Genomic DNA, 57,671 nt, shown 5'->3' on the forward strand with positions numbered 1-57,671 from the left:
CAGCAAAATCGCTCCGATCTTCTACAACACCATGGAAGATGCCGGCGCACTGCCTATCGAGTTCGACGTTTCGAACATGAACATGGGCGACGTGATCGACCTGTACCCGCATGCCGGCAAAGTCTGCAAGCACGGTACCGATGAAGTCCTGACCACCTTCGAAATGAAGACCCCGGTCCTGTTGGACGAAGTCCGTGCCGGCGGCCGTATTCCGCTGATCATTGGCCGTGGCCTGACCGAGAAGGCTCGCGCCGAGCTGGGCCTGCCAGCGTTCGACCTGTTCAAGAAGCCTGAAGCACCCGCTGAAAGCACCAAGGGTTTCACCCTGGCGCAGAAGATGGTCGGCAAGGCTTGCGGTCTGGCAGAAGGCCAAGGCGTGCGTCCTGGTACCTACTGCGAACCGAAAATGACCACCGTGGGCTCCCAGGACACCACCGGTCCAATGACCCGTGACGAACTGAAAGACCTGGCGTGCCTGGGCTTCTCGGCTGACCTGGTGATGCAGTCCTTCTGCCACACCGCGGCCTATCCAAAGCCGATCGACGTGACCACCCACCACACCCTGCCTGACTTCATCATGACCCGCGGCGGCGTTTCCCTGCGTCCGGGCGACGGCATCATCCACTCGTGGCTGAACCGCATGCTGCTGCCAGACACCGTGGGTACCGGTGGTGACTCGCACACCCGTTTCCCGATGGGCATCTCGTTCCCGGCCGGTTCGGGCCTGGTCGCGTTCGCCGCTGCCACCGGCGTCATGCCGCTGGACATGCCGGAATCGATCCTGGTGCGCTTCAAGGGCAAAATGAAACCTGGCATCACCCTGCGTGACCTGGTTCATGCCATTCCGTACTTCGCCATCCAGAATGGTCTGCTGACCGTCGAGAAGAAAGGCAAGAAAAACGCCTTCTCCGGCCGCATCCTGGAAATCGAAGGCCTGGAAGGCTTGACCCTCGAACAGGCTTTCGAACTGTCCGACGCCTCGGCCGAACGCTCGGCTGCCGGTTGCACCATCAAGCTGTCGAAAGAGTCGATCACCGAGTACCTGCAATCCAACGTCACCCTGCTGCGCTGGATGATCGGCGAAGGCTACGGTGATGCACGTACCCTGGAACGTCGCGCCCAAGCGATGGAAGCCTGGATCGCCAACCCGCAACTGATGGAAGCCGATGCCGACGCCGAATACGCCGAAGTCATCGAAATCGACCTGGCCGACATCAGCGAGCCTGTGCTCTGCGCGCCAAACGATCCGGACGACGCCCGTCTGCTGTCCAGCGTTGCTGGCGAGAAGATCGACGAAGTGTTCATCGGTTCGTGCATGACCAACATTGGTCACTTCCGCGCTGCCGGTAAGCTGCTGGAGCAGGTCAAGGGCCAGCTGCCAACCCGTCTGTGGCTGTCGCCGCCGACCAAGATGGACGCTCACCAGCTCACCGAAGAAGGCTACTACGGCATCTACGGCAAGGCCGGTGCACGGATGGAAATGCCAGGCTGCTCGCTGTGCATGGGTAACCAGGCACGCGTCGAGCCGAACTCCACCGTGGTGTCGACTTCGACCCGTAACTTCCCGAACCGTCTGGGTGACGGCGCGAACGTCTACCTGGCTTCGGCCGAACTGGCGTCCGTTGCTTCGATCCTGGGTCGCCTGCCGACCGTCGAGGAGTACATGGAATACGCTGGCAAGATCGACAGCATGGCAGCGGACGTGTACCGCTACCTGAGCTTCGACCAGATCGCCGAGTTCCGTGAGGCGGCTGCAAACGCCAACATCCCGGTCGTTCAAGCCTAAAGCTTAAAACGCCCGACTGAAAACGCCGCCCTTCTTGCGAGGGGCGGCGTTTTTTTATGCCTGTCTATTTGAGGGGAAGTGCCTTTTTTGGGGACATATCCGTTGCTGCGGTAACGGCTGCTTAGGGTTCCGCCCTGACGGCGGCTCACTTTTGAAAAGCCCGGGAGCCGGCCCAGTCAAAAGTAAGCAAAACGCTCTTGCCCCACCACTCGGTGCCTCGCCTAGGCTCGGCATGCCCTCACTCCGGCATTGCTCCGTGGGCCCGCCGCGAAGGGCCATCCATGGCCCAGCGCGGCTATCCCGGCATCCATGCCGGGATGCCCACTGCGCAATGCCTGCGTTCGGCCAGCGTGGTTTAACGGGGCGTCCAGATCAAGATCCAAAGCAAGAGCAAGAGCAAGAGCAAGAGCAAGAGCAAGAGCAAGAGCAAGAGCGGGATACATGCCAGCATCTATGTGGCTGAGCCTCCGCTATCGCGAGCAAGCTCGCTCCCACAATGGGATCTGAGTACGACCGGGAGAACCAGGTCGGCCGTTAGGCCGCCTCGCGGTGGACGTTGATCTCGGCGCCCCGTTAACCACGCTGGCTGAACGAAGGTATTGCGCAGTGGGCAACCCGGCATGGATGCCGGGTTAGCCGCGCTGGGCCATGGATGGCCCTTCGCGGCGGCCCACGGAGCAATACCTTCGTTCAGGCATGCCTCGCCTAGGCGAGGCACCGAGTGGTGGGGCAAAGCGCTTTTGGTTACTTTTGGCTGGTCCGGCTCCCGGCTCTTCCAAAAGTGACCCGCTGTAAGAGCGGAACCGCCAGTGGCCGTTACCGCAGAAACGGATATACACACCAACCTCAAAAATCACGCCCCCCCCCCCACAAAAGGCCTAAGCCAAGAGGGAGTAAACCAACGCCGTAATCGCCACCAAACCCACCAACGTAACGAAGACATTCGAAGCCTGGCCACGATATCGGGCCATGGCCGGAACTTTGCGAATGGCATACATCGGCATCAGGAACAGGATGGCCGCGATGACCGGCCCGCCCAGGGTTTCGATCATGCCCAGGATGCTCGGGTTGAGGGTAGCGACGATCCAGCACACCACCAGCATGAACGCCGCAGTGAGCCGGTCCAGGGTCTTGGGCGCCGGGCGGCGACCGCTCTTGACGATCAAGCCCTTGAGGCCTTCGCTGGCGCCGATGTAGTGCCCCAGGAACGACTTGGATATGGCGACAAAGGCAATCAACGGCGCGGCAAAGGCGATAGTCGGGTTGCTGAAATGGTTAGCCAGGTACGACAGGATCGACAGGTTCTGCGCCTTGGCTTCGGCCAGTTGCGCCGGGGTCAGGGTCAGCACGCAGCTGAACACGAAGAACAGCACCATCACCACCATCAGCACATGGGCGCGCGACAGGATCTGCGAACTGCGTTCCTCGGCGTTGCCGCCGTAGCGCCGTTTCTGGTCCACCGCAAAGGCCGAGATGATCGGCGAGTGGTTGAACGAGAACACCATCACCGGGATCGCCAGCCACAAGGTATGCAGCAGCGCCGAAGGTTCAGGCGGCGTCGACGCCGTGGTCAGGATGCCGCCGTTCCAGTGGGGAATCAGGAACACCGCCAGGAACAGCAACGCAACGATGAACGGGTAGACCATCAGACTCATGGCCTTGACGATCGCCTGCTCGCCGCAGCGGACCACCGCCAGCAGGCCGAGGATCAGCACCAGGGACAGCACCGCCCTAGGAGGCGGCTGGATATGCAACTGATGCTCCAGGAAACTGCCCACCGTGTTGGTCAACGCCACACTGTAGATCAGCAGGATCGGGAAAATGGCAAAGAAGTACAACAGCGTGATCAGCGCACCAGCCTTGAGGCCGAAATGTTCTTCCACCACTTCGGTGATGTCCGCGCCGTCGCGACCGGACAACACAAAACGGGTCAGGCCCCGGTGGGCATAGAACGTCATGGGGAACGCCAGCACCGCCAGGATCAGCAACGGCCAGAAGCCGCCCAGGCCCGCATTGATGGGTAAAAACAGAGTACCTGCACCGATGGCGGTGCCAAACAGGCCCAGCATCCACGTGGTGTCCTGGCGACTCCACTGGCTGAGGGCGGCTGGGACTGTCGTTTCAAAGCGTTCTTCGACGCTATTGGCCTGATCATTCATCCGGGCGGATCTCCGTATTCCGGTCACATGCACCCGGCCGGGACGAGTCGGAAAAACCCGACAGGCAGCGCCCTGGCCGAAACAGGGGCGCGATTGTCCGGGATTAGTGAGCAGAAGCAAAGACTTAGCTGAGGAGCGGTTATGCATATCAGATCGCTGCCATAGAATTATCCCTGCATTCCTTGTGGGAACGAGCTTGCTCGCGATAGCGGTGGGTAAGCTTGCATCAGCGCTGAACGTACCGCCGCCTTCGCGAGCAAGCTCGCTCCCACAGGTCCTGCTCAAACAGATCTGATGGGTGTACGACCGGAAGAGCCAGGTCGGCTACTAGGCCGCCTCGCGGTGGACGTTGATCTCGGCGCCCCGTTAACCATGTGTCCGGTCCGTACAGCGCTCTTCCAAAAGTGACCCGCCGTCAGGGCGGAACCCTAAGCGGCCGTTACCGCAGAAATGGATATGTACTCACTACTACGACCGAAATGCACATAAAAAGCCAAGCCCCCCTGCCCCCGGCTCCTACAATCAGGTTGAATACGTGAAATCGCCCCAGCGCCCACAGGAGCCCAGCATGACCGCAACCGTTCTGGTACTGGTTGAAACCGTCAATGAATGCCTGCCGATTCTCGAGAAGCAGGGTTACCACCTGGAATTGGCGCCCACGCCTGCCGAACGCAAGACGGCGATTTTCGAACACGGTGAACGCTTCAGCGCAGTGCTGACCCGCGGCCCCCTGGGTCTGACGGAGGAAGAGATCGCCGCCCTGCCCAACCTGAAAATTATCTGCGTGATCGGTGCCGGTTACGAACAAGTAGACCTGCAGGCCGCGCGCCATCGGGGCATCGTGGTCACCAACGGCGCCGGGGTCAACGCGTCGTCGGTAGCCGACCATGCCATGGCGCTGTTGCTGGCGCTGGTGCGCGACATACCCCACTCCGATGCCGCCCTGCGGCGGGGCGAATGGCCAAGGGTTGCGCGCCCTTCCCTGGCGGGCAAGCGGCTGGGCGTGTTGGGCCTTGGCGCGGTGGGCATGGCAATCGCCAAGCGGGCCGCCCTGGGCTTTGACATGAGTATCAGCTATCACAATCGGCGGGTGCGCAATGACGTGCCCTACACCTTCTGCGCCACTCCCACGGAACTGGCGCGGGTTTCGGACTTCCTGATCGTCGCCACGCCAGGCGGCCTGGATACCCGGCAATTGATCAACAAGCAGACCCTCGATGCGCTCGGCCCCAAAGGATTTCTGGTGAACGTCGCCAGGGCCAGCGTGGTTGCTACCGCCGATCTGATCAGCGCCCTGGAGCACCGGCGAATTGCCGGAGCGGCCCTGGATGTGTTCGATCACGAGCCCGAGGTGCCGCAGGCGCTGAAAAACCTGCCCAACGTCGTCCTCACACCCCACGTGGCCGGCCTGTCACCGGAAGCGACCCGCGCAATGGTAGAGCTGGTGGGCCAGAACCTGACCGCGTTCTTTTCCGGCAAACCGGTGTTGACGCCAGTACCGTGGCCCGACGAGGAGCGTTAGAGGACGCCCAATAACGTCCACAAGCGCCGGGATTCGGCATCGGCACTGATCAGTTCCCCCAGCAACTCGCTCAACGGCTTGTTACCCCACTCCACGCCGCGTCGGATCAGGTAGGGCACCGGGCTGTGGGGTTCGGTGCGGGCCAGGTAACCGGCGATGACCAGTAACTGTCGGTAGGCCTCTTCACGATTGGCCGGTTCCTGGAAAACCTGGGCAGGTGCCGCCTGCGGCTGGGACGTCGACGTCGTGGTCGCCGGGGACGTTTGCACCGGCGCGACGGTGGGTTGCTGTGGGTGCATCGCGATGAACTCCTCTACCAGTGCCAACAAGGCCTGCATCACGTCCTGCAGGGATTTGTAGCCCGGGGCCAGGTTGCCCAGGTAAGCGTCGCTCCAGGCTTCGAGCCGTTGCAGATGTTGCAGGCTCAACATCAGGCTGCCCTGGCGATGCAACCAGAACGACAAGGGTGTGTTGCGAATCAGTTCGCTGAGCTTCTTTTGATCGTTGCGCGCCGCTTCGGCCGAGGCCTTGGCGTTCTTGCTGTCGTTGACCAACACTTGCTGGCGCTGCAAGCGTTGCCAGTCGTCCAGGCAGAAAGCGGCGAAGGCCTGTTCCCGGCCGTCGAACAACGGCACCCGCGTCAGCAGCACTTCGCTGTAGCGACGGGCCAACCACTCCAGGGGGATCACCCGCCATGACTGGTCGCCTTCCTCGGCCTGGGGGTGCAACTGCTCCGGATAGCGCTCACACAGCCCTGCCACCAGCGCCAGGCTGCCCGGCAACCCTTCCAGCCCAGCCATATGCAGCCAGGCCTCCCCCAGCCAGGCGCTGATCATCAGGTCCTTGCTGCGTTCAAGCAGCAACGTGGTCGCGAGCCGTTCCAGGTCTGGCCACAGGGCGCGCTTGATCGAAGACTGCCACACACCGGTGGGCAGGCTGGTGTCGTCCTCCCGGCGCAATTCGCGCAACTGGTCATATTCCGGTTCGTAGCGCAGGTCCGGGCCACAGGGCGATTCGGCGCTGATCGGCTCGAGCAACTGGCTGACCAGCTCAGGCAAAGGCGATATCGGCAAGCTCACAGGCCCTCCTCACGAGTGGCAATGGCGGGGCTCGATGCGGTCGCCATGAAAGGTGAACGGGGCGCCCGCGTCGGCAGCGGCGGGATCGACAGGGGCAGCTTGGAGCCCTGGCTCATCAACGACAGGCGCATGAACATCAACGTTTGCTGCGCCGTGCGGGCCTGGGTCTGGGCGGTCACCGGCAGTTGCAGGGCCAGGGGAAAATCGGTGTAGTCGACATTCGGCTGGCGCTGACTCGCCACCTGCGAGCGCATCAGGCGCAGCAATGACCAAGGTCCCTGGTACTCCCAGCCGGCCTCCAGGTCGCGCACCACCAGGTTCGGTTGCAGCGGGTCGTTGGCCGGACGCTGGTAGCCGTTGCGGGCCCAACGCAAGGTCAGGCGCACGGGCTGGCCGACCATCCAGCGCAGGTTCGGCTGGCCGCCGCCGGGGTAGCTGATCTGTTGGTTGCCGGCGTCCAGGCTCCAGGCGATCACCTGGTCGGCGCCGCGTTCTTCATCGCGATCGGTGCGCCAGCGCACGTCCATTTCCACCCCAAGGATGCCACTCTTGTCGCGCACGAACAGCGGCCCGAGCCAGGTACCAGCCTGTTTCAAACGGTTGAGGAAATCCTCGGCCGCCAGCCGGTCAGGTGTCTGGCTCAACGTCAGCCCGGCCTGGGCCAGGGGCAGGTGCGTGTCGATCAGCTCCAGCAAATGCTGGACCCGCGCCGGGTCGGCATCGCTGGCCCGCACGTCCTGGGAAAACGGAAAGCGCCCGGCCAGGTATTGATTGAAATAGTTGGCCAGGTCATTCCAGGCGGCCGCGGCCTGGTTCTGTTGCAGGTACAAGCAACGTTGCAAGGCGCCCTGCTGCAACGCGACGGTGCGCAGGGCCAGGTCACCGCGTCCGCCGGGCAGGCTGGAGGTCTGCAAGATCTGCGCGCAGGAAGTGGTGTCCATGGCGATAAAGTCCCGGCTCACCAATTGTTCCAGTTGGGCCGCCGAGCTGGCCGGGTTCTGGTTCTTGTACTTGAGCAATTCATCGTTGAGGGCCATGAAGCGTGCCACCTGGTCGTGTTCCAGGGCCGACAGGTTGTCCTGCTGGACGATCAACCATTCCAGCGCCGGCATTCGCTGCTCGGCGATCTGCAGCATCGCGCCGAATTGCTGGGCCAGGTTCAGCTTCAGGTCCTGTGGATCGCTGGCACCGTAGAGTTGCAAGCCGAAGTTCTTCGAACCGTCCCAGCGCTGGACATCGGCCCGCTGGCTGAACAGCGGCTGGGCATCGATTTCGTCCAGGCCACTCTTGAGTTGCGCCAGTGCCCGGCGATTGAGCAGACGTTGGAAACGAATCGCCAGGTCGCTACGGTGCACGTCCATGAAGGCTTTTTGCAGCGCAACGGCCTGGGTCGTTTGCACATTGAAGCCCATGCCAGGCAACGCCTCGTCGCTTTCATCCAGGCTCAACCACATGGCCCGGGCCGCAGCGCCTTCAGCGGCCTGCATCAGCGCATCACGGTAATCCGGCGGAATGCGCGGCATTTCTTCATTGGCATAGCTCTTGTAGCTGGCGAAGTAGTTCAGCGCGACGCTGAAATCATCGCTGCCATCGCCCTGGCCCATCGAATCGGGGTTGTTGCCCGACGGATCCTTCTGCATGGCCAACGCCACGAAATCACGCTTGAACAACGCCTGCACCGCACCGTCCAGCGCCGTGACATGGTCTTGCAAAACCAGCAGGCCACTGCCCTGCTGCACCAGCAGATTATCCCGTGAACCGGTCTGGACGATCCACTGGTCACGAAAGCTCTGCTGGAGTTTCGCCGCCTGACTCTCCAGGTCCTGCTCGATATCCGGCCCCAACAACGTGCTGTGGCTGACCTTGTCCAGCATCTGGCTGTAGCCGGGTACCAGGTCCTGGCCCTTGCCCCGGCCCCAAGCCGAATTGGTCAGGCTGACCAGCGTCTGCAAATCGTCGATCAGCGCCATCAGGTCCTCGAGTTCGCTCAACGAATTGCCACTGCCGGCCTCCAGCCGTTGCAGGTGCAGCTTGAGGTAACCGGCCTGACGCACGAAGTTGTCCGCCAGGAAGTAATGGTCCAGCCAGCGCTGCATCAGGCCGGTGAAATTATCGGAGATCACCGGGCGCGCGGCGTTCAGGTCCAGCCCTTTCAAATCGCTGTTCTGGGCATCGAACAGCACCCGGTTATAGAACCGTGGCCGGCTCAAGGTGCCGGTGTTGAGACCCAGGGACAAGGCGGTGTTGCTCAGTTGCACCAGTTCGTCCAGCGGTGCCTTGGGATCGTTCACCACCTGGCTGAACATCTGGTTGTGCTGCTCAAGGCGTACCGCGAGCTCCACCAGTTCCTTGGCCTTCACATAACTCTGCCATTGCGCCGGGTCTTCGTTCTCCACATTGCCCCGCCGCTCAGTGTTGCGGATGGACTTGAGCTGTTCCAGGTCGGAATTGAGCAGGTCCCGCAAGGGCAATATCCAATGGTGCCGAGCCGTCAGGCGCAACCCATTCTCCAGTTGCGTGTCCACGGAAGAGAACCACGAAGTAGGAAAGACCACCGAGACGAAGCGCCAGCTCGGGGCCTTTTCCAACATGTTCCAGTAGTTCTGCACGTTGTGTCGGGTCGGTTCCAGCTGCGGTTCGTCAGGGTCGACCACGAGATGGTTCTTATGGGTGCTGAGGATCAACCGCGACAGCCCTTCGGCTTGTTCCACCGAATCGTGCCAGACCCAGACCATGCCACCCAACCAGACCAGGCCCACCACCAACGCCACCGCGCCGACCAACCGATGCCCGCGCTGGCGCAGGCGCAACAGCCGCGGCACAGGCTGGGCCAGGCCACTCTCAGCCACCAGCCGTCGTGACCACAATTGCCGGGCGAACACGGTTTGCCGCTGGGCACTGTCGGCGGCGGTCAAACCATCACCGCTGACAACCGGCGCCTGGCTGGCAGTGAAATACACCCCGCGACAACGCGGTGCTTCGCCTTGGGCATTGCCCTGGAACACCGGCTCCAGCAGGATTTGCAAGGCCCGTCGCAAGCCTTCGAAGCGCTCCGGCAACCCATAAAGATCGCTGCCCAATTGCCCCGACAGCGCACCGATCTCGATGATCGACTGCGACAGCGCCGCGTTGACCTGATCCAGGGCCTGGTCACTCCACTGCGACTGCCAGGCCGCATCCGGCAAATAGGGCGAGGACCAGCCCAGCATCGATTCACGCGCCTCGGCGGGCAGCGCGCTGACCAGTTCCTGGACCCCGGGCAGTTCTTCCATCCCGGTGATCACCACGTACACCGGCAGGCTGAGGCCGAACCGTTGCAACAGGTCGATAAAGCACCGCCGGACCTTGAGGCTCAGCTCGGTGGTGTGCTCGATGTCGTCAAGGGTGCTGAAAGGTACGGTCCAGATCACCGCATCCAATGGCCGCTTGCTGCGCAAGCGCAACATCAGCCCCAGCAGGCGCCACCAGTTGCCCCGTTGCCGGTTCATGCCGTCATCGGGCAGGAACAACGCCTGGGGCACCACCAGCACCGAGCCCTCGGCATCGGAAAACCAGCGCCCGAACCAGGCCACCTTGTCGGTCGGTTGCAAGCGCCATTGGGCGCACAACTGGGCGCCATCGCTTTCGTTGCCGAGCATCATCAGCCAGGGCATCTGATAGCGGTCCCGGGTGCCCTGCTCCTGCTCCATGCGGTGCACCGCCCCATAGAAACTGCGGATCGCCGCCCCGCCCTGGGTACGCAGCCACCAGATCAGGGCCGCGATCAACAGCACCACGACGATGGCGAGCACCACCAGGGCAACGATGCTCAGGGGGCTCATGAATCCAGCTCCTGAACCACCGCCGACTCGTTCAGTTGCAACACCGGTTCGAGCTCCGAACGGATGTCACGCCAGAACACCTGCCCCAAGCCGGTCAGCAGCAACACCATCGCCAGGATCGCCAGCCCCAGGCGAAAGCCGTCCGGCAGCGATTGCTGCACTGGCATGCGCACTGGCGGCGTCGCCGAAGACAGCGCCAGGCGCTGGCTGACGTCGACGTAATCAGGGTCGTGTTGCCAGGCGAAGGTGAACAGCGCCACGCGCCACTTGGCATGTTGGACCTGGCCCGGCTCGCCACGCAATCGCCCCTGGAACCCGAGGATCAGGCATTGCAGGTAGACATTCGCCAGGTCGCGGGTGCCAGGCATCTGCTCGTCCAGCAGTTTCTTGATCGCCGCCGGCAAGCGCTCGCCGGCCTGGCGGCTGGCATACATGCGTGACTCGAGGGGGTGCTGCTGCCACGCCAGTTGTCCGGGCCAGGGGCTGAACAGCAAGGTTTCGTCCACCAGCGCCACGAAGGCGTAGACCAGCGCCTTGACCTGCTCGGTCGCTGCATCGCCGACGGTGGCGAAGGCCACCCGCCACAGACGCTGGGCGCTGCGCCCGGAGAACTCCACCACCCGATTGACCAATACCGCAGGGTCGCTGTCCTTGGGCAAGTCTTGCCACTCCTGGGACCACTTCAGCCAAGCCTGGCGAAAAGCGCTGCTCAGCGGCGCCTCATGCAGACTCCGAACCGCCCCGCCACTTCCATCAGGCATACGACTCCCCTTTTGCGATCAGGCACTTTCACTGGCTTGCGCCACGAACAACACCACTTGCCACGGGCTGCTGGCCTGGGCCGATGCCGGTGCCACGATGTGCAGCGGCAATTGCGCGTCGAACCATTGCCCGCTGGCGGCCACCACAAACAAACGGGTGTCCTCGCCCACGCTGTAGGCCACCTGTTCGTTGCGGCTCATGGCCTGGTGGGGCAGACCGCTCATGCGTTGTCGGCTGAGCAGCGGGATGTGCCGCGCCGACGCGATGATCGCCCCGCGCAACCAATCGGCCGCGGCCTGCTCACTGGCGCCGTTGGGCATGCGCAGGCCGATCACCAGGCGTTGCTCCGGCTCATCGTCAGGCAACTGGATCGAGAAGACCTGCTCATCGCGCTCGAAGGCCAGGCTGCGATAGCCGGCGCGAACCAGTTCCAGGGTGGTTTCCAGCCAGTCGAGCAACGGTTCATAGCCGCGCTGCAATTCGAGGAAGTCCAGCGGCGCGAAGGCCGGGACGCCCGCCAGCGGATCGAGGGCCGACCAGCTTCCAGCCAGCCCCAGCAGCAAACCGTAGAGCGCCTGGGGCGTGGCCACCCGGGTGTTCAGCGCCCCTTCGACTTCCGGCAAGCGCGCCCACAAGGCGGTCAACTGCCGGCGGATCTCCATGGCATCGTCCTGGTTGCCAGCCGCCTGGGCCTGACGCAAGCGACCGGCGAGAAACATGCACTTTTCCCGGGCCCGGGCGCACACCCCGGCGACCCGTCGACCGAGGGCCGATTCCGGCAACAGGATCGGCGTCGGTGGGGTGTAGGGCACGCGCCAGAAACCACCGCCCTCCTTGCGGATGCGCAACAGCGGCAGGCAGATCGAATCGGCCTTGCTCAGTTGCGTGCACAGCCTCGGGTTGGGTCGCCAGACGGTGATCGACTCGGGAAATGCACCGCTGGTGAGGTCTGGCAACGCCTCGCCGACCACCGATTGCAGGCGCCCCTTGAGCGGCACCAATTGCCCGGCGCGCCACAGTGGGCTGACGGCCAGGTACACAGTCACGGTGGCGTCGTCGGTCTTGTCGATCGCCTCGGTGATGTCCAGCTCCAAGATCGGCCCGAGGCCGGCCTGCAGGTTGACCGGCAAGCCGTCCGGCAAGGTGCCTTGCAGTTGCAGCAGCCGCACCTGGCCGGCGCTGAGGGCCGAAGGATCGACTTCCAGCTGGCTGACCCCCCAGAACCAAGGGTTGCAGGCCCCGGCAAAATACGCGGCCAGCGCCTCGGCACGCAGCCCTTGCAATTGAAAATGCTGGGGCAGCAATTGCATGCCCTCATGCCAGCACACCGCGTCAGGTAACAGACTCATACGACTCCCTTCGACATCCCAATGTCGCCGCGCATGGCGGCCCGCGGTCACTCAAGGCTGGCTGTCAGCGAGCCGCATCATTCACGAGGGTCATCTCGCGACTGTCGAACTTCAGCCAGGCCTTGCGCTGATCGTCCAGCCGAAGCCGGTGGGCTCCGGGAGTGTTATAGCTGGCGAAGACCAAAAGTCCAGCGGCGCGCCGGCCCTCCAACGGGAAGGGTTGGCGGTCGATGAATTGCCCAGGGACCAGCTCCAGCCCCCACACCGACATGAGTTGACGATAGTCGCGCTGGAACTGTTCGCGCTCGGCGAACCACTGGCTGGCGGTGATGCCCGACAGCTGCTTGAGCAGGTCCGGGTCGTTCACCGCGATGAAGTCCACGGCGATCGGCGTGTCGTCATTGGCACGGGGTGCGACGTCCAGGGTCAGGCTGTCCAGGTCGACACTGGGCGCAAAAAGCGAGCAACCGGTGAGTGCCAGGCTCAAAAAAAATCCGAAAAAAAATCCGCGCAAAATGAATCTTCCTTTTCTCAGCGGTCAAAAATTGTTTTTGCTTGCTTTTTTATAGACCTGTTCTAGCGTCTTGGGTAGTTCGACCCACACGGTCGAATGCGCCAGGTTCGTCAAGGGAATGACAGGTTTTCTGCCGTCCATTTGCAACCTGTGGATCAGCAAGGGAATGCGATGAGCGGGACTCCCGATGCATTGCGCCCACATATGCATCGGAGTCGGCCGCCATGGCAGAAAGTACCCAGCACAAGCTCGACAGAGTCCGTCCTCCCCGCGTCCAGATCACCTATGACGTGGAAATCGGCAATGCCATCGAGAAAAAAGAATTGCCACTGGTGGTCGGCATTCTGGCCGACCTCTCAGGCAAGCCACTGGACCCGCTGCCCAAGCTCAACGAGCGGCGCTTCACGGAAATCGATCGGGATAATTTCAACGAGGTACTCGCCTCCATCTCGCCCCGCGCCACACTCCAGGTGAACAACACCCTCAGCGGCGACGACAGCAAGCTCAACATCGAACTCAACTTCCGTCATATCGACGACTTCGACCCGGTCAAGGTCGTGGAGCAGGTCACGCCGCTGCGCCGGTTGTTCGAAGCGCGCCAACGCCTGCGGGACCTGTTGACCAAACTCGATGGCAACGACGACCTGGACAAGCTGCTGCGCGACGTGATCGCCAACACCGAAGGCCTTCAGGAAATCAAGTCGGCGCGCCCCCAGGACGTACCGCCAGAGCTGCCCGCCGTGGCCGCCAACGATGACCCTGCCCCGGCCGAACCACAGGCCTGATCGCGCGCATCATTCAAGGGAGATAACGCCATGCCTGCTTCATCCAGCGCTCAAACCAGCGAGAGCACGACCCAGACCCTGTCCCTGCTGGACAAGATCATCGCCGAGGGCCGCATGGCCCACGACGACAGCCAGCAAGACTACGCCCGCGACATGCTGGCCGAATTCGCCACCCAGGTCCTCGACGAAGGCATGGCCATCGACAAGGACACCGTGGCGATGATCAACGACCGCATCAGCCAGATCGACCAGTTGATCAGCGCCCAGCTCAACGAAGTGCTGCACCACCCTGACCTGCAGAAACTCGAAGCCTCCTGGCGCGGCCTGCACCTGCTGGTGCAGAACACCGAGACCAGCACCCGGCTCAAATTGCGCCTGCTCAACGTCACCCAGAAAGAACTGCAGAACGATCTGGAAAAAGCCGTCGAATTCGATCAGAGCGCGCTGTTCAAGAAAATCTACGAGGAAGAATACGGCACCTTCGGCGGGCACCCGTTCAGCCTGCTGGTGGGCGACTACACCTTTGGCCGGCATCCCCAGGACATCGGCCTGCTGGAAAAACTCTCGAACGTCGCCGCCGCCGCACACGCCCCGTTCATTGCCGCGGCCAGCCCGCGGTTGTTCGACATGACCAGCTTCACCGAACTGGCGATCCCCAGGGACCTGTCAAAAATTTTCGAGAGCCAGGAGCTGATCAAGTGGCGCGCCTTCCGTGAAAGCGAAGACTCGCGCTACGTGTCCCTGGTGCTGCCGCACTTCCTGCTGCGCCTGCCCTACGGCCCGGACACGCTGCCGGTGGAAGGCATCAACTACGTCGAAGACGTCAACGGCACCGACCACAGCAAATACCTGTGGGGCAACGCCGCCTGGACCCTGGCGCAACGCATCACCGAAGCCTTCGCCAAATATGGCTGGTGCGCAGCCATTCGCGGGGCCGAGGGCGGTGGCGCGGTCGAAGGCCTGCCGGCCCATACGTTCCGCACCAGTTCCGGAGACCTGTCGCTCAAATGCCCGACCGAAGTGGCAATCACCGACCGCCGCGAAAAAGAACTCAACGACCTGGGCTTCATCTCCCTGTGCCACAAGAAAAACAGCGACGTGGCGGTGTTCTTCGGCGGCCAGACCACCAATAAGGCCAAGCTCTACAACACCAACGAGGCCAACGCCAACGCGCGGATCTCGGCGATGTTGCCGTATGTGCTCGCGGCCTCGCGCTTCGCCCATTACCTGAAGGTGATCATGCGTGACAAGGTCGGCAGTTTCATGACCCGCGACAACGTGCAGACCTACCTCAACAACTGGATCGCCGACTATGTGCTGATCAACGACAACGCGCCGCAAGAGATCAAGGCGCAGTACCCGTTGCGCGAAGCACGGGTGGACGTGACGGAAGTGGCCGGCAAGCCAGGCGCCTACAAGGCCACGGTGTTCCTGCGGCCACACTTCCAGCTGGAGGAGCTGACCGCCTCGATCCGCCTGGTGGCGACCCTGCCGCCGCCGGTAGCTGCCTGACCACGGTGTGGCTCTGTGGCTGTGTGGCTGGAGAGCTTTTGTGGCGAGGGAGCTTGCTCCCGCTGGGCCGGGCTGGCGCTCCAGCGCGAAGCGGCCCTGTTTTTTGGGACTGCTGCGCAGTCCAGCGGGAGCAAGCTCCCTCGCCACAAAAAGCTTTAAAGCTTTCTAGCCACAGCAAGCGCCTTGGCCACAGGTTAATTCATCGGTACCGGACACTACCTCATTCGTCTTCTTCAGGAGTTCCACACAATGGATGCAATCATTCTCGACCTCGGCGGCGACATCAAGGGCGACAGCCTGCTGGAGGGTTTCACGGACAAGATCGAGGTCATGTCCTACAGCCACAACGTGGCGATGCAGGTCACCAACGACGTCAGCAACTCGGAGCGCACCTCCGGCCGGCCCCATATCGGCGAGTTCACCCTGACTAAATTCGTCGACAGCTCCACCCCCACCCTCAATGAGTATTGCTGCGCCGGCAAGCCGATCCCGCAAGCCGTCATCACCATCGGCCGCAACGCCGCCGAGGGCAGCGGCAAACTCATGCCGTTCATCATCTACACCCTGACCAACGTCGTGCTGTCCAACGTCAGTGTCAGCGGCGGCACCGGCGGCAAACCGGTGGAAACCCTGTCGCTGAACTTCACCAAGATCAAATGGGAGCTCACCGCGCAGAAAGACGACGGCACCAAGGAAGGCACGGCGGGCACGACCTGGGACCTGGCCGCCAACAAAATGACCAAGTAAGGAAGCCGCGCCCATGGCTGGCTTCGGGCTGCGCCCGCCCCTGTTCGAACGCCTGGCCAGCCCGGCGGACGATACCGGGCGGGTGTTCGACCGACAGGCGTTGCAAGACTCGGTGCATGCCGAACTGTCGCGCCTGTTCAATACCCGACGCGGCCCACGGGCGCTGACCGAACCGCCGAGCATCCTCGACTACGGCATCGCCGACTGGACCGCGCTGCAACAGCAGCGCAGCGATGACCGGCGCCAACTGACCCGGGAAATCCGCCAGGCCATCACCCACTTCGAACCTCGCCTGCGCCTGGGCGAGGTCGAGGTCTGCCCGGTGCCGGGCCATCCGCAGCAACTGTGCATACGGCTGCTGGGCGAGCTGCGTGGCGACCTGCACGCCTGGCCCGTGGCCTTTGTCATCGAGCACGCCGGCGACGGCCTTGAGGTACGACATGAGCGACTCGATTGACCCGCAACTGTTGGACTATTACCAACGCGAACTGACCTGGTTGCGGCACGCCGGGAGCCTGTTCGCCGAGCGCTACCCCAAGGTCGCCCGGCGCCTGGAGTTGTCCCCCGGCGAATGCCCCGACCCGCACGTCGAGCGCCTGTTGGAAGGGTTCGCCCTGCTGGCCGCGCGCTTGCAACGCCGGCTGGACGACGACTACGCCGAGTTCAGCGATGCCCTGCTCGAACAGCTTTACCCGTTGGCCATGCGGCCCTTGCCGTCGTGCGCCATCGTGCAGTTCGAACCCGACCCCAGCAAAGGCAACTTGAACGAGGGCTACCCACTGCCCCGCGACACACCGTTGTTCGTCACCACGGACAAAGGCCAGAGCATTCATTTTCGGACCACCGCCGCCGTGCATTTGTGGCCGGTGGCAATCAGCGAGGCATTGCTGCTGGGCAGCGACGAAGCCCAGGCGCTGACCGGAGTGGTCCGGGCCCGCTCGGCCTTGCGCCTGGAGCTGCGGTGCCTGGGCGAAAGCCAGTGGTCGACGCTGGGAATCGACTCGTTGCGGGTACACCTGGCGGCGTCACCGATCATCAACGCCGGGCTATACGATTTGCTGGGCGCGCACGCCATCGAGGTCCTGGCCGGTGCGCCGGGCAGCGTGCCGGAGCCACTGAAGGGCTTGCCACAGATCGTCGGCTTCGCCAGTGACCAGGTCTTGTTGCCGGATGAAGACGGTGTGCATCCGGGCATGCGCCTGCTGGCCGAGTACTTTGCCTTCCCGGATAAATTCGACTTCTTCGATCTGCCACTGGCCGGTGCCACCAGCGACGGTCCGTCGTTGTACCTGTACATCGTTTTCGACCGCCCTCCCACCAGCCGCCTGCCGCTCCAGGCCAGCGACATCGCCCTGGGCTGCACGCCGGTGATCAACCTGTTTCCCAGGACTTCCGAGCCGCTGCGCCCGGATGGCACCCGCAGCGAGTACCGGTTGGTGGCCGACAGTCATCGGGAAAACAGCGTCGAGATCCACAGCATCCGTGGCATGCGCGCCATGTCCAGCCAGGGCGTGCGCAAAGTGCAGGCCTATTACGGCAGCCAGCATGGCAGCGACCAAACCTGTTATTGGCATGCGCGACGGGTCAGTGGCATGAGCCCGAACCGACTGGGCACCGACTTGATGGTCAGCCTGGTGGACACCCAGTTCGACCCACTGGCCGATACTCGCGACTACAGCCTCACCGCCGAACTGCTGTGCACCAACCGTCATCTGGCCCAGAGCCTGCCGGCTGGCACGCCGTTGGGTTTCGAGCGGCCGGGGCCAGTGGCCTGGGCGCGCCTGCGCAACCCACCCAGCCCGCAAAGCCTGCCGCGCCTGGACGGCGAATCGCGCTGGCGGCTGGTGTCGCAATTGACCCTCAATCATTTGTCGCTGGTCGAAGGCCCCCAGGCGTTGGACGCCCTGCGCGAGATTCTCCAATTGCACAACCTGCGGGACGAGGCCAGCGCCCATCGCCAGATCGAAGGGGTATCGGGACTGGGCTGCGACCGGGTCATCGCCCATGTCGGTGAAGACGCCTGGCGCGGCTGGCGAAATGGGTTGGAGGTGCGCCTGCAACTGGACCCGCAACACTTTGTCGGCAGCAGCGCCGTGCTGTTCTCCGGGGTACTGGCGCAATTCTTTTCCCTTTATGCCACCGCCAATCGCTTCGTGCGCACCGTGCTGGTCCAGTCCGACAAGGAGGTGAAGACATGGCAACCCCAAGCCGGCAAACCCCTGGTGCTCTGAACCTGAGCGAGCGACTGCGGCGCGACCCGCAACGCTTCGAATGGCTCCAGGCCTTGCTGTTGCTCGAACGTGAACATCCCCAGGCCGAGCCCCTGGGCAGCGGCACCGCGCCGCACGCCGAAGCCTTGCGTCTGCGCGGGCCCTTGACGCCGCTGTTCGCCGCCAGCGAAGTGGAAAGCCTGGGCCAGGAACCCGGCCTGCCGCCAACCCTGACCACGCCGATCTTCGGCCTCGGCGGCCCCGACGGCCCGTTGCCCTACGCCTACCAGGAATGGCTGCAACAACGGGCACGGGCGAAGGATCATGCCCCGGCGGAATTCCTCGACCTGTTCCAGCATCGCCTGCTCAGCCTGCTTTACAAGGTGATGCGCAAACATCGCATCGCCTTGGGTTTCACTGCCCCGGGATCGTCCGCCGTACACGCGCAACTGCGGGCGTTGACCGGCCTGCTGCCCAAGGCCTTGCAGGAGCGCCAGGCCGCACCCGACTCGGCGGTACTGGCCTGCACCGCGCTGTACGCCGATGGCCGGCGCTCCCTGGACGGGTTCGCGGCGATTGTCCGCGAACAGTTCGGGCTGCCTGTGGAGCTGAACGCCTACGAAGGTGGCTGGCGTGAAATCCCGCCGGCCAGCCGCAGCCGCTTGCAACCGGGCGGGCGCAACCTGTGCCTGGGCCGCAACGCGGTGGCCGGTACACACGTCTGGGACGAACATGCCGGCGTGCGCCTGACCCTCGGCCCGCTGACCACGGGCCAGGCCAGCGAACTGCTGCCCACCGGCGAAACCCATCCGCTGCTCGCCAGCCTCTACGCCCTGTACTTCGGCCCCGACCTGGATTGCACCCTGGTACTGCTGATCCGTGGCGCCGGCCCACTGCAACTGGACCGCCAGGCAGCGCCACGGCTGAACTGGAACGGTGGCCTGCAACGCCAGCCAACCCTCGCCGTGCAACGGATCGAAACCCGTCTTCGTCAGCCGGAGATTGCCTGAAATGGAACTGGCCAGCCTGATCGGACGCCTCAACCCGGACAACCGCCGCGCCCTGGAACGGGCCGCGCAACGCTGCATGCAGCGCAGCCATCACTATGTGGAAATCGAACACCTGCTGTTGGAATTGCTCGACATCGAGGGCGGCGACTTTGCCTGCCTGCTGCCGCGCTTCGGGCTGGAGCGTGACGCGGTGGCGACGGAAACCAACAAGGCCCTGGACCTGTTCAAATCCGGCAGCACCCGCACGCCCGCCTTGTCGGCACAAACCATCGGCCTGTTGGAAGACGCCGTGGTCCAGGCCAGTGTGCTGGGCCTGGACAGCATCCGCTCCGGGCTGTTGCTGCTGGCGCTGCTGGACCGTGATGAGCGCCGCAGCCTGCTGCTCAACAGCGCCTCGTCGTTGCTGCGGATCCCCCGCGACGCCCTGCGCGCCCACCTATTGGAATGGACCGAAAGCTCCCGTGAACATGTCGGTGGCGTGCGCCCGGCCAAACCCGGCGAGCCTCCCCTGAAACAGGACCCGGTGCTGGACCAGTACACCCAGGACCTGACCGCCGACGCCCGGGCCGGGCGCATCGACCCCATCGTTGGCCGCGACGGCGAAATCCGCCAGTGCATCGACATCCTGCTCCGCCGCCGGCAGAACAACCCGATCCTGGTCGGCGCGCCGGGCGTCGGCAAGACTGCGGTGGTGGAAGGCCTGGCCCTGCGTATCGCCGCCGGGGATGTGCCGCCGTCGTTGCAGGAAGTCACCCTGCGCGTCCTCGACCTGGGCCTGTTGCAGGCCGGTGCCGGCGTCAAAGGTGAGTTCGAACAACGCCTCAAAGGCGTGATCGACGCGGTACGCAGCGCCGAAAAACCGATCATCCTGTTCATCGACGAAGCCCATACGCTGATCGGTGCCGGCGGTGCGGAAGGCGGCAGCGACGCGGCCAACCTGCTCAAGCCGGCCCTGGCCCGGGGCGAACTGCGCACCCTGGCCGCCACCACCTGGCTGGAATACAAAAAATATTTCGAGAAAGACCCGGCCCTGGCCCGCCGCTTCCAACTGGTGCAGGTCGAAGAACCGGACGAACTCACCGCCGTGGAAATGCTCCGCGGCGTGGCGAGCAAACTGGAACAGCACCACGGCGTGCAGGTGCTGGACGCGGCCATCCACGAGGCAGTGAAGCTGTCCCACCGCTACATCTCCGGGCGACAGTTGCCGGACAAGGCCATCAGCGTGCTCGACACCGCCTGCGCCCGGGTCGCCCTCGGCCAGCACGACGTGCCGCCGCCGCTGGAAAGCCTGCGCCATCGGCAGAACAGCCTCAAGGACGAGGTCGAACGCCTGCGCCGGGAACAGGCGACCGGGCTCGATCACCGCGAGCGCATCACCCTGCTCGAAGGCGAATCGACCAGCAACGTGCAAGCCATCCGCGAACTGGAAACCCGCTGGGGCGAAGAGCGCGAAGCCGTGCGCGAACTGCTCGACACCCGGCGCGAACTGCTTGCCCTGAGCGAACGCGCCGACGGTGAAAAAGCCGACACCGAGATCGATAACCGCATCGACCACCTGGCCGCCGAACTGCTGCGCCTGGAGGCGGGCCTGGATGCCATTCGCCAGGACGATCCGCTGGTGCCCGAACAGGTGGACAGCAAGACCGTCGCCGCCGTAATTGCCGGCTGGACCGGCATCCCGGTCGGCAAGATGCTCGCCGACGAAGCCCACGCCGTGCGTACCCTCGGCCAGCGCATGGGCCAGAGGGTCATGGGCCAGAGCACCGCGCTGAACACCATCGCCCAACGCCTGCAAGCCTACCGCGCCGGCCTCACCGACCCGCAGAAGCCGGTTGGTGTGTTCCTGCTGGTGGGCCCCACCGGCGTGGGCAAGACCGAAACCGCCTACGCCCTGGCCGACGCCTTGTACGGCGGTGAGCGCAACCTGATCAGCATCAACCTCTCGGAGTACCAGGAAGCCCACACCGTCAGCCAACTCAAAGGCGCGCCACCCGGCTACGTCGGCTACGGCAGCGGCGGCGTGCTCACCGAAGCGGTGCGGCGCAAACCCTATTCGGTGGTGCTGCTGGATGAAATCGAAAAGGCCCACCCGGATGTGCTTGAAGCCTTCTACAACGTCTTCGACAAAGGCCTGATGGAAGACGGCACCGGCCTGGTAGTGGACTTCAAGAACACCGTGATGCTCGCCACCAGCAACGTCGGTGCCGAACTGCTGCTGGACACGCCGACCGCGCAACTGGGCAGCGATGCCTTCAACGAAGCCTTGCACAAGGTGCTGCTGCAAGCGTTCCGTCCGGCATTTTTGGCACGCATGACCGTGGTGGCGTACCGGCCGCTGGATGAAGCGACGCTGGAGGGGATTGTGCTGGCGAAGCTGGAAAAATTGCGCGGGCGCTACAAGGCCGCGACCGGCAAGCAGTTCGAGTTCGATGCGGGGATCGTCAAGGCTGTGTTGGCCAAGTGCAGCGCGGCGGGGGCACGGGACGTCGAGAATGTGTTGATGACCCAGGTGACGGGAAAGTTGGCGGAGTGGGTGTTGGAATGACTTGCCCCGGGCTTCTGGCGTACCGTTCGCCCTCGTCTTTGCGCGTCAAGCCCGCCATGGGCTGCGGGCGGTGAAGTGGCGTTTTTCACCGTGTATTTACTCATGACCAATGGAAGGACATTGCCATGCTGAAGGCAAGACTCGAACTGGAAAAGCGCCATCTTTGTCCCACCTTCGCCAATACTCACGCAGGCATCGTCAGCTTCGACCTGCGCCTTGATATCGATCGAGACTTGCTGGCGTTGGCAGACGGCAACGCCCATCGTGCCTACTACCTGCCGTGGAATCCTGACGCGGGACTCTATGTCGACCTCCCTGCGACCCCGACGGGCAACGACCCACTGCTGTTCCTCACTGCCAACCTGACAGGCTGTTGCGTGGGAATCCAGAACTTCGGCGGGTTCATCAGGGTTCGACACTACAACCTGTACACCACGGGCAATCAGAATCCAGTCTTCTCCCAGGATGACCTTTTTCGCTATGGCACCAACGTTTCCTGGCTGCTGCCGTCGGACAAATACAATGTTCCCGCCATCCAGCGGGCGGTCCCGTATATCCATGGAGGGCCGTGGGCCGAAGCCGTCCTGTGGGGCGAGTATGTCGCCACCTACTGGCCATTCACTTCGAAGTGGCACTTCTACTACCAGAATGGAAACACCAATAAAGTTATCCATGAATTGAATTACCAGTAGCAGGCCATTCAATGCCCCGCTCCACCGACAGCAACACCACGCTATCACTCACCGCCACCTCGCTGTCGGCGCTGTACCCTGAATCGCTGTCCGGCGAAGAACGCCTCAATGCCCTGGGTTCGCACATCCTCAACGGCATCAACGACGGCGCCTCGCTGGACCTCACGACGGCCGTCGCCAGCCACGTGACCACCACGCTGCACAAGGACGCCTTGCTGCGTCCGCTGGACTGGCTGGTGGCCGAGATCCGCCAGCTTCCTGCCGACGCCACCGCCGAGCGCTATCAGCTTTTACTCCGGCCCTGGCTCTGGTGGCTGAGCCTTGCCAGCAACAACCGTGTGTTCCAGAACCTTGCCACCTCGGACATCGTCACCACGATTTTCAAGGGCCACGGTTTCACCGACTTCCAGCTCAAGCTCACCGGCAGCTACACCCCGCGCGAGTACTGCGTGCAATACGGCGAAACCGACCTGGCCTTCGTCTCGCGCCTGATGGAAGAGGACGGGATTTTCTGGTTCTTCACCCATGAAGCAGGCACGCACACCCTGGTACTGGCCGACAGCAACGATGCCTTCGCGCCCATCCCCAACGGGCCGACGGTGAATTATCTCGGGCAGAAAATGGGTGAGCGGGAACTGCACGGCATCCGCTCCGGGCAAGTGTGCCTGCAAGCGGTGGCCGGGGTTTACCAGGCGACCGATTATGAGTTCACCACGCCGACGACATCGCTCTACAGCCAGGCCGAAGCCGTGGCCGGGCCGAGCTCGGTGTACGAACATCCAGGCAGCTATACCGCCAAGGCCCAGGGCGATGCGCTGACCAAACAGCGGGTGGATGGCCTGCGCAGCCAGGAGAAACGCTTCGTTGGCGAAAGCGACTGCCGCTGGCTGGTGCCAGGGTATTGGTTCACCCTCGCCGGCCATGAAGACTCGACGCTGAATATCGATTGGGTCGTGACGGCGGTCAGCCATGAAGCCAGTCACGACAGCTATCGCAACCGCTTCGAAGCGATCCCCAAGGCCACGGTCTATCGACCGGCCCGCCTCACGCCAAAACCGCGCATGCACACCCAGACGGCGCTGGTGGTGGGCAAGGCCGGCGAAGAAATCTGGACCGACGAATACGGCCGGATCAAATTGCAATTCCCCTGGGACCGTACCGGCAAGAACGACGAGACCTCATCGTGCTGGGTCCGCGTGGTCTTGCCCTGGAGCGGCAAAGGCTTTGGCATGCAGTTCGTGCCGCGCATCGGCCAGGAAGTCATCGTGACCTTCATCGACGGCGACCCGGACCGTCCCTTGGTCACCGGCTGCGTCTACAACGGCGACAACGCCCTGCCCTATGCGCTGCCGGCGAACCAGACCCAGTCCGGGATCAAGACCAATTCGTCCAAGGGCGGTGGTGGTTTCAACGAGTTGCGCTTCGAAGACAAGAAGGACGCCGAAGAGGTGTTTCTCCAGGCTCAGAAAGACTTCAACATCAACGTGCTCAACGACACCACAGCCACCGTCGGCCACGACGAAACCCTCACGGTGCAGAACGCCCGCACCCGCACGGTAAAGGACGGCGACGAAACCGTGACCCTGGAGAAAGGCAAGCGCAGCGTGACCATCCAGACCGGCAGCGACAGCCTCGATGTGAAGGACACCCGCACCGTCACCGTGGGCTCGGACCAGAGCCACAGCACCGGCGGCAATTACGATCATAAGGTCACCGGCAACTACAGCCTGACGGTGGACGGCAACCTGACCATCAAGGTCAGCGGCACCCTGACCCTGCAAAGTGGCGGTAGCTTCGCGATCAAGAGCGGCGCCGACCTGGCCGCCCAGGCCAGCACATCCATCAGCCAGAAAGCCGGCACGGCCCTGAGCAACCAGGCCGGTACGTCGCTGGAAAACAAGGCCGGCACCACCCTGACCAACGACGCCGGCATCAGCCTGGTGAACAAGGCGGCGGCCGAACAGACCGTGGACGGCGGCGGCATGCTGACCATCAAGGGCGGCCTGGTGAAGGTCAACTGACAGGAGCCCACCGATGGCCTCGAAAAAACTCGATCTGGAGCGTGGTGACAGCCAACTGAGCGGGCAACTGGTCGATGGTCAGCTCGACGGCCCGCTGCAAATCGAAGAAGCCCAACGCCCGCAAGCAAAACTCAACTACAGCCAAGGTGAACTGCAAGGCACCAGCACCCTGTATCACCCCAATGGCAAGGTCTCGGCGGTATTGCCGTTCGTGAAAGGCAAGTTGCAGGGCGTGGCGAGCTTCTACGCGGCCGAAGGCGGATTGCAACGCCAGGCCACGTACAGGCGCGGGTTGCTGCACGGTGAGGCAAACAACTACTTCCCCGACGGGCAACTGGCCGAAGCCGAGGTCTATCGCGACGGCGTGCGCGACGGCCGCTATCGCCGCCTGCACGCCAACGGCAACCCGGCGGTCGAAGCCCGCTACCTCAACGGCCAACTGCTGGAACCAGCCCAGGCCTACGCCGAAGACGGCCGGCCGCTGGATGCCGAAGGCAAACCAATCTCCCGGGTGCGCTGGTGGTTCAGGCGCTGGAATGATCCTGCGCAGGCCTGACTATTGTCTTCCCCCCCTGTGGGAGCGAGCTTGCTCGCGATGACGCCGGCACATCCAACATCGCCACCAACTGACCCACTGCTATCGCGAGCAGGCTCGCTCCCACAAGGGATCATCCAGACCTTCAGGTTCGCGCCGATCAGGGGATGAGCATCTGCACCTGCCCTGGCACGACGATCTTGATCACCCCGGCCCAGGTACACATCAAGGTGCTGTTGGCATCGATGGCCGGCATGTTGCCCAGCAACAGGGTCGGGGCGCCGCCGGGGATCCAGGGGGCGGCGGTGGCCGGGATGCAGGGCATGGGGGTCAGCACGCCGAGTGCCGCAGCGGTGGCGGCGGCCACGGTCGGATTCGCCAGGCTCATGCACATGCCGAACGTGGTGATGTTCACCAGCGGGATGTGATCCATGATATTCGCCGCCGGCATCCCGCCGGTCAGCAGGCGATTGACCGGCAGCACATTGAGCACCGCCGGGGCGGCGCCGAAGCTGCATTGCAAGGTTGCGGTGCCACAGACTTGCGGGCATCCCATCGCGGTTGCTCCTTTGAAAGCGACAGATCCCGAAACCTTAGCTCGCCCCTACCCAACGCGCACGCCGCCATGCATCAAGCCCGCTGATTATCCGGCAACACGCTAACCTATAAGACCCTGGCGTGCTTGTGACGCCTCCCACGCGCCATTAGATTAGCCAATGATCGATGGCCTCCAAAATAAGCAGAAGGGATAAGCATGGCGTTTACTGATCAGTCCACCCGCGTGCGCGACGGTGAAGAACTCGATGCCAACCTGATCGACCCGTACCTCAAGGCCCACATTCCCGGCCTGACCGGCGTGCCGCGGATCAGCCAGTTTCCCGGTGGCGCGTCGAACCTGACCTACCTGCTGGAATACCCCGAGCAGGAATTCGTCCTGCGCCGGCCGCCGTTCGGCCACAAGGCCAAGTCCGCCCACGACATGGGCCGTGAGTTCCGCATCCTCAATCAATTGCGCGAAGGTTTCCCGTACTGCCCCAAAGCCTACGTGCACTGCACCGACGAGTCAGTGATGGGCGCCGAGTTCTATGTGATGGAACGGGTCAAGGGCATCATCCTGCGCTCCGACCTGCCGCCGGAACTGGGTTTCGACGCCGCCCGCACCGAAGCGCTGTGCAAGAGCTTCATCGACCGGCTCGTCGAGCTGCACCGTGTCGACTACAACGCTTGCGGCCTGGCCGACCTGGGCAAGCCCGAAGGCTACGTGGCCCGGCAGATCCGCGGCTGGAGCGACCGCTACGAAAAAGCCCTGACGCCCGATGCGCCGAAGTGGGAAGCGGTCAAGGCCTGGCTCAACGACAAGATGCCGGCCGACCACCCCACTTCGAGCATCGTCCACAACGACTACCGCTTCGACAACGTGATCCTCGACCCAGAGAACCCGATGCAGATCATCGGCGTGCTGGACTGGGAACTGACCACGATCGGCGATCCGTTGATGGATTTGGGCAACAGCCTCGCCTACTGGATCGAAGCCGCAGACCCGGCCCCCGTCCAGCTGATGCGCCGTCAGCCAAGCCATGCCCCCGGCATGCTGACCCGCCGCGAGTTCGTCGATTACTACGCCGAGCGCGCCGGGATCCGCATCGACAACTTCGACTTCTACTACACCTACGGCCTGTTCCGCCTGGCCGGCATCGTCCAGCAGATCTACTACCGTTTCTTCCACGGCCAGACCCAGGACAAACGCTTCGCGCAGTTCGTTCAGATGAACAAACTGCTGGAGCAGATGAGCCTGCAGGTCATCGACAAATCCACGCTCTGAGCGCACCTATAACAAGGAAACAGCATGTCCAAGACCCAGTTGTTCGACCTCGACGGTAAAATCGCCTTCGTTTCCGGCGCCAGCCGCGGCATCGGCGAAGCCATCGCCAAACTGCTGGCCCAGCAAGGCGCCCATGTGATCGTTTCCAGCCGCAAGCTCGACGGTTGCCAGCACGTGGCCGACGCCATCATCGCCGCTGGCGGAAAGGCCACCGCCATCGCCTGCCACATCGGTGAAATGGAGCAGATCAGCCAGGTGTTCGCCGGTATCCGCGAACAGTTCGGGCGCCTGGACATCCTGGTCAACAACGCCGCCACCAACCCGCAATTCTGCAACGTCCTGGACACCGACCTGGGTGCGTTCCAGAAAACCGTGGACGTTAACATCCGCGGCTATTTCTTCATGTCGGTGGAAGCCGGCAAGCTGATGCGCGAGAACGGCGGCGGCAGCATCATCAACGTGGCGTCGATCAACGGCATCTCGCCAGGGATCTTCCAGGGCATCTACTCGGTGACCAAGGCCGCGGTGATCAACATGACCAAGGTCTTCGCCAAGGAATGCGCGCAATTCGGCATCCGTTGCAACGCCCTGTTGCCCGGCCTGACCGACACCAAGTTCGCCTCGGCACTGGTCAAGAACGACGCCATCCTGAAGACCGCCCTGGCGCAGATCCCCCTCAAGCGCGTGGCCGACCCAAGCGAAATGGCCGGCGCGGTGTTGTACCTGGCCAGCGATGCGTCGAGCTACACCACGGGTGTGGCGTTGAATGTGGATGGTGGGTTCCTGTCCTGACAGTGAGCCCCATGACAGACTCTGTGGGAGCGAGCTTGCTCGCGATAGCGGTGGGTCAGCCAGTACTTGTGCGACTGATGCGGCGCTATCGCGAGCAAGCTCGCTCCCACAGGGACTATGGTGATCACACAGAAAATGAATATTTATTCCAGTATTTGCAATTAGAGAATATTTATTCCATAAATAGCCCTTCTGAAAATAAAAACTCAAAGGGCTCTTTCTCATGCGTGATCTCGGCATCGGTCTGATTGGCACCGGCTTCATGGGCCGTGCCCATGCCTTGGCGTTCCACAATGCCAAGGCGGTGTTCGACCTCCCCCTGAACCTGAAACTGGCGGCCCTGGCCGACGCCGATCCGCAGCGTGCCCGGCAATGCGCCCACAGCTGGGGGTTCGAGACGGCCCACAGCGACTGGCAACAACTGATCGACGACCCGAAGGTCAACCTGATCGCCATCACCACCCCCAACCACCTGCACTTCCCGATGGCCTTGGCGGCATTGGCGGCGGGCAAGCCGGTCTATTGTGAAAAGCCCCTGGCAGTGTCCCTGGAACAGGCCGAGCAGATGCGTCAGGCGGCCAAGGCAGCCGGAGTGGTGACGCGGGTCGGCTACAACTACCAGCACAACCCCATCATTCAACGGGCGCGGGACATGATCCAACGCGGTGAACTGGGACAGATCATCAGTTTCCAGGGCGAATTCAGCGAAGACTTCATGGCCGACCCCGCCTCGCCGTGGTCATGGCGCTGCGAAGCGGCCCACGCCGGCGGCGCACTGGCGGACCTGGGCAGCCACTTGCTGGCCATGGCCCGGCACTTGTTGGGCGATGTCGAGGCGGTGTGCGCCGACAGCCAGACCGTGCACCTCCAACGCCCCGCCAGCACGGGCAATGCCGAACAACGTGCCATCGCAGTGGACGACCAGGTCCACGCGCTGCTGCGTTTCGCCAATGGCGCCCGAGGCACGGTGAGCAGCAGCTGGCTCAAGCACGGCTACAAGAACCACCTGAGCTTCGAGATCAGCGGCACCCTCGGCACCCTGGCGTTCGATCAGGAACGGCTGAATGAACTGCGCCTGTGTCGTGTCGGCCAAGCGGGTTTCCAGCGCCTGCTGGCCGGCCCGGATTTGCCCGGTTATGCGGCGTTCAGCCCGGCCGCCGGGCACCAGTTGGGGTACAACGAATTGAAGACCCTGGAAGTGCATGAACTGGTGATGACCCTCGCAGGCGAAGGCGGCAGCGGGACCGACTTCGACGAGGCCTGGGAAGTGGAGAGACTGGCGGCGGCGATTCGCATCGCGGCGCGGGAGGAGCGTTGGGTGAAGGTAAGGGAGCTATAACCTCGCCACAGAGGGACTGTGTTCAACCTAGAGAAGGGCTTGCAGTTCAACCAACCGCCCCGCCAACGCCTTGGCCTGGCTCGCCACATCAGTCACAGCAGTACTTTCCCACCACATCCCCCGCAGTGGCGGGCCCATGGCGAACAGCCGGTTGGCAGGCTCGCCCCGGGCATCCAACACCGCACCGTCAGCACGTGCGGCGATGCCCAGGGCCAGCGGCCCGGGCTGGATCAGCCCTCGGGCCAACAGCTGTTTCGGCAACGGGCGCGCAACTCGGCGCCAGTCATATTCGATGCCGCTGGAGTTGATCAGCGCCGCTCCCTGCACCACCGTCAGCCCGGTCTCGCCCCGGCGGCGGATGGTAATACCCAGCGAGCCCCCGGCAGAGGACGCCAGCCCCTTGAACGACGCTGCCTGGATCCGCAACCGCCCTTCTTCGTGCAGACGCGCCACCAGTTCGGCGCTCAGCGGGGGCGAACGATGGTGATGGCTCTCCCACCATGGCCGTACATGGCGGACGAACTGCCGGCGTTGCACATCGCTGGCCTGGTTCCACAAGCGCCCGATGTGCGCGCGCACCGTGTCCAACGGAGCCTGCCAATCGACGCCTTGGGCCTGGGCCTGACGGCATTGCTCGCGCAGGGCCCGCATCAACTGGCGTGGCGACCGCAGGCTGTGATCGTCGGCGAGAAAATCCACCCAGGCAGGTGGTTGGCGGCGCACATGGGGCAACAAACCATGGCGGGAAAACACTTCGATCGGCCCACGGTGCCCGGCCTGCTCCAGGGACACGACGGCATCGACCATCGTCAGTCCCGAGCCGATGATCAGCACCGTGGACTGCGGATCGAGCTGGCGCATCGCAGCCACATCCCAAGGGTCCAGGGCCGCGGCATTCAAGCCGCTGGATTCGGTTTGCGGGGTGCGCGCCGCCGGGAACATGCCGGTGGCCAGTACCGCGAAACGGCCGCGCAAGACCTGGCCGTCATCCAGCGTCAGCATTACGGCATCGTCAGCAACCCGCAGGTCCACGGCCTCCCCGCGCACGTGCTCGGCGGTCGAACCGTTTTGCGCGCCTATCTCGCGAGCCTCGGCCAGCCGTTGTTGCACATAGAGGCCAAACATTCCCCGGGGCGGGAACAACTCGCTGATCGGCACGTGCTGCTGATCCGACTCGGGCCAGCCGCCGGCTTCGATGAACGCGGTGAGCCATTGAGTCAGGTCATCGGCGTTGTCCGGGTCGACGCTCATCCGCGCGGCGTTGCCGTTCAAGGTGTGCCCCAGCTCCACGGCACTGTAGGCCTCGCCCCGGCCCAGTTCACTGCGCGGTTCGACGATCAGCACCTCACGCCGGCCCGGCAGGCGCAGCAGCTGCGCGGCCAGCATGGCACCGCTCAGACCGCCGCCGATGATCAGGATATCGGCCTCCCGGGTGATGCCCTGCTCATGTCGCTCCAGCGCTGTGTCCATACCGCTCTCCAGGAATCAAATCACTACGTTGCGTACGAATCTCGCCGCCACCGGGCCATCGTTGCGATAGGCATGGGGCTGGTTGCTGGCGAACATGAAGAACTCACCGGCGCCAATCCGGCGCTCCTCGCTGCCCAACAGCAGGGTCAGGCAGCCCTCGAAGACATAGAGCTGCTCGCTCCAACCGTCGGCGTCGGGCTCTGAAGGGTAATGCTCGCCGGGCTCCAGGCGCCACTCCCAGAGTTCGACCTCACGGCTGGCGGTGGCCTTGGCGAGCAAAATGGCTTTGCTGCCGGCAATGGTCCCGGCCCAGGCCAGTTCGTTGATGCGGCTCGGGTCGCGGGCGTCGGGGGCCTGGATCAAGTCGCTGAAGGCCACGTCGAGGGCTTCGGCGACCCGGTCCAGAGTGGTCAGGCTGACATTCTTTTCGCCCGCCTCGATGGCGACCAGCATCCGCCGGCTGACCCCCGACAGCTCGGCCAGCGCCGTCTGGCTGAGCTCGGCGGCATGCCGCAGACGACGGACGTTCTGGCTGACGTGTTGCAGGACGGACGCCCGCTGGCCGGATTCTTTGTGCACTATATTGCTCACATGGCTGGGTTGCGCATTATACTGCCCAACTTCGGGCGCATTGTGCGTCCGCCTCAAGTGGCGCGCAAGGTCATGGCATCGGTGAACTCCCCGCAAGTTTCTTCCCGTTTCTCAAGGTTCAGCAAGGCCGAATGCGTGCTGGTGCTGATTACCATGATCTGGGGCGGGACGTTCCTCTTGGTGCAGCATGCCATGACGGTCAGCGGGCCGATGTTTTTCGTCGGCCTGCGCTTTGCCGCCGCGGCCGCGTTTGTCGCGCTGTTTTCCTGGCGGCATCTGCGGGACCTGACCTTCTTCGAACTCAAGGCCGGGTGCTTTATCGGTGTGGCGATCATGCTCGGCTACGGCCTGCAGACCGTCGGCCTGCAAACCATCCCCAGCAGCCAATCGGCGTTCATCACCGCGCTCTACGTGCCGTTCGTGCCCTTGCTGCAATGGCTGGTGTTGGGCCGTCGACCGGGCTTGATGCCGAGCATCGGCATCATGCTGGCGTTTACCGGGCTGATGCTGGTGTCGGGGCCGGCCGGGGCCTCGCTGAACTTCAGCCCCGGTGAAATCGCCACGTTGATCAGCGCCATCGCGATTGCCGCCGAAATCATCCTGATCAGCGCCTATGCCGGCCAGGTCGATGTGCGCCGGGTGACCGTGGTGCAACTGGCAAGCACGGCGGTGCTGGCGTTCTTGATGGTGGTGCCAACCCAGGAAGCGATCCCGGATTTTTCCATGTTGCTGCTGGTCAGCGCCGTGGGCCTGGGCGCCGCCAGCGCAGCGATCCAGGTGGCGATGAACTGGGCACAGAAAAGCGTCTCGCCCACCCGCGCCACGCTGATCTATGCCGGTGAGCCAGTGTGGGCCGGCATCGCCGGGCGCCTGGCGGGCGAACGGCTGCCGGCGATCGCGTTGTTCGGCGCGGCACTGATCGTGGCGGCGGTGATCGTCAGTGAGCTGAAGACCCGCGGCAAAGGTGTTGTCGAGGTGGATGAGGCGCTTGAGCGCGAGCAGTGAGGCCGGCCACCTGCAATGGTGATGGAACCTGTGGCGAGGGAGCTTGCTCCCGCTGGGGCGCGCAGCGGCCCTAAATCAGTTAACTCAATCTTCCTGGCACACCGAGTTGCCTGGTTTTTGGGGCTGCTGCGCAGCCCAGCGGGAGCAAGCTCCCTCGCCACGGGTGATGTGTATGGCGCAAAGTCAGAAAACTCCACCTACCTTGTAGGATTCTGCGACACCCTCACGGTTGGTGATCGGGAATACGCCACGTATGATCCCTCACAACCTCCCGCCGAATAGAAGCCTATGTCACTGATAGTTCTATTGCTTTTGCCCTTCATCGGCAGCTGTGTCGCGGCGCTGCTGCCGCATAACGCCCGTAACGCCGAATCACTGCTGGCCGGCCTCGTCGCCCTGGCCGGCACGGTTCAGGTGGCCTTGCTGTACCCGCAGATCGCCGACGGCGGCGTGATCCGTGAGCACTACACCTGGTTGCCCAGCCTGGGCCTGGATTTCGTATTACGCCTGGACGGCTTCGCCTGGCTGTTTTCGTTGCTGGTGCTGGGCATCGGCACGCTGGTGTCGCTGTACGCCCGCTACTACATGTCGCCGGATGATCCGGTGCCGCGTTTCTTCGCATTTTTCCTGGCGTTCATGGGCGCCATGCTCGGACTGGTGATCTCCGGCAACCTGATCCAGATGGTGTTTTTCTGGGAATTGACCAGCCTGTTCTCGTTCCTGCTGATCGGTTACTGGCACCACCGCGCCGACGCTCGACGCGGTGCCTACATGGCGTTGATGGTGACCGGCGCCGGCGGGCTTTGTCTATTGGCCGGGGTGATGCTGCTCGGCCATGTGGTGGGCAGCTATGAGCTGGACAAGGTCCTGGCCGCCGGCGACCTGATCCGTGCCCATGCCCTCTACCCCATCCTGTTGCCGCTGATCCTGATCGGCGCCTTGAGCAAAAGCGCCCAGTTTCCGTTCCACTTCTGGCTGCCCCATGCCATGGCGGCCCCCACGCCGGTGTCGGCGTATCTGCACTCGGCCACCATGGTCAAGGCCGGGGTGTTCCTGCTGGCGCGGTTATGGCCGTCGCTGTCGGGCAGCGAAGAGTGGTTCTACATCGTCGGCGGCGCGGGGGCCTGTACGTTGCTGCTGGGCGCCTACTGCGCGATGTTCCAGAACGACCTCAAGGGCCTGCTGGCCTACTCCACCATCAGCCACCTCGGGCTGATCACCCTGCTGCTGGGCCTGAACAGTCCACTGGCGGCCGTGGCGGCGGTGTTCCATATCCTCAACCACGCCACGTTCAAGGCCTCGCTGTTCATGGCCGCCGGGATCATCGACCACGAAAGCGGCACCCGGGACATTCGCAAGCTCAGCGGCCTGGTGCGGCTGATTCCGTTCACCGCGACCTTGGCCATGGTCGCCAGCGCGGCGATGGCCGGGGTGCCGTTGCTCAACGGTTTCCTGTCCAAGGAAATGTTTTTCGCCGAGACCGTGTTCATTTCCGCCACGGCCTGGGTCGAACTGGCGCTGCCGATCATCGCCACCATCGCCGGGACCTTCAGCGTCGCCTACTCCCTGCGGTTCACCGTGGATGTGTTCTTCGGCCCCATCGCCACCGACCTGCCCCATACCCCCCACGAACCACCGCGCTGGATGCGCGCGCCAGTGGAGTTGCTGGTGTTCACCTGCCTGTTGGTGGGGATCTTTCCGGCCCAGGTGGTCGGCTCGTTGCTCGCGGCCGCCGCGTTGCCGGTGGTGGGCGGGACTCTGCCTGAATACAGCCTGGCGATCTGGCACGGCCTGAACGCACCGATGATCATGAGCCTGGTGGCCATGTCCGGCGGCATCGTCCTGTACCTGCTGCTGCGCAAACAGCTCCGGCAAGGGCACATCAAGCACCCGCCGTTCATTGGCCGGCTCAGCGGCAAGCGCTTGTTCGAGCGCTGCCTGGTACTGATGATGCGCCAGGGCCGGCGGTTGGAGCGCAAGATCAGTACCCGGCGCCTGCAAGCCCAACTTTTTTTCCTGGTGCTGGCGGCGGTATTGGCCGGGCTGATCCCGATGCTGCACAGCACGCTGGTCTGGGGCGACCGGCCGAAGATCCCCGGTTCCATCGTCTTCGTCACCCTGTGGCTGCTGGCGATCGCCTGTGCCCTGGGCGCGGCCTGGCAGGCCAAGTACCACCGGCTCGCGGCCCTGACCATGGTCAGCGTCTGCGGCCTGATGACCTGCGTGACCTTCGTCTGGTTCTCCGCCCCCGACCTGGCCTTGACGCAACTGGTGGTGGAAGTGGTTACCACCGTGCTGATCCTGCTGGGCCTGCGCTGGCTGCCACGGCGGATCGAGGACGTCTCGCCGCTGCCCAACAGCGAGCGGCGCGCGCGTATCCGGCGCCTGCGGGACTTGCTGCTGTCCATCGCCGTCGGCGGCGGCATGGCGCTGTTGTCCTATGCGATGCTCACGCGCCAGACGCCTAACGACATCTCTTCGTTCTACTTGAGCCGTGCCCTGCCCGAAGGTGGCGGCAGCAATGTGGTGAACGTGATGCTGGTGGACTTCCGGGGCTTCGACACCCTCGGGGAAATCACCGTGCTGGTGGCTGTGGCCCTGGCGGTGTTCGCCCTGCTGCGGCGTTTCCGCCCACCGAAGGAAAGCATGCAGTTGCCAGCACAACAGCGCCTGCTGGCGCCGGACGTGGTCACCGACCTGGTCAACCCGCGCCATGCCAGCGACACCGCATTGGGCTTCATGATGGTGCCGTCGGTGCTGGTGCGCCTGCTGCTGCCGGTTGCCCTGGTGGTGTCGTTCTACCTGTTCATGCGCGGCCACAATCAACCCGGTGGCGGCTTCGTGGCCGGGCTGGTGATGTCGGTGGCGTTCATCCTGCAATACATGGTGGCCGGCACCCAGTGGGTCGAGGCGCAAATGAGCCTGCGGCCGCTGCGCTGGATGGGCACCGGGCTGTTGTTCGCCACCGCCACGGGCCTGGGATCGATGGCCGTGGGTTATCCGTTCCTGACCACCCACACCTGGCATTTCGAATTACCGCTGCTGGGTGATCTCCATGTCGCCAGCGCGCTGTTCTTCGACATCGGCGTGTACGCCGTGGTGGTCGGTTCCACCCTGTTGATCCTCACCGCCCTGGCGCACCAGTCGGTACGGGCCCATAAGCCGGGCCTGCAAGCCAAACCCGTCGCCCCCGTCAAAGGAGCCACCGCCTGATGGAAGAAGTCATCGCAATCGCAATCGGCGTACTGGCCGCCTCCGGTGTCTGGCTGGTGTTGCGGCCACGGACCTTCCAAGTGGTCATGGGCCTGTGCCTGCTGTCCTACGGCGTCAACCTGTTCATCTTCAGCATGGGCAGCCTGTTCATCGGCAAGGAACCGATCATCAAGGACGGCGTGCCCCAGGACCTGCTGCACTACACCGACCCTCTGCCCCAGGCGCTGGTGCTGACGGCCATCGTGATCAGCTTCGCCATGACCGCGCTGTTCCTGGTGGTGCTGCTGGCGTCCCGGGGCCTGACCGGCACCGACCACGTGGACGGTCGGGAGCCCAAGGAATGATATTGACGCCTCATCTGATTGCCGCGCCCATCCTGCTGCCGCTGCTGACCGCCGCGTTGATGCTGATGCTGGGCGAGAAACACCGCCCGCTCAAGGCACGGATCAATCTGCTTTCCAGCCTGCTGGGCCTGGGCATCGCCGTGCTGTTGCTGTACTGGACCCAGGACCAGGCCCTGCCCGCGTCCATTGGTGTGTACCTGCCGGGTAACTGGCAGGCGCCGTTCGGCATTGTCCTGGTGGTCGATCGCCTGTCGGCGCTGATGCTGGTACTGACCGGTATTATCGGCGTCAGCGCCCTGCTCTTCGCCATGGCCCGTTGGGACCGCGCCGGAGCGAGTTTCCATGCGCTGTTCCAGATCCAGCTGATGGGCCTCTACGGCGCCTTCCTGACGGCGGATCTGTTCAACCTGTTCGTGTTCTTCGAAGTGCTGCTGGCGGCCTCCTACGGCTTGATGCTGCACGGGTCGGGCCGGGCGCGGGTGTCGTCGGGCCTGCACTACATTTCCATCAATCTGCTGGCCTCGTCGTTGTTCCTGATCGGCGCAGCGCTGATCTATGGCGTCACCGGCACGTTGAACATGGCCGACCTGGCCCTGAAAATCCCGCTGGTGCCGGAGGCCGACCGCGGCTTGCTGCACGCCGGCGCAGGCATCCTCGCGGTGGCGTTCCTGGCCAAGGCCGGCATGTGGCCGCTGAACTTCTGGCTGGTGCCGGCCTATAGCGCCGCCAGCGCACCGGTGGCGGCGCTGTTTGCGATCATGACCAAGGTCGGCGTCTACACGATCCTGCGCCTGTGGACGTTGTTGTTCTCCGGCCAGGCCGGCGCCTCGGCGTATTTCGGCGCCGACTGGCTGGTCTACGGCGGCATGGCGACCATCGTCTGCGCCGCCATTGCCATTCTCGCGGCCCAACGGCTGGAGCGCATGGCCAGCCTGAGCATCCTGGTCTCGGCCGGGATCCTGTTGTCGGCCATCGGCTTCGCCCAACCCAACCTGGTGGGCGCGGCGCTGTTTTACCTGGTCAGTTCGACCCTGGCACTGTGCGCGCTGTTCTTGCTGGCCGAGCTGATCGAACGTTCGCGCTCAGCCAATGAACTGTCCCTGGACGACGACTTCGACACGTTGCCGCGACCGCTGGAATCCTTGCAGCCGCCCAAGGGCATCAACCTCGATGACGAGCAGAAAGCCGTGGTCGGGCAGGTGATTCCCTGGACCATGGCCTTCCTTGGCTTGAGCTTTATCTTCTGTGCGCTGTTGATTATCGGCATGCCGCCGCTGTCGGGGTTCATCGGCAAGCTGAGCCTGCTCAGCGCCCTGCTCAATCCCCAGGGGCTCGGCGCCAGCGCCGGGGCACCGCTGTCGAATCAGGCGTGGGGCTTGTTGGCGTTGTTGATCCTGTCGGGGCTGGCCTCGCTGATTGCCTTTTCACGCCTGGGCATCCAACGTTTCTGGACGCCCCAGGAACGCCCGTCACCGTTGCTGCGGCCGTTCGAATGCCTGCCGATCATCGTGCTGCTGGGCCTGGGCATTGCCCTGACCTTCAAGGCCGAGCCGTTGCTGCGCTACACCCAAGCCGCCGCCGATACGCTGAACAATCCGGAACATTATGTGATGTCGGTACTCGCCACCCGCGCCGTGCCCAACCCCGAGACCCGCACCGCATTGCGGGAGGTGCAGCCATGAAGCGCCTGTTGCCCGCCCCGTGGCTGTCCCTGGCGCTGTGGTTGCTGTGGCTGGTGTTGAACGTGTCCGTCAGCGCCGGGCATCTGCTGCTGGGCGCAGCGCTGGGCTTCCTGGCGCCGTTGATGATGCGCCCGTTGCGCCCACGGCCCATCCGTATCCGCCGGCCGTGGGTGGTGTTGCGCTTGTTCCTGCTGGTGGGCCGTGATGTGCTGGTGTCCAACGTGGCGGTGGCCTGGGGGGTGCTGAACGCCGGACGCCGCCCGCCTCGCTCGCGGTTCATCAAAGTGCCGCTGGACCTGCACGACGCCAACGGCCTGGCAGCGTTGTCGATGATCACCACGGTGATCCCGGGGACAGTCTGGTCGGAACTGGCCCTGGACCGCAGCATCCTGCTGATGCATGTGTTCGACCTGGGGGACGAGGCATCATTCATCGCGCATTTCAAGGCCACCTACGAGCGCCCGCTGATGGAGATTTTCCAATGAGCCCCTTGCTGTCCAATGCGATCCTGTTGAGCCTGTTCCTGCTCTCCCTGGCGATGGTGTTGACCCTGTGGCGACTGTTCAAGGGACCTTCGGCGCAGGATCGGGTATTGGCCCTGGACTACCTGTACATCGTGGCGATGCTGATGATGCTGGTGCTGGGCATCCGTTATGCCAGTGACACCTATTTCGAGGCAGCGCTGCTGATCGCCCTGTTCGGCTTTGTCGGCTCGTTTGCCCTGGCCAAGTTCCTGTTGCGTGGCGAGGTGATCGAATGACCGGCGAGCTGTCGATGTGGGTGGAAATCCCGGTGGCAATCCTGCTGGTGCTCAGCAGCCTCTTCGCCCTGGCCGGAGCGATCGGCCTGGTGCGGCTGAAGGATTATTTCCAGCGCATGCACCCTCCGGCCCTGGCATCCACACTGGGCGCCTGGTGCGTGGCACTGGCTTCGATCGTGTATTTTTCGGTGCTCAAGTCCGGGCCGGTGTTGCATGCCTGGCTGATCCCGATCCTGCTGTCCATCACCGTCCCGGTGACCACCCTGCTCCTGGCCAGGGCAGCCTTGTTCCGCAAGCGCATGGCCGGGGATGATGTGCCGGCGGAAGTGAGCAGTCGCCGAAACGACTGACCGATATCTCCAGCCGGTACAGCTTTTGTGGCGAGGGAGCTTGCTCCCGCTGGGCTGCGCAGCAGCCCTGAGACCTGTCACCTCGGTGTGTCAGGCTGACTTGTGCTCAGCTTTTTGGGAGGGCTGCGCCCTCCAGCGGGAGCAAGCTCCCTCGCCACAGTTGCGTTCACCGTTAGAGGCTCAGGCCCAGGCCACCGTCAGCAACCCTGCCCCAAGCACCACGCACAACGGCGAGTAGACCCAGGTGTCGAGCCTGGCGAATGTCGAGTCCTTGACCTCCTTGAAGAAGCCCACCAGGTTCGACTCGCCAATGGCACGGGCGAACATCAGCAGAGCAATGGCACTGATCAGCCACTGCAACGCCCGATGAGTGACCGGCTGCGCCAGCAGGCCGACTCGCAGGCACACCAGCAGCGCAACCATCAGCAGCGCCAGGGCCACCAGCAAGGTCAGCCAGCCCGAGGGATCGAACGCCGGTCGCAGCGCCTCCCCCTGCTTCACCGGCACCTGAGGCACCACAGCCTTGGCCGCCCACCGCCCACCCAGGGCCCAATACATATGAATCAAGCTGATGGTCGCAAACACTGCGACCAGCGACCGAGCCAATAAAAGCGTCATTCGCCAGCCTCCTGAAAAAGGTTGAACAATCATCCTAGCTCGAATTTGGCATTTCGCTGGACGGGCGCAGGTTGCCAGTTTCCAGCGAATGACTCATTGCCCAGGATCAAGAGTTCAACCTGCCGGCACGCGCGCCGCCCTACAGACCGGCGGAGACCTTGTCGGCGACCTCCTTGGGCAACCAGGCCTGCCAGACCTGCGGATGCGCCTTGAGGAACGCCTCGGCAGCTTCTCGGGGGGGCGTGCGCTTCTCGCTCATGTCGGCCAGGGCCTTGTTCAACGGCTCGATGGGCAAATCGACCTTGCTGAAGAACTCGGCAATGTCCGGGTATTGCTTCTGGAACGGCGCGGACACGCCAATCGACAGTTTCGAGGCCAGTGAGCGGGTCGGCTTCGGATTGGGGTTATCGGCGTCGGTCAGGGTTTTCCAGGCCTCGGCATCGAACGGCGGCTCTTGCAACTGCACCAGCTTGAAGCGCCCGAGCAGTGGCGTGGGCGACCAGTAATAAAACAGGATCGGCTTGCCCCGGCGGATCGTCGAGCTGATTTCCGCATCCAGCGCCGCCCCCGAACCGCTGCGAAAATTCACGTAGCTGTCAGACAGGCCATACGCCTTGAGCTTCTGTTTGTTGACCACCTCGGAGGTCCAGCCAATGGGGCTGTTGAGGAAGCGACCCTTGTCGGGGCTCTCCGGGTCCTTGAAAACATGCTTGTAGTGCGCCAGGTCCTCGACGCTGCGCAGGTCCGGCGCCACGGGCTTGATGCCCTTGGACGGGTCGCCCTTGATGACGTATTCAGGGACCCACCAACCTTCCGTCGCGCCTTTGACCGTATCGCCCAGGGCGATCACCTTGCCTTCGGCCTCGGCCTTGACCCACACCGGGCTGCGGCCGGCCCATTCCTCGCCGATCACTTGGATGTCGTTATTGGCCAGGGCGGTTTCCAGGGTAATGGTGGTACCCGGCAATGTATCGGTCTGCAACCCGTAGCCTTTTTCGACGATGATCCGCAGGATATCGGTGATCAGGCTGCCACTTTCCCAGTTCAAGTCGGCAAAGTGGATCGGCGCTGTGGCGGCCGACGTCGGAAGGGGTGAAACCAACATCGCGAAGGTGGCCCAGGCAGCCAGCCACTGTCGAACTCGTTTCATGCTTTGCACCTCATGCCAGATACAGCAATAGCTGAACAGCCCTGCGTAACCGAACGCAAGCCCTGAATAGTTCAGTCAATTGACTGTAGCCGAGGTTCCAGCGAGATCTTGCGAAACGGTCAGCGGTTTGGGCGCACAGCCCCGGCAAGCCCGATGCCTACGCGCTTTTCACCGTCCCTGAAGCGGTCACTCGCTGGCCTTGAAGGTCACCAGCTCGCCCTTGCGCCACTTGGCGGCCTTGGCGGTGACCGCCTTCAGGGTCTTGGTCAAGCCTTCTTGCAATTGTTCGTTGGCCGCAAACACGGTCACCACGCTGTGGCCTTCCTTGAACAAAATTGCCTGACCACCGGGGGTCGTGACGAAAGCGTAATCGCCAAGGCCATAGACCGTCAGCTTGATTTCGCGAAAGCGGATTTCAAACTTGCCACCTTCGCGGCTGGGCAATACCGCCGCGCGAAAATGATCACCGACCTTGAGTTCGAGCCTGGGCTTGTCATCGACCACCAGGGCCGACTCGGTGTCGATTTCGGCGACATAGATACCTTCGGCGGTCTGCTCGGTGATGTAGACGAAACGTGACTGGAAGAGTTTGACCAGTTTTGCCCGCAGGTCACCAAGTACGAATAACGCATGCATGTCGAGATTACTTACTGCCAAGGAAACATCCCCATCATTTGAAAAAGGCCCGCCCTGCACAAAGGACGGACCACGAGAACCCGTACCGACTGTAGTGTCGTAATGGACCTGTAACTGAAGTTCGAAGTGAACGGAGCGCCCTGTCCCGGGCCGAGAGCAGACTAAAGGTTGCCGCTCTCGCCGTCTTTCCCGGGGGGTCGCCAGAGGCTGAAGGAAAAAGCCACTCTGAGCATCGGAAAAGATGGGACTACTAACTTTAGGGAAATTTCTCACTTAAAAAAGCATTTTTCTGACATCGAGCCCAAAAAAAATTGCTTTAGATAGGCGCAACCGTCCACACGACACTGCCGATTCTAGAGCAGCCGATGGCGTGGAGACTACTCGAAGTACCCGACAATTCGTCGGTAAACCATAGAAAAGGAATTCACATGGCCACTTTCACGACCCTTCCCCACCCCATTGCCCCTTGCATCGTTGATACAGATGACAGCGTTGAGGGGGGCGACTACCTGCCCATTTCGTTGATACAACCGCGTTATAGAGTCGTTTTGGCCGGCAAGTGTTTTTTTCACATTGAGGAAACATCGACCGGACGTGTAAGAGGTTTCCGAACCGACCATAACGAAGCCTGCTACCTGGCCAGGCGTCTCGAACGCAGCGCCTGAGCCTATATATGCCCGTCCATGACTTAACTCAGCCGCCGACGGGCAACTGCTGCCATACTGCCCGCCCAGCGAAGCCGTCGCCCATCGACGGATCGCGCACCCATAGCATGACTTCGAGGAGAAGGCGCGACGTGACGGAATTTGATATCGGCGAATTTTTTATCCGGGGCGAAGCCAGAGAAGTCGAAGGCGAGTTCCAGGCCGTCATCGTTATGCGCGCCAAGCCACCCTTGACCACCGTCAGTTGCCACCAAGTGGAGAAGGATCGCTGGTTCAAGACCGCGGAGATCGCTGCCGAGGCCGCCAGGGAAGCGGCCAAGGCGTTGAAGGCCGCCGTGGATGAAGGGGCCTTGAAAGCCTGAGCCCGATCGAACTCCTGATGAGCGCTTGCCTCAGATAAAGGGAAGCACCGAGGCGTCACGACGGCGCCCCACCCAAAGGAGACTCCCATGGAACAACCTTCCCACGAACTCAAGACCCTGTTCGACCAACTGGGCCTGCCCTCCGACGACAAGGCCATTGACGACTTCATCATCGCCCACCCACTGACCCCGGAGATCAAGCTGGTGGAGGCCGATTTCTGGTCGAACCAGCAGAAAGACCTGCTCCGGGAATGGCTGCTCGCCGACGGCGAAGAAGCGGTGCTGGTGGATCAACTGAACGTGCGCCTGCACGACGGCAAATAGAATGGACTGAATACACCATCGCTTTTGGGGCGAGGGAGCTTGCTCCCGCTGGGGTGCGAAGCAGCCCTGAGACCTGTCACCTTGGTGGGTCAGGTTGATGGGGTTCAGCCTTTTGGGGCTGCTGCGCAGCCCAGCGGGAGCAAGCTCCCTCGCCACAGGGTTGTGGCTGGCTGGAAAACTCAATCACCAGGGATTGTGGTGGGCTGAAAATCCCACCACCTGTAATCAGGCCTAGCGCGGCTTCTCGGGTTTGTAGCCCAGGCGCAAACCACCCCAGTGACGCCCCTTGAGCATGATCGGGACCGAGAGATCGTGCATCAACTCACCCGTGTCGCGGGTGTAGGTCTGGAGCAGCACCGGCTGCTGGTGGCTGCCGCAGCGGATCCCGGTGCGATCGGAGAATTTGCGCTTGGTGCGATTGTTCAGCGTGTCCACCTGGGGATCGCCGGTCAGCGGCTGGCTGAAGACCTTGTTATGGGTCGGCACGTAGCCCTGCTGGGTGCAGGCAATCGCAAACACCAGACCCTCATGCCGGGCAAGCAAAGGCTCTTGGATCGCCGGCAGTACCTGGTCGGTGTAGCGGTCGAAACGGGTCTGGAATTTGGCTGGCTGGGTATTGGGGATCGGCTGGTAGTTGCGGTCGAACAGGTCCTCCAGGCTGACACGGCCCTGCTCGATATCGGCTTCGAACTGCGCAGCGATCTGGCTCGCCCCTTCGCGCGCCAGGTCGTAGACCCGTTGGTGATAATCGTCGAGGCCCACCTCGGCCAGGCGTTCGCTGATGGTTTCGGCCTGGCCTTCCATTTGCACCGCCGCCTCGGCCAGGCGCTGGGTCTGCTGGTCACTGATGGACAGGTCGCTGCGCATCTGCTCGATGGCGTGGAACAGGCTATCGAGTTGTTCGCGATTGGTGTCGGTGCCTTCGGCGATGGCGCTGACCTGGGTTTCGACGCCGGCGGCGAGCCGGGCGATGTTTTCCAGATGCTGGCCGGTGTGCTCGACCTGCTGCACACCAATGTCCAGGTCAGCGGCCAGTTGACGGATCTGCTCCACCACCTGGGCGGTGCGCTGCTGGATATCGGCCACCATCACCCCGACCTCGCCGGTCGCCGCAGCCGTGCGCCCGGCCAGGCCACGGACTTCATCGGCCACCACCGCGAACCCACGGCCATGCTCACCGGCCCGTGCCGCCTCGATGGCCGCGTTCAGCGCCAGCAGGTTGGTCTGGCTGGCGATCGATTGGATCACCAGGCTGACCCGCTGGATTTCATCGCTGCGCACGCTCAAGGCCTCGATCAACTCGCGGCTGTCGTTTGCGCGCTGGCTGAGCTGGTGCATGCGGCTGATGGATTCCACCAGCTCGCTGCGCCCGGCCACACTGCTGCGATGAGCCTCGCTGGCGGCGCCCAGGGCTTGCTGGCTGAGTTGCGAAGTGGCTTGCTCGGTGGCGATCATCGATTCGGCATTGCTGACGATCTGCGCCGCCGCGTCGAGTTGGGACTGGACCTTGCCGGCCAGTTGCTTGACCGAATAGGCGACACCGGCCGCTGACAGCGCGTTATGGCTGGTGGTGTAGGACAGGTCGCGGGTCAGCTCGGCCAATGTGTCGGTCGCGGGTACGGGCGCCGCCGTCACGCGCGAACGCAGGCGCGGCAACCAGACGATGAGCATGACCAGCGGCAGGCCCAGGTACAGCGACCAGCCGCCCAGGGCCATGCCGCACAACAGCAATGCCAGGGCGAGACTCTGCAAGGTCGGCGTCAGCCAGCGCGCCGTGCTTTTTGTCTCAGGTACCGAGGCCGGCACCGCACCCGTCAGCGTTCCGTCTGTCGCCATGTTCGTCACCCACATTCTCGTTGTTATGAGCGCATTAAACGCCACTACAGAGCCATTATCCATGGTCCATTAGTCGCGTTCTTGCAGCAGATCAACGGGAGTAGACGAACGAGCACGGGCGAAAGCAAAAGATCGCGGCCTTCGTCAAAAGGTCGCGATCTTTTGTTGGAAAACGCGAATCAGGCCTGACGCTGGTGCTTGTCGATCTGTTCGTGACGTTCCTGGGCTTCGATGCAGTACTTGGTGGTCGGGCTGATCAGCAGGCGTTTGAGGCCAATAGCCTCGCCACTGTCGTCGCACCAGCCGAAGCTGTCGTCGTTGATGCGGTCCAGGGCTTGCTCCAACTGAGGCAGCATGCGCTGGTCGCGATCGATGGCATTGACCAGCCAGGTACGCTCTTCTTCTACGGAAGCAGCGTCCGCCGGGTCAGCCGGGGTGTCCAGGCTCTCAATGGCGATTCGGTTCTGTTCGATGCGCTCGTGGGTTTCGACTTTCATGTTCTGCAACAGCTTGGTGAAGAAAGCCAGCTGCTCGGCATTCATGTAGTCATCCGCCGGCATGGCCAGCAACTTTTCCTTTGTCATTGATATCTCTATAAAAAAACGTGCATTAAGGCGAATTATGGAGCGTCCCGCACTAGGCTTTGTACGATAAGTGCCTGCGCGACGATCAGGCTGCGTTGAAAACAGGCTCGGAATGCTCATTGACAACCAGTCAACTGCGCTTCCTCGCCTGTTTTCGCCTTGCCTGATCGCCGCTCGGCGACTTCTCGTACAAACCCTAAGCTGCCACGCTCATCAGGAAGGCGCCGTCTATTCCAAGCGCCACCCGGCACTCAATTTACGAGGGGCGGCAGTCTAAGGCCGAGTCGAGGCCTCAGCAACTGAAAACATAGGGAAAATGTCCGACAACCCCTTCAAATGTTCTCTGACAGGCTTTTGGCAGTCATCGGAGTGCGTTTATAACAAGAAATTCGGTGCAATAGCTGTATTAAGAAGACAAATGGCAACGCCACGCGGGTCAGGCGTGGCGCTTTGTCGCAACTTCCCGGGTATCAGCGCTTGAGTTTGCGCTTGTTGCGGTACTGGTCGATGACCACCGCCACCACGATAATCAAGCCCTTGATGATGTCCTGGATGTAGGCATCGACACCGACGAAGGTGAAACCGCTGGCCATCACCCCAAGGATCAGCGCGCCGATCACGGTGCCGGTAATGCGCCCCACCCCGCCTGCCAGGCTGGTGCCGCCGATCACGGCTGCGGCAATCGCGTCCAGTTCATAGGACATGCCCATGCCGGCCTGCCCGGTCGCCGCCCGCGCCGAGGCCACCACGCCGGCCAACCCCGCCAGCAACCCGGCGATGCTGTAGACGATCACCAGGTGGCGCTTGACGTTGATGCCCGAGGTACGCGCCGCCTGCATGTTGCCGCCGATGGCGTAGGTGTACTTGCCATACTTGGTGTAGCGCAGGGCGATGTGGAAGATCACTGCTACCACCAGGAAGATGATCACCGGCATCGCGCCATGCCCAATGGCGGTATAGGAATCGGACAGCATGCTCACCGGTTGGCCTTCGGTGTAGTAGCGCGCCAGGCCACGGGCCGAGACCATCATGCCGAGGGTGGCAATGAACGGTGGAATACCGGTGATGGCGATGATGCTGCCGTTGATCGCCCCGGCCAGCAGCCCTACCCCGAGCCCCGCCACCACCGGTATCCACACCGGCAAGTCCGTCAAGGAGGGAAACACCGCCCGGGCGAAGTCCGAGGTCTGGGCCAGGCTGGCGGCAATCATCGCCGACAGCGCCAGCACCGAGCCGGACGACAAATCGATGCCTGTGGTGATGATCACCTGGGTCACGCCGATGGCCAGCAGGCCGATGATCGACACTTGCAGGATCATCAGCACCAGGCGCTGGGAGTTCATCAGGAAACTCTGGTCGCGCATGATCCAGCCGAACATTTCGAACACCAGGCCGATGCCGATCAGCACCAGGAAGATACTCAGTTCCGTCGGCAGCCGCCGCCGCGTCCTGGCCGGTGCCGCCGCGGGTTTGTTTTCCAGTATCGCGTTCATAGCCATTCACCTTTTTTCTCTGTGGCGAGGGAGCTTGCTCCCGCTGGGTTGCGTAGCAGCCCCAAAACAGGGACGCTTCGCGCCCCAGCGGGAGCAAGCTCCCTCGCCACGGGATTATTGCTCGACGTTATTGATCCGAACGACGAGCATCAGGACAAGCCCGAAGCCAGTTGCATCACTCGTTCCTGGGTCGCTTCGCTGCGGTCGAGGGTGCCCATCAGGTCACCTTCATGCATCACCATGACCCGGTCGCTCATGCCCAATACCTCCGGCAGTTCCGAGGAGATCATGATCACCGCCATGCCTTCGCTGGCAAGGAAGGCAATCAGCCGATAGATCTCGGCCTTGGCGCCGACGTCGATGCCGCGGGTCGGTTCGTCGAGGATCAGGATCCGCGGGTTGGTCATCAGCCAGCGGGCCAGCAGCGCTTTCTGCTGGTTGCCGCCGGACAAGGTGTCGATGCACTGTTCCAGCGACGGGGTCTTGACCCGTAGCTTCTTGCACATGTCCTCACACAAGGCGCGCAAGGCTTTCTGCTGGATGAAGCCGTTGCCCACGTAATGGGGCAGCACGGCCATCTCCATGTTCTCCAGCACCGACAGGCACGGGAACAGGCCACTGAGCTTGCGGTCCTCGGTCAACAGCGCGAAGCCTTTCTCGATGGCCATGTGCGGGTCGCTGATGCGCACCGGTTGGCCGTCCAGCAGGATTTCGCCGCCGGTACTCGGGGTCACGCCGAAAATCGCCTCGGCCACGTTGGTCCGGCCCGAGCCCATCAACCCGGCGATGCCCAGGATCTCCCCGGCATGCAGGTCGAAGGACACGCCTTTGAAGATGCCGTCCAGGCTCAGGTCGCGCACCGACAGCACCAAATCGCCGATGGGTTGCTCGCGCACCGGGAACAACTGGCTCAGTTCGCGCCCGACCATCATCGAAATCAGGCTGTCGCCGTCCATGCTGTCGGCCCGTTGCAGGCCGATGTAGGCGCCGTCGCGAAACACCGCCACTTCATCAGCGATGGCGAACACTTCGTTCATCTTGTGGGTGATGTAGATGATGCCTTTCCCCTGGGACTTGAGGTCGGCAATGATCGAGAATAGGTGGGCGACTTCGGTCTCGGTAATGGCCGAGGTCGGCTCGTCCATGATCAGGATGTCGGAGTCATAGGACACGGCCTTGGCGATTTCGACCATCTGCCGCTCGGCGATGCTCAGGTTGCCCACTTGCTCCTCGGGGTCGAGGTTGATGCGCAGGCGCTCCAACAGCCGGGCAGTGCAGCGATGCATTTCGCCATGGTCGACCATGTGCAGGCCGTTGAGCTGCTCGCGGCCGATCCAGATGTTCTCGGCGATGCTCATGTGGGGCATCAGGTTCAGTTCCTGATGGATCATCGCGATGCCGGCCTGCAGGGCCGCCAGGGGTGTGTCGAATTTTACCGGTTTGCCGCGCAAGCGCAGTTCGCCGGCGTCCGGCTGGTAGATACCGGCGACAATCTTCATCAAGGTGGATTTACCCGCACCGTTCTCGCCCATCAGGGCCAACACGGAACCGGGGCGTACCCGCAATTGAACATCGGACAGGGCCACCACGCCGGGAAAGCCCTTGCTGACATTGACGACTTCCAGCAGGTACGGCTCATCAAGTAATACGTCCGGCGGGAAAGCCATCGCCGGGGCGCTCGAAGCAGTCGCTGAAGCGAACATGATCAGGTACTCCCTCGGCAAGGTCGGCGTTGCAACCTTGCCTGCTTATTGTTGTTGTGATGGTGGAACGTCACTTGAACTGGTCGACGTTTTCCGGCGTGATCAGGCGATACGGCACCCACACGGCCTGCTCCACCGGCTGTTTCTTGACCATTTTCACCGCGGTGTCGATCGAGCCGTCGGCCTGGCCCTTGGCGTCCTGGAACACCGAGACCGCCATGTCGCCTTTCTTGATGGCGTTCAAGCCGTCCGGCGTGCCATCGACCCCGGCAATCAACACGCTACCCTTCTTGGTGCCCGCCTGTTTGAGGGCCATGGCAGCGCCGATGGCCATCTCGTCGTTGTTGGACACCACGGCCTGGAAGTCGCGGCCCTGGGTCAGCCAATCGTTGACCAGGGTCATGCCCTTGTCACGGGACCAGATACCGGTCTGTTCCTGTTCGATCTTGATGTTCGGGTACTTGGCCAGCACGTCCTTGACGCCCTTGGTGCGGTTGGTGGTGGAGTTATTGGCGAGGTCGCCCAGCAGGATCACGATGTCGCCCTTGCCGCCCATCTTGTCGGCCAGGTATTGCATCTGCATGCGGCCGGCTTCCAGGTCATCGGAGGCCACGGTGACCACGCCTTCTGGCAACTTCGGATCATCCGGACGGCGGTTGACGTACACCAGTGGGATACCGGCGGCCACGGCGGCCTTGGTGATGCGCTGGGTCGCGGCGGTGTCCACCGGGTTGACAATGAGCGCGTCGACCTTCTGGCTGATGAAGCTTTCCACCTGGCTCAGTTGCTTGACCACGTCACTGCGCGCGTCTTCGAACTGCAGGGTGACGCCGTCTGGCAGGGACTTGGCTTTCTTGTCCATGGATTCGCGCAGGTACGTCAACCAGGTGTCATCGAACTGGGACATGCTGACGCCGATCTTCAGGTCCGCCAGGGCAGCGCCGCTGGTGAGCATCAACGACAGGGCCAGCGAGGCGATACGGGTCTTGGTCTTCATGAACGGTCTTTCTCCACTTTTTTGTTGGTTTTATGGATAAGGCGTGACGGATCAGGAACGGGGCAAGCGCACGATGGGCGCGCCGGGCATGCAACACACCACGGCGCCCTTGCGCTGGATACACAGGGATTCGAACAGGGGAAGGACTGCAGACAGGCGCAGCAGATGTGGCAGGTGAAACGCAGAGCGGCTGAAGGTTTTCATCGACGGTACCTAGCTGTGTTTCTTGTTTTTGTTTCGTCTGTCATCCGTTCAAGGCTGGCTTGGCGGGGAGACAGACAGGATTGTCGGTAACCTGGAATCGACTTTATTGGAAAATATTTTCCATATCAACTCATTTTAGAATTTTATTCGTTTTTTATTCCATGACCGACAGGCGTGGACAACCGCACCACTTCGCCCTGCTCGGCACTCTGCCGGGCAGCGTCGAGGATACGTGTGGTCGCCAGTGCATCACGGGCCTCCACCGGCAGCGGGCCAGCACCCTGCAACGCGGTTTGCAGGTGTTGGTAGAATGCCAGCCAGCAGCCACGCTCCGAGGTCACCCGCTCGCGCTCGGTGCCGTGCTCGAACCAGCCCCAGCGCCGATGTTCTTCAGCCCCCCAGCGTTCACCCTCGGTCGCCGGGCTCAGGCCCGCCAGCGCCTGGGCTTCTTGCCCGTCCAGGCCGTCGACGGTATAGCAGCCCTGGGTACCGTTGACCCGAAAACGCGGGCGCGCTGCGTTTTGCACGCAATTGCCGCTCAAGTGGGAAATCACGCCGCTGGCATGGGTCAAGGACATGAAGAAGCCGTTGTCGAACACCTGGTCGGGCTGGCGGTAGTCCAGCTCGGCGTAGACCCGCCCCACCGGCCCGAACAGTTGCAGCGCCTGGTCCACCAGATGGCTGCCGAGGTCGCGCAGGAACCCGCCCCCGCTGCCTTTGCCGACCGAGGTCGGCGAATAGCGCTCGACGCTGGATTCAAAACGAATGACCTGCCCCAGGGCGCCGGACGCCAGCAGCTTGCGCAGGGTCAGGAAATCCGAATCCCAGCGACGGTTCTGGTACACGCTCAACGGCACGTTGTGTTGTTCGGCGGCCATCACCATCGCTTCGGCCTGTGCTGCATCCCAGGCAAAAGGCTTGTCGCTGACCACCGCCACGCCGAGGTTGATGGCTTGCATCACCACCTCCGGGCGACCGTCCAGCGGCGTGGACACCACCACCGCATCGACGCCCGCTGCGACCAGTTGTTCGAGGGAGTCAAAGGCTTGAACGTGCGGATAATCAATCGCCAGTTGCTGGCGCCGTTCGGCGGACCGGGTCACCACGCCGACGAACGTAGCCCCGGGCAGACTGCTGATCAGCGGCGCATGAAAAAACCGCCCGCCCTTGCCGTAGCCGACTAGTCCGATTCGCATGAAAGCTCCTTGAAAGTCATTGGATAAACGTCCCCTTGTGGGAGCGAGCTTGCTCGCGATGGCGTCGGATCAGCCTGGATTATGTTGACTGACCCACCGCTATCGCGAGCAAGCTCGCTCCCACAATTTGACTGCATACCCACAGGGGAATGTGGTTAGCCGTAGAAACGCGGCCGCTCAGGCAGTTCGACCTTGACGATCTGCCCACTCTGCTGCGCTGCCACACAGGCATCCGCCGCCACCGCTGCGGCGAAGCCGTCCCAGGCCGACGGCCCGCCCACCTGCCCGGCGCGCACGCTGTCGATGAAGGCCTGCAATTCGACGTCGTAGGCCGCGATGAAACGGTCCTTCCAGTCCATCAGGATCGCATTGGACAACTTGGCGCCACTGCGCAATTGCACCTGGGACGGTTCCGGGAGCTTGGCGATGCCGGTCTCCCCCACCACTTCGCATTGGATGTCGTAGCCGTACTGGCAGTTGACGAACACCTCCACGTCGATGCGCGTGCCCCGGGCGGTTTCCAGCAGGACGATCTGCGGGTCGCGCAAGTGGGCCAGGGCCTTGCTGGTCTTGCGCGGAAACACCACCTGCACCGACACATAGTCATCGGCCAGCAGCCAGCGCAACACATCCAGCTCATGGATCAAGGTGTCGGTGATCGCCATGTCGGTCTTGTAGTTTTCGCCTACGCTCGGGTTGCGGTGAGCGCAGTGCAGCATCAGCGGTTCGCCGATCTGGCCGCTGTCGATCACCGCCTTGAGCGCGCGATAGCCTTCATCGTAAGGGCGCATGAAGCCGACCTGCACCAGGCGCTTGCCGTGGGCGATTTCAGCCTCGACGATCTTGCGGCAACCTTCGGCCGTGACCGCCAGCGGCTTTTCACAGAACACCGGTTTGCCCGCCGCAATCGCCGCCAGCACGAATTCTTCGTGGCTCGGGCCCCAGGAGGTGACGAGGATCGCTTCCACGTCCGGCGCCTTGATCAATGCATGACCGTCGGGGTAGACCTCGGCGGTCAACTTCAGATCGGCAACGACCTTGGCCGCTTGTTGCAGGTTGATGTCGGTCACCGCCACCACCTGGCTGTTGAGCAAGGTCTGGCTGCAACGACGGATATGGTCCTGGCCGATGGCCCCGGTGCCGATGACGCCCAGCTTCAAAGACATGTAGAGAACTCCTTTCGTATTGTTGGGGCAATCAGTATTGACGGGCCTTGGCCAATCGTTCGTTGAGGGTCTTGGCGACGGCGTCGGTGCGGGCGCTGGTGGAGACTTGCGCCACGCCGACCCGCCACCACGACAGGTACTTGTGGATCATGGTCTTGGGCAGGACCTTGATGTCGATCAGCGTCGAGACGCTCTGGCGCCGCGCATCGACCAGGGCCGCGTGCAGTTCGTCGAGAGTCTTGACCTTGTAGGTCTTGCAACCGTAGGCCGCAGCGCTCATGGCGAAGTCCACCGGCACAAAACCGCCGTCGAGCTTGCCGGTGTCCGGGTTGCGGAAGCGGAACTCGGTGCCGAAGCTGTCCATGCCGTGTTCCATTTGCAGGTTGTTGATGCAACCGAAGGTCATGTTGTCCAGCAGCACCACATTGATCTTGCGGCGTTCCTGGATCGAGGTCGCCAGCTCCGAGTGCAGCATCATGTAGGAGCCGTCGCCCACCAGGGCGTAGACCTCTTTGTCGGGCTCGGCGAGTTTCACCCCCAATGCCGCATTCACCTCGTAGCCCATGCACGAATAACCGTACTCGACGTGATAGGTGTTCACGCCCTTGCTGCGCCAACTGCGCTGCAAATCGCCGGGCAGGCTACCGGCGGCGGCGACGATGATGGCGTCATCCGCCAGGGTTTGGTTGAGGGTGCCGAGCACGCGGCTCTGGGTCAGGCAGGAACCGGTGAGCTCGATGAATTCGCGAAACACCGCCGGGTCCATGTGGTCGTTGATTTCCGGGACAAAATCCTCGGTCTGGAAGTCCGCCTGATAGATCCGGTCCACTTCGGCGTCGAGCTGGGCCTTGGCGTCGGCGATCTGCCCGCCCCATTCGGCGCGATAGTCGCCCATTGCGGCAGACAGTGCCTCCAGCCCCGAACGGGCGTCGGCCAGCAGTTGCACGCCATCGAGCTTCAACGCATCGCACGGGCTGATGTTGAGATTGAGGAACTGCACATCCGGGTGCTGGAACAGCCATTTCGATGCCGTGGTGAAATCGCTGTAGCGGGTGCCAATGCCGATGATCAGATCGGCTTTCTTCGCCAGCAGGTTTGCCGCCAGGCAACCGGTTTCACCGACGCCACCGACGTTCAGCGGGTGGCTGGAGACCACCGCACTCTTACCGGCCTGGGTCTCGGCGAACGGAATGTCGAAGCGCTCGGCAAAGGCCTGCAACGCGGCGTTGGCGCCGGAGTAGCGCACGCCGCCGCCACAGATGATCAACGGCTGGCGCTTGCCCTTGAGCAGCGCCAGGGCATCGCCGAGCATCGCTTCAGTAGCCGGGCGACGGTCAATGCGATGGACACGTTTTTGCAGGAAGTAATCCGGGTAATCGTAGGCTTCGGCCTGTACGTCCTGGGGCAAGGCCAAGGTCACCGCGCCGGTTTCGGCCGGGTCGGTCAGCACCCGCATGGCATGGATCGCGGCGGTCATCAGTTGCTCGGGGCGGTTGATGCGATCCCAGTATTTGCTCACGGCCTTGAAGGCATCGTTGGTGCTGATGCTCAGGTCGTGGAACTGCTCGATCTGCTGCAGCACCGGGTCTGGCTGGCGACTGGCGTAGACATCACCGGGCAACAGCAGCAACGGAATGCGATTGGCTGTCGCGGTGGCCGCGGCGGTCAGCATGTTCGCCGCACCGGGGCCCACCGACGAGCTGCAGGCGTAGATCTTGCGCCGCAGATGCTGCTTGGCAAAACCGATGGCGGCATGGGCCATGCCTTGCTCGTTACGGCCCTGATGGACCACCAGGTCGCCGCTGTCCTGCTCCAGCGCCTGGCCCAGGCCCAGCACGTTGCCGTGACCGAAAATGGTAAAGACCCCGGCGACGAACTTGCTCTGGACGCCATCGACTTCGATGTACTGGTTATCGAGGAATTTCACCAGGGCCTGGGCCATGGTCAGTCGTGTTGTGGTCATGCTTGCACCTTGTCTGGAATGCAAATTTGGCGGTTTGCTCAATCCCCTGTGGGAGCGGGCTTGCTCGCGAAAGCGGTGTGTCAGGCAGCTCAGATGTTGAGTGTGCCGCCGCCATCGCGAGCAAGCTCGCTCCCACAGGGCTTCGCCATCGTTCAGGGAATCGGGTCAGGCCTGGGAGCTTTGCAGGTGGTTCATGCTCGCCCCCAACGCCTGGCGGATATCGGCCAGGTCATGAACGCTCTCGGCGAATGGTTCGAAGGACAGGTAGCCCTCGTAGCCACCGGCCCGCAGCGCCTCGATCTGCGCAGCATTACCAAGGATGTCGGCCGCGCCCACCAGCACCCGGTGGCCGTCACGGATCGTCGCCAGCGGCGCCTGGGCATCCTCGACACCGGAGATATGCACCAGCCCGGTCAGCTCGGGGAAGAACTCCTGCTCACCGGCCAAATGATGGTGAAAGGTGTCATGCACCAGGCGGAACACATCCAGCCCACCAATGCTCTTGATCGCTTCCACCGCCGTGCGCTTGCGGCGCAGCGAGCACTCTTCGAAACCCAGGGGCTCGATGAACCCGTAGATGCCAAAGGCGCGCAGGATCGGCGCCAGTTCACTGAGGGCCGTACGCAGCCCCGCCGCGCGTTCAGCCTCGCTGCGCGGGTCGGCGCGGTCGTTGAGCGGGCACATCACCAGGCCCTCGGCACCGCATTCGCGAGCGTAATCGGCCAACCGCACGGCCTGGGCGCGGCGCTCTTCGTTCCACACGTCAAAGGGGTACAGGGCGTTGATCGACAGCACCTTGATGCCGCGCGTCTCGCACAACTCGCGCACCCGGGCCGGCGGCATGCCGTCTTCGATCTCGACACCCTTCAGATCGTTGCGGATCTCGATGGCGTCGGTTTTCAACGCCAGGGCCAGGTCGATGAAAGCGGGCAGTGACAGGCGTGGCGCAACCATTCGGTTCAAGGCAAAACGCAGGGGCTTGTTCATTGTTGTTCTCCCTCCGGCAGTCATTCAAAAACGCGTTATTGAGCAGTCGGCATGCTGAATTCAGGACCCTTGGCAATGCTGTCGGGCCAGCGTTGCATCACGCTTTTGTAGCGGCTGTAGAAACGCAGGCCTTCTTCACCGTAGGCATGGTGATCGCCGAACAGCGAACGCTTCCAACCACCAAAGGAGTGCCAGGCCATGGGCACCGGAATCGGCACATTGATGCCCACCATGCCGACCTTGATGCTGCGGGCGAACGCCCGGGCAATGCCGCCGTCACGGGTGAAGCACGACACGCCGTTGCCGAACTCATGGGCATTGATCAGCGCCACCGCCGTGGCGAAGTCCGGTACACGGACGATCCCCAGCACCGGGCCGAAAATTTCCTGCTGGTAGATGCTCATCTCGGCGGTGACCTGGTCGAACAGCGTCGCGCCGACAAAGAACCCCTGCTCGGCCCCGGGCACCTTGAAACCACGGCCATCGACGATCAGCCGAGCGCCCTCGGCCACGCCGGCGTCGATGAAGCCTTCGACCTTGGCCTTGTGTTCGGCGGTGACCAGCGGCCCCATGTCGGTGCCGGGCTGCTGGCCGTTACCGATCTTCAGTTGGTCGATGCGCGGCAACAGCTTGGCAATCAATTCATCGCCCACGTCGCCCACTGCCACGGCAATGGAAATCGCCATGCAGCGCTCACCGGCCGAACCGTAGGCGGCACCGATCAACGCATCCGCCGCCTGGTCGAGGTCGGCATCGGGCATGACGATCATGTGGTTCTTGGCCCCGCCCAGGGCCTGCACGCGCTTGCCGTGCGCCGTGCCCTGCTGGTGGATGTACTCGGCGATGGGTGTGGAGCCGACAAAGGAAATCGCTTCGATGTCCGGGTGCTGCAACAGCGCATCCACCGCCACCTTGTCGCCCTGGACCACGTTGAACACACCGTCCGGCAAACCGGCTTCCGTCAGCAAACGGGCCATCAGCAGGCTGGCGGAGGGATCGCGCTCCGAAGGCTTGAGGATGAAGCAGTTGCCGGCGACCAGCGCCAGGGGAATCATCCACAACGGCACCATCACCGGGAAGTTGAACGGCGTGACCCCGGCGCAAACGCCCAGGGGTTGGCGCAGGTTCCAGTTGTCGATGCCGCCGCCGATGTTGTCGCTGAAATCGGTCTTGAGCAGGTTCGGCGCACCGCAGGCGTACTCGACGATCTCGATGCCGCGGGTGACTTCGCCGTGGGCATCGGACAGCACCTTGCCGTGTTCACGGCTGATGATCTGCGCCAGTTCGTCGTGATGACGGTCCAGCAGTTCCTTGAACTTGAACATCACCCGCGAACGACGCAATGACGACTGCTCGGACCAGGCCGGGAACGCCGCCAGTGCCGAGGCCACTGCCGCGTCGACGGTGCCCGGCTCGGCCAGGGCCACCCGGGCCTGCACCGCACCGGTGGCCGGGTTGAAGACATTGCTGAACCGCGTGCTGTCGCGGTCCTGCACGTGGCCGTTGAGGTAATGGCCTACTACCGGGGCGTCACTCATTGTTCTTGTTCTCCGTGCGAATGTTGGAAATCAGAGGTCCAGCAGCCAGCTGTGCTGCGGATCGTTATGGAACTGCCAGACCCGCTTCGGGCCGGCCATGACGTTCAGGTAATACGACTCGTAACCGTAGGGCACGCTGACCGGGTGGTAACCCTTGGGCACCACCACCAGGTCGCTGTTCTCCACGGCCAGGGCCTGGTCGATACTGCGGTCGTCGGTGTAGACCCGCTGGAACACGAAGCCTTGGGACGGGTTGACCTGATGGTAATAGGTTTCTTCCAGGAAGCTCTGGTGCGGCAGGTCGTCGGTGTCGTGCTTGTGCGGCGGGTAACTCGAGGAGTGCCCCGACGGCGTACGCACTTCCACCACCAGCAGCGAATGGGCCGGTTCGCTGTCGGGCAGAATGTCGCAGACATAGCGGGTGTTGGCGCCCTTGCCGCGCACGCTGCGCTTCATGCTGTCCGGGCGGATCAGCCGTGGGGCATAACTGTTTTGCGCAGAACCCGGCGCGGCGCACACGGCAATCTGCACATCGCTCAGGGCGGTGACCTGGGCCTGGCTGCCGGGCGGCAGGTAAGCGGCATAGGGTGACTTGTCCTCGAACACCGACTGGCGATCACCGAGGTTGTCCCAATGGAAAGCGCCCTGCCCCGGCGCTTCGCCCTTGAGGCTGATGCGCCCGCTGAGCAGCACCAGGCACAGTTCCTTGTCATCGGCGGCCACCGGCAGGGTTTCACCGAGGCTCAGGCGGTAGGCGGTGAACCCGACGTATTCCAGCTCACCTGCCGGCAACTGGACCATGGTTCGGCCGCTGGAATGGCTCTTGATCAACAGGCTCATGACGGGCTCCTTTCTTGCAGCAAGGCACGCAGGGTGTCGTAGCCCTTCTTGGCGTAGGCATAACTCGGCGCTACGGCAGGGTCCTGCTCGGCTTCCACCACCAGCCAGCCTTGGTAATCGGCGGCCAGCAGCACGTCGAGCAACGCGGCGAAGTCGATGTCGCCGTCCCCCGGCACAGTGAAGGTGCCGTTGATGATGCAGTCGGGAAAACTCCACAGGTTATTGCGCGCCAGTTGCACCACCGGTTTGCGCACGTCCTTGAAGTGCACATGGCAGACTCGCTCGATGTGCTTGCGCAACACCTGCAACGGTTCGCCACCGCCCATGTAGCAGTGGCCCGAGTCGAACAGCAGGCCCACTTCGCTGCCGGTCAGGGCCATCAGCTTGTCGATGTCCGCGGGCGACTCGACGTAGGCGCCCATGTGGTGGTGATAGGCCAGGCGCACGCCCCGGGACAAGGTGAAGCGCGCCAGTTCGGTGAGCTTGTCGGCGTAGGCTTGCCAGGCTTCATCCGTATGGAAACGCGGCCGCTCGATCAGTGAAATGCGTTGGCCTTGAATGGAATCGGCGACTTCACCATAGACCAGCACTTTGGCGCCGTTCTGTGCCAGCAGCTCGACGTGGCTGGCGATGGCGTCGATTTCCTCAGCCGCCGAACGCCGGGCCAGGCGGCTGGAATACCAGCCGGAGACCAGCGCCAGGTCATAGGGACGCAGCACATCGCCGACACCCTTGGCGTCCTTGGGGAATTTGCCGTTGAGTTCAAAACCTTCGTAGCCGATTTCCTTGCCTTCGCTCAGCGCCGTACTCAACGGCGTCTCGCCGCCCAACGATGGCAAGTCGTCGTTGCTCCAGGAAATCGGGTTGATGCCAATTCGAATAGCGGGCATGGCTGCACCTTTTATTGTTGTCTCTAATGTTCAACCGATCACTTGTGGCGAGGGAGCTTGCTCCCGCTCGGCTGCGAAGCAGTCGCAAAACCTATGGATGCG

General features: G+C 63.0%; 50 protein-coding genes (1 of these 50 cut by a window edge). 25 read left to right on the plus strand and 25 right to left on the minus strand.

The features are described from left to right. Positions 1–1,786, plus strand: partial view of a bifunctional aconitate hydratase 2/2-methylisocitrate dehydratase gene (gene acnB / locus HU749_RS17775; RefSeq protein ID WP_079305615.1) — the 3' portion only. It extends 824 nt beyond the left edge of the window; 1,786 of the gene's 2,610 nt are visible here — the last part of the coding sequence; the start codon falls outside the window, past its left edge; its stop codon occupies positions 1,784–1,786. 878 nt (positions 1,787–2,664) lie between these two features. On the opposite strand, the gene HU749_RS17780 is transcribed toward acnB, so the two are convergent. Beyond that, the gene (locus HU749_RS17780) at positions 2,665–3,945 is read right to left on the minus strand and encodes a serine/threonine transporter (protein WP_079302314.1); all 1,281 of its coding nucleotides are present in this window, start codon (positions 3,943–3,945) and stop codon (positions 2,665–2,667) included. 568 nt (positions 3,946–4,513) lie between these two features. On the opposite strand from HU749_RS17780, the gene HU749_RS17785 reads away from it, so the two are divergent. Beyond that, positions 4,514–5,467 (plus strand): 2-hydroxyacid dehydrogenase, encoded by a 954-nt coding sequence (locus tag HU749_RS17785; protein WP_024617964.1) that lies wholly within the window; start codon positions 4,514–4,516, stop codon positions 5,465–5,467. On the opposite strand, the gene tssA is transcribed toward HU749_RS17785, so the two are convergent. The 5 genes from tssA to HU749_RS17810 form a co-directional block, all read right to left on the minus strand. Beyond that, positions 5,464–6,546 carry a type VI secretion system protein TssA gene (tssA, locus tag HU749_RS17790; protein WP_186652022.1) on the minus strand — a complete coding sequence of 361 codons (1,083 nt, stop codon included), beginning with the start codon at positions 6,544–6,546 and terminating at the stop codon, positions 5,464–5,466. The two genes, HU749_RS17785 and tssA, sit on opposite strands and share 4 nt — an antisense overlap. Further along, positions 6,543–10,367 (minus strand): type VI secretion system protein, encoded by a 3,825-nt coding sequence (locus tag HU749_RS17795; protein ID WP_186652020.1) that lies wholly within the window; start codon positions 10,365–10,367, stop codon positions 6,543–6,545. The genes tssA and HU749_RS17795 overlap by 4 nt, the downstream gene beginning before the upstream one ends. Next, positions 10,364–11,128 carry a DotU family type IV/VI secretion system protein gene (locus HU749_RS17800; protein ID WP_046063978.1) on the minus strand — a complete coding sequence of 255 codons (765 nt, stop codon included), beginning with the start codon at positions 11,126–11,128 and terminating at the stop codon, positions 10,364–10,366. The genes HU749_RS17795 and HU749_RS17800 overlap by 4 nt, the downstream gene beginning before the upstream one ends. 18 nt (positions 11,129–11,146) lie before the next feature. Further along, positions 11,147–12,478: a type VI secretion system baseplate subunit TssK gene (gene tssK / locus HU749_RS17805; protein WP_186652018.1), complete on the minus strand. Its 1,332-nt coding sequence runs from the start codon at positions 12,476–12,478 to the stop codon at positions 11,147–11,149. A gap of 64 nt (positions 12,479–12,542) precedes the next feature. After that, positions 12,543–12,992: a type VI secretion protein gene (locus HU749_RS17810; RefSeq protein ID WP_186652016.1), complete on the minus strand. Its 450-nt coding sequence runs from the start codon at positions 12,990–12,992 to the stop codon at positions 12,543–12,545. Between the two features lie 224 nt (positions 12,993–13,216). Between HU749_RS17810 and tssB the strand changes: the two genes are divergently transcribed. From tssB to HU749_RS17860, 10 genes are all read left to right on the plus strand, one after another. Beyond that, the gene (gene tssB, locus HU749_RS17815; RefSeq protein ID WP_003202799.1) at positions 13,217–13,777 is read left to right on the plus strand and encodes a type VI secretion system contractile sheath small subunit; all 561 of its coding nucleotides are present in this window, start codon (positions 13,217–13,219) and stop codon (positions 13,775–13,777) included. A 30-nt stretch (positions 13,778–13,807) separates the two neighbouring features. Next, entirely contained in the window at positions 13,808–15,289 is a 1,482-nt protein-coding gene (gene tssC, locus HU749_RS17820) for a type VI secretion system contractile sheath large subunit (RefSeq protein ID WP_014337906.1), read from the plus strand. A 249-nt stretch (positions 15,290–15,538) separates the two neighbouring features. Beyond that, entirely contained in the window at positions 15,539–16,036 is a 498-nt protein-coding gene (locus tag HU749_RS17825) for an Hcp family type VI secretion system effector (RefSeq protein WP_046063980.1), read from the plus strand. A 13-nt stretch (positions 16,037–16,049) separates the two neighbouring features. Further along, on the plus strand, positions 16,050–16,493 hold the full coding sequence (tssE, locus tag HU749_RS17830) for a type VI secretion system baseplate subunit TssE (protein WP_014337904.1): 444 nt from the start codon (positions 16,050–16,052) through the stop codon (positions 16,491–16,493). Beyond that, positions 16,477–18,267, plus strand: coding sequence for a type VI secretion system baseplate subunit TssF (gene tssF / locus HU749_RS17835; protein ID WP_095963219.1), 1,791 nt, complete (start codon positions 16,477–16,479; stop codon positions 18,265–18,267). The genes tssE and tssF overlap by 17 nt, the downstream gene beginning before the upstream one ends. Then, positions 18,231–19,256 carry a type VI secretion system baseplate subunit TssG gene (gene tssG, locus HU749_RS17840; protein WP_095963218.1) on the plus strand — a complete coding sequence of 342 codons (1,026 nt, stop codon included), beginning with the start codon at positions 18,231–18,233 and terminating at the stop codon, positions 19,254–19,256. The genes tssF and tssG overlap by 37 nt, the downstream gene beginning before the upstream one ends. 1 nt (position 19,257) lies before the next feature. Further along, a complete protein-coding gene (tssH, locus tag HU749_RS17845) occupies positions 19,258–21,801 on the plus strand; it encodes a type VI secretion system ATPase TssH (RefSeq protein WP_186652014.1) in 2,544 nt (847 codons plus the stop codon). 125 nt (positions 21,802–21,926) lie between these two features. Further along, positions 21,927–22,493: a hypothetical protein gene (locus HU749_RS17850; RefSeq protein WP_186652012.1), complete on the plus strand. Its 567-nt coding sequence runs from the start codon at positions 21,927–21,929 to the stop codon at positions 22,491–22,493. An 11-nt stretch (positions 22,494–22,504) separates the two neighbouring features. After that, positions 22,505–24,514 carry a type VI secretion system Vgr family protein gene (locus HU749_RS17855; protein ID WP_095963216.1) on the plus strand — a complete coding sequence of 670 codons (2,010 nt, stop codon included), beginning with the start codon at positions 22,505–22,507 and terminating at the stop codon, positions 24,512–24,514. 13 nt (positions 24,515–24,527) lie between these two features. Then, positions 24,528–25,070: a toxin-antitoxin system YwqK family antitoxin gene (locus HU749_RS17860; RefSeq protein WP_046063985.1), complete on the plus strand. Its 543-nt coding sequence runs from the start codon at positions 24,528–24,530 to the stop codon at positions 25,068–25,070. Positions 25,071–25,209: 139 nt separating this feature from the next. Here HU749_RS17860 and HU749_RS17865 read toward each other — a convergent pair whose 3' ends face one another. Then, on the minus strand, positions 25,210–25,605 hold the full coding sequence (locus HU749_RS17865) for a DUF4280 domain-containing protein (protein ID WP_003202818.1): 396 nt from the start codon (positions 25,603–25,605) through the stop codon (positions 25,210–25,212). A gap of 198 nt (positions 25,606–25,803) precedes the next feature. Here HU749_RS17865 and HU749_RS17870 point away from each other — a divergent pair, with 198 nt between their 5' ends. The 3 genes from HU749_RS17870 to HU749_RS17880 all read left to right on the plus strand — a co-directional run bounded on the left by HU749_RS17870 (position 25,804) and on the right by HU749_RS17880 (position 29,002). After that, positions 25,804–26,871 (plus strand): phosphotransferase family protein, encoded by a 1,068-nt coding sequence (locus HU749_RS17870; protein ID WP_079302322.1) that lies wholly within the window; start codon positions 25,804–25,806, stop codon positions 26,869–26,871. A gap of 24 nt (positions 26,872–26,895) precedes the next feature. Further along, positions 26,896–27,663, plus strand: coding sequence for an SDR family oxidoreductase (locus HU749_RS17875; RefSeq protein ID WP_003180553.1), 768 nt, complete (start codon positions 26,896–26,898; stop codon positions 27,661–27,663). A gap of 223 nt (positions 27,664–27,886) precedes the next feature. Then, positions 27,887–29,002 (plus strand): Gfo/Idh/MocA family protein, encoded by a 1,116-nt coding sequence (locus HU749_RS17880; RefSeq protein ID WP_079302323.1) that lies wholly within the window; start codon positions 27,887–27,889, stop codon positions 29,000–29,002. A gap of 27 nt (positions 29,003–29,029) precedes the next feature. Here the strand turns inward: HU749_RS17880 and HU749_RS17885 are convergent, their stop codons facing one another. After that, positions 29,030–30,472, minus strand: a complete 1,443-nt coding sequence (locus HU749_RS17885) for an FAD/NAD(P)-binding protein (protein WP_095963214.1) — start codon at positions 30,470–30,472, stop codon at positions 29,030–29,032. A gap of 15 nt (positions 30,473–30,487) precedes the next feature. Then, positions 30,488–31,051, minus strand: coding sequence for a helix-turn-helix domain-containing protein (locus HU749_RS17890; RefSeq protein WP_079302325.1), 564 nt, complete (start codon positions 31,049–31,051; stop codon positions 30,488–30,490). A 12-nt stretch (positions 31,052–31,063) separates the two neighbouring features. Here HU749_RS17890 and HU749_RS17895 point away from each other — a divergent pair, with 12 nt between their 5' ends. The 7 genes from HU749_RS17895 to HU749_RS17925 all read left to right on the plus strand — a co-directional run bounded on the left by HU749_RS17895 (position 31,064) and on the right by HU749_RS17925 (position 38,417). After that, complete coding sequence (locus HU749_RS17895) at positions 31,064–32,068, plus strand: DMT family transporter (RefSeq protein WP_176167047.1); 1,005 nt, start codon at positions 31,064–31,066, stop codon at positions 32,066–32,068. Between the two features lie 288 nt (positions 32,069–32,356). After that, positions 32,357–35,281 (plus strand): monovalent cation/H+ antiporter subunit A, encoded by a 2,925-nt coding sequence (locus tag HU749_RS17900; protein ID WP_186652010.1) that lies wholly within the window; start codon positions 32,357–32,359, stop codon positions 35,279–35,281. Continuing rightward, complete coding sequence (locus HU749_RS17905; RefSeq protein ID WP_003202835.1) at positions 35,281–35,625, plus strand: Na+/H+ antiporter subunit C; 345 nt, start codon at positions 35,281–35,283, stop codon at positions 35,623–35,625. Before HU749_RS17900 ends, HU749_RS17905 begins: the two co-directional genes overlap by 1 nt. After that, positions 35,622–37,307, plus strand: coding sequence for a monovalent cation/H+ antiporter subunit D (locus tag HU749_RS17910; RefSeq protein WP_186652008.1), 1,686 nt, complete (start codon positions 35,622–35,624; stop codon positions 37,305–37,307). The genes HU749_RS17905 and HU749_RS17910 overlap by 4 nt, the downstream gene beginning before the upstream one ends. Continuing rightward, positions 37,304–37,792: a Na+/H+ antiporter subunit E gene (locus HU749_RS17915; RefSeq protein ID WP_079302329.1), complete on the plus strand. Its 489-nt coding sequence runs from the start codon at positions 37,304–37,306 to the stop codon at positions 37,790–37,792. The genes HU749_RS17910 and HU749_RS17915 overlap by 4 nt, the downstream gene beginning before the upstream one ends. Next, a complete protein-coding gene (locus HU749_RS17920) occupies positions 37,789–38,067 on the plus strand; it encodes a K+/H+ antiporter subunit F (protein ID WP_018612749.1) in 279 nt (92 codons plus the stop codon). The genes HU749_RS17915 and HU749_RS17920 overlap by 4 nt, the downstream gene beginning before the upstream one ends. Further along, a complete protein-coding gene (locus tag HU749_RS17925) occupies positions 38,064–38,417 on the plus strand; it encodes a Na+/H+ antiporter subunit G (protein ID WP_186652006.1) in 354 nt (117 codons plus the stop codon). Before HU749_RS17920 ends, HU749_RS17925 begins: the two co-directional genes overlap by 4 nt. 180 nt (positions 38,418–38,597) lie before the next feature. On the opposite strand, the gene HU749_RS17930 is transcribed toward HU749_RS17925, so the two are convergent. From HU749_RS17930 to HU749_RS17940, 3 genes are all read right to left on the minus strand, one after another. Beyond that, entirely contained in the window at positions 38,598–39,035 is a 438-nt protein-coding gene (locus HU749_RS17930) for a DUF3995 domain-containing protein (protein ID WP_079302330.1), read from the minus strand. Between the two features lie 139 nt (positions 39,036–39,174). Continuing rightward, a complete protein-coding gene (locus tag HU749_RS17935) occupies positions 39,175–40,185 on the minus strand; it encodes an ABC transporter substrate-binding protein (RefSeq protein ID WP_095963210.1) in 1,011 nt (336 codons plus the stop codon). Between the two features lie 186 nt (positions 40,186–40,371). Continuing rightward, entirely contained in the window at positions 40,372–40,821 is a 450-nt protein-coding gene (locus HU749_RS17940; RefSeq protein WP_003202850.1) for a hypothetical protein, read from the minus strand. Positions 40,822–41,249: 428 nt separating this feature from the next. Between HU749_RS17940 and HU749_RS29275 the strand changes: the two genes are divergently transcribed. The 3 genes from HU749_RS29275 (at position 41,250) to HU749_RS17950 (ending at position 42,172) form a co-directional block, all read left to right on the plus strand. Next, the gene (locus HU749_RS29275) at positions 41,250–41,486 is read left to right on the plus strand and encodes a hypothetical protein (RefSeq protein ID WP_095963209.1); all 237 of its coding nucleotides are present in this window, start codon (positions 41,250–41,252) and stop codon (positions 41,484–41,486) included. A gap of 131 nt (positions 41,487–41,617) precedes the next feature. Then, positions 41,618–41,848 carry a hypothetical protein gene (locus HU749_RS17945; protein WP_003202853.1) on the plus strand — a complete coding sequence of 77 codons (231 nt, stop codon included), beginning with the start codon at positions 41,618–41,620 and terminating at the stop codon, positions 41,846–41,848. 87 nt (positions 41,849–41,935) lie between these two features. Next, positions 41,936–42,172 (plus strand): DUF2789 family protein, encoded by a 237-nt coding sequence (locus tag HU749_RS17950; RefSeq protein ID WP_079302332.1) that lies wholly within the window; start codon positions 41,936–41,938, stop codon positions 42,170–42,172. A gap of 231 nt (positions 42,173–42,403) precedes the next feature. Here the strand turns inward: HU749_RS17950 and HU749_RS17955 are convergent, their stop codons facing one another. From HU749_RS17955 to iolE, 13 genes are all read right to left on the minus strand, one after another. Next, complete coding sequence (locus tag HU749_RS17955) at positions 42,404–44,071, minus strand: methyl-accepting chemotaxis protein (RefSeq protein WP_437127819.1); 1,668 nt, start codon at positions 44,069–44,071, stop codon at positions 42,404–42,406. 116 nt (positions 44,072–44,187) lie between these two features. Next, positions 44,188–44,592 carry a TraR/DksA family transcriptional regulator gene (locus HU749_RS17960; RefSeq protein WP_003180518.1) on the minus strand — a complete coding sequence of 135 codons (405 nt, stop codon included), beginning with the start codon at positions 44,590–44,592 and terminating at the stop codon, positions 44,188–44,190. A 470-nt stretch (positions 44,593–45,062) separates the two neighbouring features. Continuing rightward, on the minus strand, positions 45,063–46,085 hold the full coding sequence (locus HU749_RS17965) for an ABC transporter permease (RefSeq protein ID WP_014337878.1): 1,023 nt from the start codon (positions 46,083–46,085) through the stop codon (positions 45,063–45,065). Positions 46,086–46,234: 149 nt separating this feature from the next. Next, positions 46,235–47,788, minus strand: coding sequence for a sugar ABC transporter ATP-binding protein (locus HU749_RS17970; RefSeq protein WP_186652002.1), 1,554 nt, complete (start codon positions 47,786–47,788; stop codon positions 46,235–46,237). 70 nt (positions 47,789–47,858) lie between these two features. After that, positions 47,859–48,785: a sugar ABC transporter substrate-binding protein gene (locus HU749_RS17975; protein ID WP_079302334.1), complete on the minus strand. Its 927-nt coding sequence runs from the start codon at positions 48,783–48,785 to the stop codon at positions 47,859–47,861. A gap of 51 nt (positions 48,786–48,836) precedes the next feature. Beyond that, positions 48,837–48,989 carry a hypothetical protein gene (locus HU749_RS17980; RefSeq protein ID WP_172436103.1) on the minus strand — a complete coding sequence of 51 codons (153 nt, stop codon included), beginning with the start codon at positions 48,987–48,989 and terminating at the stop codon, positions 48,837–48,839. Positions 48,990–49,132: 143 nt separating this feature from the next. Further along, complete coding sequence (locus HU749_RS17985) at positions 49,133–50,185, minus strand: Gfo/Idh/MocA family protein (RefSeq protein WP_186652000.1); 1,053 nt, start codon at positions 50,183–50,185, stop codon at positions 49,133–49,135. A 155-nt stretch (positions 50,186–50,340) separates the two neighbouring features. Continuing rightward, positions 50,341–51,351 carry a bifunctional inositol 2-dehydrogenase/D-chiro-inositol 1-dehydrogenase gene (iolG, locus tag HU749_RS17990; RefSeq protein ID WP_186651998.1) on the minus strand — a complete coding sequence of 337 codons (1,011 nt, stop codon included), beginning with the start codon at positions 51,349–51,351 and terminating at the stop codon, positions 50,341–50,343. Between the two features lie 31 nt (positions 51,352–51,382). Continuing rightward, positions 51,383–53,314, minus strand: a complete 1,932-nt coding sequence (gene iolD, locus HU749_RS17995) for a 3D-(3,5/4)-trihydroxycyclohexane-1,2-dione acylhydrolase (decyclizing) (protein ID WP_079302336.1) — start codon at positions 53,312–53,314, stop codon at positions 51,383–51,385. Between the two features lie 165 nt (positions 53,315–53,479). Continuing rightward, entirely contained in the window at positions 53,480–54,301 is an 822-nt protein-coding gene (locus tag HU749_RS18000) for a TIM barrel protein (RefSeq protein WP_186651996.1), read from the minus strand. Positions 54,302–54,336: 35 nt separating this feature from the next. After that, positions 54,337–55,839 carry a CoA-acylating methylmalonate-semialdehyde dehydrogenase gene (locus tag HU749_RS18005; protein WP_013693593.1) on the minus strand — a complete coding sequence of 501 codons (1,503 nt, stop codon included), beginning with the start codon at positions 55,837–55,839 and terminating at the stop codon, positions 54,337–54,339. A gap of 30 nt (positions 55,840–55,869) precedes the next feature. Next, positions 55,870–56,679, minus strand: a complete 810-nt coding sequence (gene iolB, locus HU749_RS18010; RefSeq protein ID WP_079302337.1) for a 5-deoxy-glucuronate isomerase — start codon at positions 56,677–56,679, stop codon at positions 55,870–55,872. Then, positions 56,676–57,569, minus strand: coding sequence for a myo-inosose-2 dehydratase (gene iolE, locus HU749_RS18015; RefSeq protein WP_079302338.1), 894 nt, complete (start codon positions 57,567–57,569; stop codon positions 56,676–56,678). The genes iolB and iolE overlap by 4 nt, the downstream gene beginning before the upstream one ends. Between the last annotated feature and the right edge of the window lie 102 nt (positions 57,570–57,671).

The organism is Pseudomonas ogarae (assembly GCF_014268695.2).
GTDB classification, from domain to species: Bacteria; Pseudomonadota; Gammaproteobacteria; order Pseudomonadales; family Pseudomonadaceae; genus Aquipseudomonas; species Aquipseudomonas kilonensis.

Excerpts from the sequence above, each read along its gene's own strand:
- HU749_RS17860 (WP_046063985.1), top strand. The coding sequence starts at position 24,528 with ATGGCCTCGAAAAAACTCGATCTGGAGCGTGGTGACAGCCAACTGAGC.
- HU749_RS18005 (WP_013693593.1), bottom strand. The coding sequence starts at position 55,839 with ATGAGTGACGCCCCGGTAGTAGGCCATTACCTCAACGGCCACGTGCAG.
- HU749_RS29275 (WP_095963209.1), top strand. The coding sequence starts at position 41,250 with ATGGCCACTTTCACGACCCTTCCCCACCCCATTGCCCCTTGCATCGTT.
- tssF (WP_095963219.1), top strand. The coding sequence starts at position 16,477 with ATGAGCGACTCGATTGACCCGCAACTGTTGGACTATTACCAACGCGAA.
- HU749_RS17925 (WP_186652006.1), top strand. The coding sequence starts at position 38,064 with ATGACCGGCGAGCTGTCGATGTGGGTGGAAATCCCGGTGGCAATCCTG.
- HU749_RS17950 (WP_079302332.1), top strand. The coding sequence starts at position 41,936 with ATGGAACAACCTTCCCACGAACTCAAGACCCTGTTCGACCAACTGGGC.
- HU749_RS17960 (WP_003180518.1), bottom strand. The coding sequence starts at position 44,592 with ATGACAAAGGAAAAGTTGCTGGCCATGCCGGCGGATGACTACATGAAT.
- HU749_RS17940 (WP_003202850.1), bottom strand. The coding sequence starts at position 40,821 with ATGCATGCGTTATTCGTACTTGGTGACCTGCGGGCAAAACTGGTCAAA.
- HU749_RS17875 (WP_003180553.1), top strand. The coding sequence starts at position 26,896 with ATGTCCAAGACCCAGTTGTTCGACCTCGACGGTAAAATCGCCTTCGTT.
- HU749_RS17930 (WP_079302330.1), bottom strand. The coding sequence starts at position 39,035 with ATGACGCTTTTATTGGCTCGGTCGCTGGTCGCAGTGTTTGCGACCATC.
- tssE (WP_014337904.1), top strand. The coding sequence starts at position 16,050 with ATGGCTGGCTTCGGGCTGCGCCCGCCCCTGTTCGAACGCCTGGCCAGC.
- HU749_RS17880 (WP_079302323.1), top strand. The coding sequence starts at position 27,887 with ATGCGTGATCTCGGCATCGGTCTGATTGGCACCGGCTTCATGGGCCGT.
- HU749_RS17910 (WP_186652008.1), top strand. The coding sequence starts at position 35,622 with ATGATATTGACGCCTCATCTGATTGCCGCGCCCATCCTGCTGCCGCTG.
- HU749_RS17970 (WP_186652002.1), bottom strand. The coding sequence starts at position 47,788 with ATGTTCGCTTCAGCGACTGCTTCGAGCGCCCCGGCGATGGCTTTCCCG.
- HU749_RS17935 (WP_095963210.1), bottom strand. The coding sequence starts at position 40,185 with ATGAAACGAGTTCGACAGTGGCTGGCTGCCTGGGCCACCTTCGCGATG.
- HU749_RS17895 (WP_176167047.1), top strand. The coding sequence starts at position 31,064 with ATGGCTGGGTTGCGCATTATACTGCCCAACTTCGGGCGCATTGTGCGT.
- HU749_RS17955 (WP_437127819.1), bottom strand. The coding sequence starts at position 44,071 with ATGGATAATGGCTCTGTAGTGGCGTTTAATGCGCTCATAACAACGAGA.
- tssB (WP_003202799.1), top strand. The coding sequence starts at position 13,217 with ATGGCAGAAAGTACCCAGCACAAGCTCGACAGAGTCCGTCCTCCCCGC.
- iolD (WP_079302336.1), bottom strand. The coding sequence starts at position 53,314 with ATGACCACAACACGACTGACCATGGCCCAGGCCCTGGTGAAATTCCTC.
- HU749_RS17780 (WP_079302314.1), bottom strand. The coding sequence starts at position 3,945 with ATGAATGATCAGGCCAATAGCGTCGAAGAACGCTTTGAAACGACAGTC.
- HU749_RS17885 (WP_095963214.1), bottom strand. The coding sequence starts at position 30,472 with ATGGACACAGCGCTGGAGCGACATGAGCAGGGCATCACCCGGGAGGCC.
- iolG (WP_186651998.1), bottom strand. The coding sequence starts at position 51,351 with ATGTCTTTGAAGCTGGGCGTCATCGGCACCGGGGCCATCGGCCAGGAC.
- tssK (WP_186652018.1), bottom strand. The coding sequence starts at position 12,478 with ATGAGTCTGTTACCTGACGCGGTGTGCTGGCATGAGGGCATGCAATTG.
- HU749_RS17865 (WP_003202818.1), bottom strand. The coding sequence starts at position 25,605 with ATGGGATGCCCGCAAGTCTGTGGCACCGCAACCTTGCAATGCAGCTTC.
- HU749_RS17980 (WP_172436103.1), bottom strand. The coding sequence starts at position 48,989 with ATGAAAACCTTCAGCCGCTCTGCGTTTCACCTGCCACATCTGCTGCGC.
- HU749_RS17965 (WP_014337878.1), bottom strand. The coding sequence starts at position 46,085 with ATGAACGCGATACTGGAAAACAAACCCGCGGCGGCACCGGCCAGGACG.
- tssC (WP_014337906.1), top strand. The coding sequence starts at position 13,808 with ATGCCTGCTTCATCCAGCGCTCAAACCAGCGAGAGCACGACCCAGACC.
- iolB (WP_079302337.1), bottom strand. The coding sequence starts at position 56,679 with ATGAGCCTGTTGATCAAGAGCCATTCCAGCGGCCGAACCATGGTCCAG.
- HU749_RS17915 (WP_079302329.1), top strand. The coding sequence starts at position 37,304 with ATGAAGCGCCTGTTGCCCGCCCCGTGGCTGTCCCTGGCGCTGTGGTTG.
- HU749_RS17900 (WP_186652010.1), top strand. The coding sequence starts at position 32,357 with ATGTCACTGATAGTTCTATTGCTTTTGCCCTTCATCGGCAGCTGTGTC.
- HU749_RS17855 (WP_095963216.1), top strand. The coding sequence starts at position 22,505 with ATGCCCCGCTCCACCGACAGCAACACCACGCTATCACTCACCGCCACC.
- HU749_RS17795 (WP_186652020.1), bottom strand. The coding sequence starts at position 10,367 with ATGAGCCCCCTGAGCATCGTTGCCCTGGTGGTGCTCGCCATCGTCGTG.
- HU749_RS18000 (WP_186651996.1), bottom strand. The coding sequence starts at position 54,301 with ATGAACAAGCCCCTGCGTTTTGCCTTGAACCGAATGGTTGCGCCACGC.
- HU749_RS17800 (WP_046063978.1), bottom strand. The coding sequence starts at position 11,128 with ATGCCTGATGGAAGTGGCGGGGCGGTTCGGAGTCTGCATGAGGCGCCG.
- HU749_RS17825 (WP_046063980.1), top strand. The coding sequence starts at position 15,539 with ATGGATGCAATCATTCTCGACCTCGGCGGCGACATCAAGGGCGACAGC.
- HU749_RS17985 (WP_186652000.1), bottom strand. The coding sequence starts at position 50,185 with ATGCGAATCGGACTAGTCGGCTACGGCAAGGGCGGGCGGTTTTTTCAT.
- HU749_RS17785 (WP_024617964.1), top strand. The coding sequence starts at position 4,514 with ATGACCGCAACCGTTCTGGTACTGGTTGAAACCGTCAATGAATGCCTG.
- HU749_RS17870 (WP_079302322.1), top strand. The coding sequence starts at position 25,804 with ATGGCGTTTACTGATCAGTCCACCCGCGTGCGCGACGGTGAAGAACTC.
- tssG (WP_095963218.1), top strand. The coding sequence starts at position 18,231 with ATGGCAACCCCAAGCCGGCAAACCCCTGGTGCTCTGAACCTGAGCGAG.
- HU749_RS17850 (WP_186652012.1), top strand. The coding sequence starts at position 21,927 with ATGCTGAAGGCAAGACTCGAACTGGAAAAGCGCCATCTTTGTCCCACC.
- HU749_RS17905 (WP_003202835.1), top strand. The coding sequence starts at position 35,281 with ATGGAAGAAGTCATCGCAATCGCAATCGGCGTACTGGCCGCCTCCGGT.
- HU749_RS17920 (WP_018612749.1), top strand. The coding sequence starts at position 37,789 with ATGAGCCCCTTGCTGTCCAATGCGATCCTGTTGAGCCTGTTCCTGCTC.
- HU749_RS17975 (WP_079302334.1), bottom strand. The coding sequence starts at position 48,785 with ATGAAGACCAAGACCCGTATCGCCTCGCTGGCCCTGTCGTTGATGCTC.
- iolE (WP_079302338.1), bottom strand. The coding sequence starts at position 57,569 with ATGCCCGCTATTCGAATTGGCATCAACCCGATTTCCTGGAGCAACGAC.
- tssH (WP_186652014.1), top strand. The coding sequence starts at position 19,258 with ATGGAACTGGCCAGCCTGATCGGACGCCTCAACCCGGACAACCGCCGC.